Source organism: Marinomonas primoryensis, assembly GCF_013372285.1.
GTDB lineage: Bacteria > Pseudomonadota > Gammaproteobacteria > Pseudomonadales > Marinomonadaceae > Marinomonas > Marinomonas primoryensis.
In genome coordinates this window covers 2225001-2282671 of the sequence record NZ_CP054301.1, presented here as the reverse complement: position 1 = coordinate 2282671, position 57671 = coordinate 2225001, and the positions used below count along the sequence as shown (strand labels likewise).

Annotated in this window: 49 protein-coding genes (1 of these 49 only partly in view); 28 read left to right on the top strand and 21 right to left on the bottom strand. The window is 42.8% G+C overall.

Going from position 1 to position 57671, the window contains the following annotated elements; translation table 11 throughout:
• On the bottom strand, positions 1-127 hold the beginning of the coding sequence (locus MP3633_RS10545) for a YkgJ family cysteine cluster protein (protein WP_176335513.1). The gene continues 161 nt to the left of window position 1, outside the view; the window shows 127 of its 288 coding nt (coding positions 1-127); the start codon lies at positions 125-127; the stop codon falls past the left edge of the window.
• A 123-nt stretch (positions 128-250) separates the two neighbouring features.
• Here MP3633_RS10545 and MP3633_RS10540 point away from each other — a divergent pair, with 123 nt between their 5' ends.
• Positions 251-1546, top strand: coding sequence for a GGDEF domain-containing response regulator (locus MP3633_RS10540; RefSeq protein ID WP_244959586.1), 1296 nt, complete (start codon positions 251-253; stop codon positions 1544-1546).
• Between the two features lie 85 nt (positions 1547-1631).
• On the opposite strand, the gene gatB is transcribed toward MP3633_RS10540, so the two are convergent.
• From gatB to gatC, 3 genes are read right to left on the bottom strand one after another with little or no spacing between them, the layout of a single operon-like run.
• Complete coding sequence (gene gatB / locus MP3633_RS10535) at positions 1632-3077, bottom strand: Asp-tRNA(Asn)/Glu-tRNA(Gln) amidotransferase subunit GatB (RefSeq protein WP_176335512.1); 1446 nt, start codon at positions 3075-3077, stop codon at positions 1632-1634.
• Positions 3078-3079: 2 nt separating this feature from the next.
• Positions 3080-4540: an Asp-tRNA(Asn)/Glu-tRNA(Gln) amidotransferase subunit GatA gene (gene gatA, locus MP3633_RS10530; RefSeq protein ID WP_176335511.1), complete on the bottom strand. Its 1461-nt coding sequence runs from the start codon at positions 4538-4540 to the stop codon at positions 3080-3082.
• An 11-nt stretch (positions 4541-4551) separates the two neighbouring features.
• On the bottom strand, positions 4552-4839 hold the full coding sequence (gatC, locus tag MP3633_RS10525; RefSeq protein WP_112138353.1) for an Asp-tRNA(Asn)/Glu-tRNA(Gln) amidotransferase subunit GatC: 288 nt from the start codon (positions 4837-4839) through the stop codon (positions 4552-4554).
• 234 nt (positions 4840-5073) lie between these two features.
• Here gatC and MP3633_RS10520 point away from each other — a divergent pair, with 234 nt between their 5' ends.
• The 7 genes from MP3633_RS10520 to MP3633_RS10490 all read left to right on the top strand — a co-directional run bounded on the left by MP3633_RS10520 (position 5074) and on the right by MP3633_RS10490 (position 14199).
• Entirely contained in the window at positions 5074-6117 is a 1044-nt protein-coding gene (locus tag MP3633_RS10520) for a rod shape-determining protein (protein ID WP_176335510.1), read from the top strand.
• 67 nt (positions 6118-6184) lie between these two features.
• Entirely contained in the window at positions 6185-6967 is a 783-nt protein-coding gene (mreC, locus tag MP3633_RS10515; protein WP_280526376.1) for a rod shape-determining protein MreC, read from the top strand.
• On the top strand, positions 6967-7440 hold the full coding sequence (gene mreD / locus MP3633_RS10510) for a rod shape-determining protein MreD (protein ID WP_176335509.1): 474 nt from the start codon (positions 6967-6969) through the stop codon (positions 7438-7440). The genes mreC and mreD overlap by 1 nt, the downstream gene beginning before the upstream one ends.
• Positions 7441-7461: 21 nt before the next feature.
• The gene (locus MP3633_RS10505) at positions 7462-8070 is read left to right on the top strand and encodes a Maf family protein (protein WP_176335508.1); all 609 of its coding nucleotides are present in this window, start codon (positions 7462-7464) and stop codon (positions 8068-8070) included.
• Complete coding sequence (gene rng, locus MP3633_RS10500; protein ID WP_112138365.1) at positions 8063-9517, top strand: ribonuclease G; 1455 nt, start codon at positions 8063-8065, stop codon at positions 9515-9517. The genes MP3633_RS10505 and rng overlap by 8 nt, the downstream gene beginning before the upstream one ends.
• A gap of 17 nt (positions 9518-9534) precedes the next feature.
• Positions 9535-13365, top strand: a complete 3831-nt coding sequence (locus MP3633_RS10495; protein ID WP_176335507.1) for a YhdP family protein — start codon at positions 9535-9537, stop codon at positions 13363-13365.
• Positions 13366-14199 (top strand): carbon-nitrogen hydrolase family protein, encoded by an 834-nt coding sequence (locus MP3633_RS10490; protein WP_176335506.1) that lies wholly within the window; start codon positions 13366-13368, stop codon positions 14197-14199.
• A 210-nt stretch (positions 14200-14409) separates the two neighbouring features.
• Here MP3633_RS10490 and MP3633_RS10485 read toward each other — a convergent pair whose 3' ends face one another.
• Entirely contained in the window at positions 14410-15717 is a 1308-nt protein-coding gene (locus MP3633_RS10485) for a DEAD/DEAH box helicase (protein WP_176335505.1), read from the bottom strand.
• Positions 15718-15878: 161 nt separating this feature from the next.
• Between MP3633_RS10485 and MP3633_RS10480 the strand changes: the two genes are divergently transcribed.
• Positions 15879-16610, top strand: a complete 732-nt coding sequence (locus tag MP3633_RS10480; protein ID WP_342356099.1) for a pseudouridine synthase — start codon at positions 15879-15881, stop codon at positions 16608-16610.
• 109 nt (positions 16611-16719) lie between these two features.
• On the opposite strand, the gene MP3633_RS10475 is transcribed toward MP3633_RS10480, so the two are convergent.
• A complete protein-coding gene (locus MP3633_RS10475; RefSeq protein WP_176335504.1) occupies positions 16720-17091 on the bottom strand; it encodes a glutathione S-transferase N-terminal domain-containing protein in 372 nt (123 codons plus the stop codon).
• Between the two features lie 174 nt (positions 17092-17265).
• Between MP3633_RS10475 and MP3633_RS10470 the strand changes: the two genes are divergently transcribed.
• Complete coding sequence (locus MP3633_RS10470; RefSeq protein ID WP_112138376.1) at positions 17266-17457, top strand: DUF3185 family protein; 192 nt, start codon at positions 17266-17268, stop codon at positions 17455-17457.
• A 134-nt stretch (positions 17458-17591) separates the two neighbouring features.
• On the opposite strand, the gene MP3633_RS10465 is transcribed toward MP3633_RS10470, so the two are convergent.
• Entirely contained in the window at positions 17592-18353 is a 762-nt protein-coding gene (locus MP3633_RS10465) for an EAL domain-containing protein (protein ID WP_176335503.1), read from the bottom strand.
• A gap of 388 nt (positions 18354-18741) precedes the next feature.
• Here MP3633_RS10465 and MP3633_RS10460 point away from each other — a divergent pair, with 388 nt between their 5' ends.
• Entirely contained in the window at positions 18742-20340 is a 1599-nt protein-coding gene (locus MP3633_RS10460; protein ID WP_176335502.1) for an L-lactate permease, read from the top strand.
• A 114-nt stretch (positions 20341-20454) separates the two neighbouring features.
• On the opposite strand, the gene MP3633_RS10455 is transcribed toward MP3633_RS10460, so the two are convergent.
• Positions 20455-21966, bottom strand: coding sequence for an alanine/glycine:cation symporter family protein (locus tag MP3633_RS10455; protein ID WP_112138380.1), 1512 nt, complete (start codon positions 21964-21966; stop codon positions 20455-20457).
• 378 nt (positions 21967-22344) lie between these two features.
• Between MP3633_RS10455 and MP3633_RS10450 the strand changes: the two genes are divergently transcribed.
• The 4 genes from MP3633_RS10450 (at position 22345) to MP3633_RS10435 (ending at position 25016) form a co-directional block, all read left to right on the top strand.
• Positions 22345-22725: a COG4315 family predicted lipoprotein gene (locus tag MP3633_RS10450; RefSeq protein ID WP_176335501.1), complete on the top strand. Its 381-nt coding sequence runs from the start codon at positions 22345-22347 to the stop codon at positions 22723-22725.
• 138 nt (positions 22726-22863) lie between these two features.
• On the top strand, positions 22864-23409 hold the full coding sequence (locus MP3633_RS10445) for a sigma-70 family RNA polymerase sigma factor (protein ID WP_176335500.1): 546 nt from the start codon (positions 22864-22866) through the stop codon (positions 23407-23409).
• Entirely contained in the window at positions 23394-24170 is a 777-nt protein-coding gene (locus MP3633_RS10440; protein WP_176335499.1) for a hypothetical protein, read from the top strand. Before MP3633_RS10445 ends, MP3633_RS10440 begins: the two co-directional genes overlap by 16 nt.
• Positions 24171-24350: 180 nt before the next feature.
• Complete coding sequence (locus MP3633_RS10435) at positions 24351-25016, top strand: class I SAM-dependent methyltransferase (protein ID WP_112138388.1); 666 nt, start codon at positions 24351-24353, stop codon at positions 25014-25016.
• A 65-nt stretch (positions 25017-25081) separates the two neighbouring features.
• Here MP3633_RS10435 and MP3633_RS10430 read toward each other — a convergent pair whose 3' ends face one another.
• A complete protein-coding gene (locus MP3633_RS10430; protein ID WP_217909001.1) occupies positions 25082-27046 on the bottom strand; it encodes an LTA synthase family protein in 1965 nt (654 codons plus the stop codon).
• A gap of 584 nt (positions 27047-27630) precedes the next feature.
• Between MP3633_RS10430 and MP3633_RS10425 the strand changes: the two genes are divergently transcribed.
• Entirely contained in the window at positions 27631-28578 is a 948-nt protein-coding gene (locus MP3633_RS10425; protein WP_176335498.1) for an ABC-three component system protein, read from the top strand.
• On the opposite strand, the gene MP3633_RS10420 is transcribed toward MP3633_RS10425, so the two are convergent.
• Positions 28575-29725 (bottom strand): IS3 family transposase gene (locus MP3633_RS10420; protein WP_176334288.1). Its coding sequence is split into 2 segments (ribosomal slippage): positions 28575-29488 and positions 29488-29725, totalling 1152 coding nucleotides; the frame shifts between segments, so codons are not numbered across the junction. The genes MP3633_RS10425 and MP3633_RS10420 overlap by 4 nt on opposite strands.
• Before the next feature lie 653 nt (positions 29726-30378).
• Here MP3633_RS10420 and MP3633_RS10415 point away from each other — a divergent pair.
• The 8 genes from MP3633_RS10415 (at position 30379) to MP3633_RS10380 (ending at position 41067) form a co-directional block, all read left to right on the top strand.
• A complete protein-coding gene (locus MP3633_RS10415) occupies positions 30379-31272 on the top strand; it encodes a 2Fe-2S iron-sulfur cluster-binding protein (protein ID WP_176335497.1) in 894 nt (297 codons plus the stop codon).
• A 33-nt stretch (positions 31273-31305) separates the two neighbouring features.
• Entirely contained in the window at positions 31306-32601 is a 1296-nt protein-coding gene (gene sbcD, locus MP3633_RS10410; protein WP_176335496.1) for an exonuclease subunit SbcD, read from the top strand.
• Positions 32598-36332: an AAA family ATPase gene (locus tag MP3633_RS10405; protein WP_176335495.1), complete on the top strand. Its 3735-nt coding sequence runs from the start codon at positions 32598-32600 to the stop codon at positions 36330-36332. Before sbcD ends, MP3633_RS10405 begins: the two co-directional genes overlap by 4 nt.
• Positions 36333-36635: 303 nt before the next feature.
• Complete coding sequence (minC, locus tag MP3633_RS10400) at positions 36636-37361, top strand: septum site-determining protein MinC (protein WP_176335494.1); 726 nt, start codon at positions 36636-36638, stop codon at positions 37359-37361.
• Positions 37362-37422: 61 nt separating this feature from the next.
• A complete protein-coding gene (gene minD, locus MP3633_RS10395) occupies positions 37423-38232 on the top strand; it encodes a septum site-determining protein MinD (RefSeq protein ID WP_176335493.1) in 810 nt (269 codons plus the stop codon).
• A 1-nt stretch (position 38233) separates the two neighbouring features.
• Complete coding sequence (gene minE, locus MP3633_RS10390) at positions 38234-38491, top strand: cell division topological specificity factor MinE (RefSeq protein ID WP_176335492.1); 258 nt, start codon at positions 38234-38236, stop codon at positions 38489-38491.
• 163 nt (positions 38492-38654) lie between these two features.
• On the top strand, positions 38655-39845 hold the full coding sequence (locus MP3633_RS10385; protein WP_176335491.1) for a cytochrome-c peroxidase: 1191 nt from the start codon (positions 38655-38657) through the stop codon (positions 39843-39845).
• Positions 39846-40014: 169 nt separating this feature from the next.
• Complete coding sequence (locus MP3633_RS10380) at positions 40015-41067, top strand: aldo/keto reductase (RefSeq protein ID WP_176335490.1); 1053 nt, start codon at positions 40015-40017, stop codon at positions 41065-41067.
• A gap of 149 nt (positions 41068-41216) precedes the next feature.
• Here the strand turns inward: MP3633_RS10380 and fusA are convergent, their stop codons facing one another.
• The 5 genes from fusA to MP3633_RS10355 form a co-directional block, all read right to left on the bottom strand.
• On the bottom strand, positions 41217-43313 hold the full coding sequence (gene fusA / locus MP3633_RS10375) for an elongation factor G (RefSeq protein ID WP_176335489.1): 2097 nt from the start codon (positions 43311-43313) through the stop codon (positions 41217-41219).
• Positions 43314-43498: 185 nt separating this feature from the next.
• Positions 43499-44668 (bottom strand): cation:proton antiporter domain-containing protein, encoded by a 1170-nt coding sequence (locus tag MP3633_RS10370; RefSeq protein WP_112138440.1) that lies wholly within the window; start codon positions 44666-44668, stop codon positions 43499-43501.
• A gap of 12 nt (positions 44669-44680) precedes the next feature.
• Complete coding sequence (locus MP3633_RS10365; RefSeq protein ID WP_176335488.1) at positions 44681-45349, bottom strand: TIGR04211 family SH3 domain-containing protein; 669 nt, start codon at positions 45347-45349, stop codon at positions 44681-44683.
• 123 nt (positions 45350-45472) lie between these two features.
• Complete coding sequence (locus MP3633_RS10360) at positions 45473-45949, bottom strand: DUF934 domain-containing protein (RefSeq protein ID WP_176335487.1); 477 nt, start codon at positions 45947-45949, stop codon at positions 45473-45475.
• A complete protein-coding gene (locus MP3633_RS10355) occupies positions 45933-47594 on the bottom strand; it encodes a nitrite/sulfite reductase (protein WP_176335486.1) in 1662 nt (553 codons plus the stop codon). Before MP3633_RS10355 ends, MP3633_RS10360 begins: the two co-directional genes overlap by 17 nt.
• 252 nt (positions 47595-47846) lie before the next feature.
• Between MP3633_RS10355 and nfuA the strand changes: the two genes are divergently transcribed.
• Positions 47847-48428: a Fe-S biogenesis protein NfuA gene (gene nfuA, locus MP3633_RS10350; RefSeq protein WP_176335485.1), complete on the top strand. Its 582-nt coding sequence runs from the start codon at positions 47847-47849 to the stop codon at positions 48426-48428.
• A gap of 85 nt (positions 48429-48513) precedes the next feature.
• On the opposite strand, the gene MP3633_RS10345 is transcribed toward nfuA, so the two are convergent.
• A complete protein-coding gene (locus MP3633_RS10345; protein WP_176335484.1) occupies positions 48514-49590 on the bottom strand; it encodes a 3-deoxy-7-phosphoheptulonate synthase in 1077 nt (358 codons plus the stop codon).
• Positions 49591-49685: 95 nt separating this feature from the next.
• Positions 49686-50447 (bottom strand): sulfite exporter TauE/SafE family protein, encoded by a 762-nt coding sequence (locus tag MP3633_RS10340; protein WP_176335483.1) that lies wholly within the window; start codon positions 50445-50447, stop codon positions 49686-49688.
• Between the two features lie 108 nt (positions 50448-50555).
• Here MP3633_RS10340 and cysB point away from each other — a divergent pair, with 108 nt between their 5' ends.
• Positions 50556-51530 carry an HTH-type transcriptional regulator CysB gene (gene cysB / locus MP3633_RS10335; RefSeq protein WP_176335482.1) on the top strand — a complete coding sequence of 325 codons (975 nt, stop codon included), beginning with the start codon at positions 50556-50558 and terminating at the stop codon, positions 51528-51530.
• 78 nt (positions 51531-51608) lie between these two features.
• On the opposite strand, the gene wrbA is transcribed toward cysB, so the two are convergent.
• From wrbA to MP3633_RS10315, 4 genes are all read right to left on the bottom strand, one after another.
• The gene (gene wrbA / locus MP3633_RS10330) at positions 51609-52211 is read right to left on the bottom strand and encodes an NAD(P)H:quinone oxidoreductase (protein WP_176335481.1); all 603 of its coding nucleotides are present in this window, start codon (positions 52209-52211) and stop codon (positions 51609-51611) included.
• A gap of 14 nt (positions 52212-52225) precedes the next feature.
• Positions 52226-52570: an arsenate reductase (glutaredoxin) gene (gene arsC / locus MP3633_RS10325; RefSeq protein WP_176335480.1), complete on the bottom strand. Its 345-nt coding sequence runs from the start codon at positions 52568-52570 to the stop codon at positions 52226-52228.
• A gap of 95 nt (positions 52571-52665) precedes the next feature.
• Positions 52666-54390, bottom strand: a complete 1725-nt coding sequence (locus MP3633_RS10320) for a proline--tRNA ligase (RefSeq protein WP_176335479.1) — start codon at positions 54388-54390, stop codon at positions 52666-52668.
• A gap of 47 nt (positions 54391-54437) precedes the next feature.
• Entirely contained in the window at positions 54438-55307 is an 870-nt protein-coding gene (locus MP3633_RS10315; protein ID WP_176335478.1) for an SMP-30/gluconolactonase/LRE family protein, read from the bottom strand.
• A gap of 85 nt (positions 55308-55392) precedes the next feature.
• Between MP3633_RS10315 and MP3633_RS10310 the strand changes: the two genes are divergently transcribed.
• Both MP3633_RS10310 and MP3633_RS10305 read left to right on the top strand, forming a co-directional pair.
• Entirely contained in the window at positions 55393-55836 is a 444-nt protein-coding gene (locus tag MP3633_RS10310) for an HIT domain-containing protein (RefSeq protein ID WP_176335477.1), read from the top strand.
• Positions 55837-55896: 60 nt separating this feature from the next.
• Positions 55897-57600, top strand: a complete 1704-nt coding sequence (locus MP3633_RS10305; RefSeq protein WP_176335476.1) for a DUF2786 domain-containing protein — start codon at positions 55897-55899, stop codon at positions 57598-57600.
• The last annotated feature ends 71 nt before the right edge of the window (positions 57601-57671 follow it).

Below are 57671 nucleotides of genomic sequence, written 5' to 3'. Positions count from 1 at the left end.
CGCACCGGTAGTCGTCTAAAAGTTGTATACAAGGCTCTCCTGCCATTTTTCCGTTGGGCATTCCTGGAATCGGAGAGGTAATGGAGGGTGCTGTGCAGCAAGCACCACAGCCAAATCGACATTGCATAGTAAACGACCCTATTCTGAAGGCGCTAGTGTAAATAAAATCCAGAAAAAATGTACTGTTCATTTACAAAATGACACGGGTGATACAATTTTAGAGTATCAGAATGACGGGTCATAGGGGATAATGAAAAAATATACTCCAAAAAGCGCCGATGCTGCTTTTCAATACGGGATTGTGCGAATGATAGTAGAGCGAAAAATATTGGTAGTTGAAGACAGTCCTGTGGTGCTGAAGGTTCTTCATCATTTACTGTCTCGAAACCCTATTTTCACACCGGTTTTGTGTTCTTGTTATAAAGAAGCAGAAAGTAAGTTAAGTGATACTGAGGAAACGTATTTTGCCGCTATTGTAGATCTTAATTTACCTGATGCTGAAAACGGTGAAATCGTAGACCTCGTGCTTTTTCATAAAATACCCTGTGTGGTTTTGACGGGTAATTTTGATGACACATTACGTCTTAGTCTTTTGAATAAAGGTGTTTTGGATTACATTACCAAAGACAGTCGCTACTCTTTTAATCATGTTATTAAAGTCGTTGAACGCTTGAGTAAAAACCAAGGAATTAAGGTTTTGGTTGCTGAGGACTCTTCTACTAGTCGACTTTTTATTCGTATTCTCCTCGAGCAGTACCGCTTCAATGTTATTGAGGCGGAAAATGGTCAAGAGGCATTGGCTAAGTTGGAAGAAGACTCCGATATTAGGATGTTGATAACCGATTATAATATGCCGTTGGTAAATGGTTACGAATTGGTTCGTATGCTTAGGTATAACGCTCGGTTTCAGGATTTGGTGATTATTGGGTTGTCTGCGGAAGGAGATAACGCTTTATCTGCTAAGTTCATAAAAGCGGGTGCTAACGATTTTCTTAAAAAGCCTTTTTACCATGAAGAGTTTCACTGTCGTGTCGTTCATAGTCTTGAAGCGCAAGAGATGCTAGAGACAATACGTGACTTGGCAAATATTGACCCACTCACAAAGTTAAAAAATAGACGTTGTTTGTTTGATGAGGGTGAGCAGCTTTTCAGTAATAATTCATCTGAAATGTCTGTGGCAATGCTGGATCTTGATCACTTCAAAAGTATCAATGATACCTATGGTCATATTATTGGTGATGAATTGCTTGAAGCGGTAGGGCAAGATATTCGTAACGCCTTTCCAGATGTCTTGGCTTGTCGTTTTGGAGGCGAAGAGTTTTGTGTTGTGGCTAATGCGGGTGGTTTGCATTTACATAATATGTTGGAGGACTTTTTGGATGGTTTGCGTTCAAAAGAATTTACAGACGCTAAAATTGTACTGACCTGCAGTGTGGGTATGTGTTGTCAGCCTAAGGATTCATTCGAAGAGTTAATTCGTGTGGCCGACAATAATTTATACGAGGCTAAGCGCTTAGGGCGAGATCGGATAGTGTCGGATCACTAACTTGTAGATACGGTTATTAATGACAAAAAAATACCGCGCTATCCATATGGCGCGGTATTTTTTTGTCTAGATTTTCAGATCAAAATTAGCCTTTCAGCATTTTTGCGAGAATGGGGTTAACAAGGCCAGGATTAGCTTTGCCTTGTGACGCTTTCATGACTTGTCCAACAAAGAAGCCGATCATTTTCTTTTGTTTGTCTTCGTCTGCTGCACGATATTGCTCTACTTGAGCTGTATTTGCATCCAGAATGGTTTGGATCATGGTTTCGATGGCGCCGGTGTCTGTGACTTGCTTTAGACCTTTTGCTTCGATAATAGCGTCGGCTGATCCTTCGCCTTCCCACATAGCTTGGAAAACTTCTTTGCCTGTTTTGCCGTTGATTGTGTTGTCTTTGATGCGCAAAAGTAGCTCGCCAAAGGTATGAGCGCTGACAGGGGAGTTTGCTATATCTAATTGTGCTTGGTTGAGTAATTTGCTTAGTTCGCCCATGACCCAGTTTGCGGTCAATTTCGGGTCTTGCACGACGGCATTTGCATTTTCAAAGTAATCGGCCATAGCGCGTGAAGACGAAAGGACATGCGCGTCGTACTCGCTCAACTTGTGTTCGCTTTGGAATCGCGCCGCTTTTTGGCTTGGCAATTCAGGTAAGCTTGCTCTTATTTCATCCACATAATTTTGCGTCAATACAATGGGCAATAAATCTGGGCAAGGAAAATAGCGATAATCGTTAGCGTCTTCTTTAGATCTCATGCTACGAGTTTCGTTTTTCTCTGGATCGTACAGGCGAGTTTCCTGAATAATTCGACCACCATCTTCTAAAATGTCTGCTTGGCGCTCGACCTCAGTGTAAATGGCTTTCTCAATAAAACGGAACGAGTTGACGTTTTTAATTTCGGTACGCGTACCGTATTCAGTTTGTCCTTTAGGTCGCAATGATATATTGACATCGCAACGCATTGAGCCTTCCGCCATGTTGCCATCACAAATACCAAGATAAGTCACAATAGAGTGGATCATTTTGACATAGGCGACGGCTTCTTTAGCTGATCGAATGTCAGGTTCAGAGACAATTTCAAGCAAAGGCGTGCTGGAGCGATTTAGGTCGATCCCTGTCATGCCTTGAAAGTCTTCGTGAAGGGATTTCCCGGCGTCTTCTTCAAGGTGGGCTCGCGTAATACCGATACGAGAAGTGGTTCCGTCTTCCAATATAACATCAAGGTGGCCAATGCCAACGATAGGGTGATCCATTTGGCTGGTTTGATAACCTTTTGGGAGATCTGGGTAAAAATAGTTTTTACGCGCAAAAACCGATGTCATGCCTATCTCGGCATTAACGGCATGGCCGAACATAACGGCCATGCGCAAAGCTTCCTTGTTTAGAACGGGCAATGCACCAGGCATGCCTAAATCAACCAGTGTTGTTTGAGTGTTCGGCTCAGCGCCAAAACCAACCGCGGCGCCAGAGAATAATTTTGATTTTGTGGTGAGCTGAGTATGAATCTCAAGGCCAATAACAACTTCCCAATTCATGCTTATGCTCCTTTTGCCATGGTCGGTGTTTTAAGGTGCCAGTCAGTATTTTGCTGGTACTGATGCGCTATATTAAGCAACTTGGCTTCGGCGAAGTAGTTGCCCATTACTTGAAGGCCGACCGGCATGCCATTCACAAAGCCTGCTGGTATAGACATAGCTGGGATACCGGCAAGGTTAACGGACAGTGTGTAAATGTCTTCTAGGTACATGGCGACTGGATCGTTGGTTTTGCTGCCAAGTCCAAATGCGGTTGTTGGCGCAACAGGGCCCATGATGACATCGACTTCGTTTAGTGCTTTTACGAAATCTTCTTTGATAAGGCGGCGTATTTTTTGCGCTTTTAAGTAGTAGGCGTCGTAGTAACCTTCTGATAAGGCGTAAGTGCCGACCATGATACGCTTTTGGACTTCAGTGCCGAAACCTTCCGCACGCGAGCGGGTGTACATATCCAGTAGGTCTTTCGGGTCGTCACAGCGGTGGCCAAATCGAACGCCATCAAAACGAGATAGGTTTGATGAGGCTTCAGAGGGCGCGATTACATAGTAAGATGGTATGCTAAGTTGTAAGTTTGGCAATGAAATTTCTTTTATTGTTGCGCCCAGTTTTTCGAATTCTTTCACTGCGACCATAATGGTATCAGCGACTTTGGAGTCGAGACCTTCTCCGAAATATTCTTTTGGCAAACCTATTTTCAAGCCTGTTAATGGTGCATTTATGTTGACCAAATAGTCGTCTGTCGGTGTTTCAGAAGACGTTGAATCTTTTTCGTCAAAACCGCTTATGGCCTGCATTAAATGCGCACAGTCTTCGGCGCTTTTTGCCATTGGGCCGGCTTGGTCAAGGCTGGATGCGTAAGCGACCATTCCGAAACGAGAAACACGACCATAAGTTGGCTTGAGTCCTGTGATACCGCAGAAAGAGGCGGGTTGGCGAATGGATCCACCCGTGTCGGTGCCGGTAGTAGCCACTACAAGGCCTGCCGCAACAGCTGCGGCAGAGCCACCAGAAGAGCCGCCAGGAACCATATCTAAGTTCCAGGGGTTTTTAACCGCACCGTAAAAGCTGTTTTCGTTAGAGGAGCCCATGGCAAATTCGTCCATGTTTGTTTTACCCAACATGACGGCGCCAGCTTGCTGAATACGGCTGGTCACGGTTGACTCATAAGGCGGAATGAAATTATGCAGCATTTTAGAACCGCATGTAGTGAGAGTACCTTCTGTGCAGAATAGATCTTTGTGTGCGACAGGGATGCCTGTCAAACTGGTGCCTTTTCCGCTTTGTAGAAGAGCATCCGCGGCGGCGGCTTGTACTAGTGCTTGCTGCTCGCTCACGGTAATGAAGCTGTTTAGTTGTGGGTCAAGTTTGGCTATGCGCGCTAGAAAATAGCGAGTGAGCTCGACGCTTGAAATATCTTTGTTGCGTAATTTTTGCGCTAATGTCGAAATGCTTTGTTCAAACATGCTTGGTTCTCTTAATCGATCACTTTCGGTACTAGGAAAAGACCGGCTTCGGTCTGAGGTGCGTTCGCTAGGAATGCGTCACGGCGGTTTTCTTCTGTGACTTTGTCTTCTCTTAGTCTTTGAGTCATTTCAAGCGGATTCGAAAGTGGTTCAATGCCATCGGTATTAACAGATTGCATTTGTTCAACAAGCGATAATACGCTGGATAGCGAATGTTGATATTGATCGGCGTCTTCCTCTGTGAGGGCGAGGCGAGCCAAGTGTGCAATTTTTTGCACGTCTTGTTTGTCTATGGACATGTTCCACCTGATTTTTGATTGTCGTAAATGGCTTTTATTGTATCCCGTAGCCGTATTGCTATAAAGCCAACTGAGTGAAAAACTGGCTTATTTTTAGTTTATTGGTTTTTTTTAGGCGAACAATGAAAATCATGGGAGTTTTTTTAAGATTTACGCGGAATCAACTTGCCCATTGGGCGAGCGATTGTTACATTTTGACGCTGTTCGTATCGTATTATCAGGGTGTAGAAATTCATGTTTAAGAAAATCAGGGGAATGTTTTCAAGCGATTTGTCTATTGACCTAGGGACGGCAAATACCCTTATTTACGTTCGTGGCCGCGGAATCGTGCTTGATGAGCCGTCTGTAGTAGCCATTCGTCATAATGGAAATCAGAAAACAGTAGCGTCAGTTGGTACTGATGCGAAGCGTATGTTAGGCCGGACGCCAGGTAATATTACGGCGATTCGACCGATGAAAGACGGCGTTATTGCTGATTTTCATGTTACAGAAAAAATGCTGCAGTACTTTATTGCAAAAGTACACGAGAACAGCTTTTTGAAACCAAGCCCACGAGTTTTGGTTTGTGTTCCTTGTAAGTCTACCCAAGTCGAACGTCGTGCTATTAAAGAGTCAGCGTTGGGTGCGGGTGCACGTGAAGTTTATATCATTGAAGAGCCAATGGCGGCCGCGATTGGCGCTGGTCTTCCTGTTGCTGAAGCGTCAGGTTCAATGGTGATTGATATTGGTGGTGGTACAACCGAGATCGCTATCATTTCGTTAAATGGTATCGTTACATCAGAATCGATTCGTGTTGGTGGTGACCGTTTTGATGAAGCCATTACGACCTATGTTCGTCGTCAATACGGCAGTTTGATTGGTGATGCTACCGCGGAACGTATTAAGACGGAAATCGGTATGGCTTACCATACAGGTGAAGAATTACAGATCGATGTTCGTGGTCGTAATTTAGCTGAAGGTATTCCACGTTCTTTCGTTTTGAGCAGTACTGAAATCCTAGAAGCGCTGCAAGAACCGCTTGCTCAAATCGTTCAAGCTATTAAAGGTGTTCTTGAGCAGTCGCCTCCAGAATTGGCTGCAGATATAGGCGAGACTGGATTGGTATTAACTGGCGGCGGTGCTTTGTTGCGTGAAATCGATCGCCTGATCAGTGAAGAAACGGGCTTGCCTGTCATTATTGCTGATGATCCGTTGACCTGTGTTGCTCGAGGCGGTGGTATGGCGTTAGAGTTGATGGATAAACACGCATCTGAGCTTTTTACTGCAGATAATGAGTAAAGCTTAGGAGCGCACCATTAATAATTCGCTTCATTTTAGTGGCAAAGTTTCTAGCACGCGGTTTGTTGTGCTGGTTATTTTGTCTATAGTGATGATTGTTGCTGATGTTCGTTATTCTACCTTTTCGCAGGTGAGGCCTTATTTGACCCTGCTTGTGACTCCCATACAAGTCGTAGTGAACACCCCTCAGAAAGTGCTTAATTGGGCTGGTGAACATCTTGCCAGCAGAGAGGGGTTAGTAAGTGAAAACCAGTCCTTGCAGTCTGAGATATTGCTTTTGCGCAGTCGACAGCAGAGACTGGATTCCCTTCAAGCTGAAAACGTTCGTTTACGTGAATTGCTGGATGCTTCACAGCGAGTTGACGAAAAAATTGTCATGGCAGAAGTGATAGGCTTTGATCAGAATGCTTACAGTCATAAACTAATGATAGACAAAGGTTTTTCTTCTGGAGCTTACGTTGGACAGCCTGTTTTGGATGCAACGGGCGTGTTGGGTCAGGTGGTTGAAACAGCGGCGTACAGTAGCCGTGTATTACTTATCGCTGATGCTAGTCATTTTGTTCCTGTACAGCTATCTCGAACAGGCTTTAGAGGGATTTTACGCGGAACGGGTAGCTTGAAACGCATGGAGCTGATGAGTGTTCCTCGTTCTGTCGATATTAAAAAAGGCGATATATTAACAACTTCGGGCTTAGATAAACGCTTTCCAAGTGGATATCCTGTCGGGGTTGTGCGAAGCGTCAAGTATACTCAGGGTAAGGCTTACGCCGATGTCGATGTAGTTCCTTTGGCTCAGCTGGGGCGCAGTCGACACGTTATGCTTATTGATAAGCCCAAGGCTGAGCGATAATGAAACCGATTTTTGTATTTTGTATTACATTGTTAACGGCCTTAATGCTTGAAGCTGTGCCTTTTCCTGAAGAGCTTGTATGGTTTCGTCCTGAGTGGGCTTTATTGGTCATTTTATATTGGGTGATTGCTTTACCTTTTCGTGTTGGCGTTGGTTTGGCTTGGTTCTTGGGGTTGATGGTTGATTTATTGCAAGGTGGGATAATTGGTCAGCATTCTCTCACGTACGTGATTATCGCCTATACCTGTGCTGTATTTTATAAGCGATTGAGGATGTACCATCGTTGGCAGCAAGGCTTTTTTGTATGCTGTTTGGTTAGTATTAATCAATTAGTTGATTTTTGGGTCGATCATTATCTTGGGCATGCGGAGCCAACATTATTGATCTTTATGCCGGCTGTGATGACGGGGTTGTTATGGCCTTGGTCTTTTATTATTTTGCGCAGTGTGCGCCGTATTTACGCTATCCGCTAGGTCGTTTTTTAGGGAAAGTTTATGCTTGTTTTGGCTTCAGCTTCGCCAAGAAGAAAAGAACTACTGAGCCTCTTGGTGAAAGAATTTGAGGTTTTGCCTGCCGATATTGATGAAACACCGATGTACCAAGAAAATGCGGAGGATTATGTTGTTCGCATGGCGATAGAGAAGGCTAGTGCCGCAGCGCTGAAATATAGACAGCAAGCCGACTTCGATATGTCGGCTACTTTTATTGCTTCAGATACAAGTGTTGTCATTGATGGACGTATTTTAGGAAAACCCGCTTCACTTGAAGACTCTCTCTCTATGTTAAGGCTGCTTTCTGGCCGCTCCCATAAAGTTATTACCTCTCTATGTTTTTCTAACTTACAGCATGAGCATATAGCAACAAAGCTTGTTGTCAGTGACGTGCTGTTTCGTAAAATCTCTAATGTTGAAATAGAGCAATATTGGAAAACTGGTGAACCTCAAGACAAAGCGGGTTCTTATGCTGTTCAAGGGTTGGGTGCTATTTTTGTTCGCTCTATCTCCGGTTCTTACTCCGCTGTTGTTGGCTTACCGTTATATGAAACGGCGCAACTATTGGCTCAATTTGGAATTCATTCGCTAGAGGAAATGTCCCATGAGTGAAGACGTACTCATTAATGTTACTCCCATGGAAATTCGTGTTGCTCTAGTTGAGAACGGGGTGTTACAAGAAGTTTACATCGAACGCTCAAGTCGTAAGGGCATTGTGGGTAATATTTATCAGGGTAAAGTGGTTCGAGTGTTGCCTGGTATGCAAGCTGCCTTTGTCGATATTGGTCTTGAAAGAGCCGCTTTTATTCATGTGTCAGAAGTGGTGGATCGCGATGCAATTAACCCAAGTGATCAAATTGGTGATTATTTGCGTGAAGGGCAATCTCTCGTAGTTCAAGTTACTAAAGATCCTATTAGCTCTAAGGGCGCTCGTTTAACAACACATCTTTCAATCCCTTCTCGTTATTTGGTTTACATGCCGGATCAGGCTCATGTAGGAGTGAGTCAGCGAATAGAGGATGAGGTCGAGCGCGAACGTCTTAAGTTGCTTGTATCCGAAGCTTTAACAGACGCAGATGAAAGCAGCGGCTATATCCTGCGGACAGCAGCGGAAAAAGCGGGAGAAGAAGAAATTCTTTCTGATATTAAGTTTTTGACCCGACTCTGGCAGTCTGTCAAACGTCGTATGCAAAACGCTAAAGCCCCTTCAGTTATTTATGAAGACCTTCCCTTGCATTTACGCACTATGCGGGATTTGGTTGGGCTGACGACAGAGAAAATCCGCATTGATTCCAAAGAAAACTACGCGAAGCTGAGATCGTTTGCTGAAGATTTTATACCGGACTTGAAGGATCGTATCGAGTATTATCCGGGCGAACGTCCTATATTTGATCTATACAGTGTTGAAGATGAAATTCATAAGGCGCTTGATCGAAAAGTACAACTGAAGTCTGGAGGTTATTTGTTGGTTGAGCAGACTGAGTCAATGACCACCATAGATGTTAACACAGGTGCTTTTGTTGGCAGTCGTAACCTTGAAGAGACCATTTACAAGACCAATCTTGAAGCGGCGACGGCCATCGGTCGGCAGTTAAGATTAAGAAATCTTGGTGGTATTATCATTATTGATTTTATCGACATGGAAGATGAAGAACACAAGCGTCAAGTATTGCGGATGCTTGAAAAAATACTAGACGCGGATCATGCCAAAACAAAAATCACCGGTGTTTCTGAGCTTGGTCTAGTAGAAATGACAAGGAAAAGGACGCGTGAAAGTCTCGGACAGACCTTGTGTGAACCTTGTCGGTCCTGTCGTGGGAGCGGTTTAGTTAAAACCCCAGAGACGGTTTGTTACGAGGTATTTCGAGAGATTTTAAGGGCAGATCGTGCTTATGATTCACAAACCTACACAGTATTAGCCGCCAGTTCGGTTGTTGAGCGCTTTCATGATGAAGAGGGAGCGGCTGTAGCGGAATTAGAGGCTTTTATTGGTAAAACAATTCGTTTTCAAGTGGATTCTGTCTATACACAAGATCAATATGATGTTGTGTTACGCTAGCGATAATAGGTTTTAAAATGAGGTGGTTATTACGTAAACTGATCATTTTTTTGTTCTGGGGGGCTGTCGTTTTTACCGCCTTTCTTGGTGTATTTGCAGTAAGTGTTGGGAAACTGCTGCCTTATCTAGATAATTATCGTCCTCAGATAGAGCATAATCTGCAGCAAATAACAGGTTATCCTGTGACCTTGGATGAGATTGATGGCCGTTTAGAGGGGATTGATCCGACGGTTTCGATTAGCGGCTTTCAACTATTTTCTAATGGGCAGCCTGCGATAGTCATTAACGAAATGCGGATTCGTTTAGATATTGTTAAATCCCTCCTTAGTTTTAGCCCTCAATTTACCTACATTCGTTTTGTTCGTCCAACGATTGCATTGCAAGAGAGTGATGGGCAGTGGCGATTAAACGGCGCCGCGCCTTCGCGTGATGTCCGCAGTGACGTTGGTGTTGAGCGTGTATTAGATTATTTGTCCGCACAGCGTAACTTCTCTATATATGATGCCAAATTAGAGGTTCATAGCGACCAATTTGGAGAGCATACATTACGTATTCCTCATGTATATATATTTCAAAAAGCGTTTGAATCATTGTTGAGCTCAACGCTTTATTTGGATGATTACAAATCGCCATTTCAAATAAATGCCCGTGTTGACAAGACTCGTAGTCTTCTGGGTAACTATCGAGTAAAGGCTTCAATTCAAGCACCATTAGTTTCTTTACCTTTAAATGCAATGCTATCAAGTAATTCATATTCGCTATCGTCGGTTGAGTTTGGTGGTGATATTTGGTTGGATGCTTTGGTAGGTAAAGAGTTAGAGGTGCAAACAGAATCAACAAAGTTTAATGTCGCCTTTGCTGATGGAAAAACTTATAGCACCACGTCTTCGGTTAAGCTTCGTTACTCTCAGAAACGCCCTGGTGTGAGAATAGATGTGCACAATATGCTCATTAAAGATCAAGGCGGCACTGAGTATCCTGCTTCGGATTTGGCATTTGACTGGTCGTCCGTTACTCATCGCTCAAATATGAGTTTTAATCAAATTGATCTCGGTTTAGCGAATAAAATCACGTCCTATTTTTTACCTGAAGAATCTAACGCCGCAAAAATCTTGACAGGGCTTGACCCTAATGGGATGGCTAGAAACGGCACTGTCCGTTTGTGGCGTGAAGGTGATGTCTTTGCTTTCCAATTTCTAAGTAATCTACAGTCAGCCTCAGTTCAAGCTTATAACGGTATTCCCAAAGCAAACAATATCAATGCCGTTTTTAGTTTATCGGACGATAATGGTTACCTTGATTTTCGTGGAAAAGGCAGTGAAATAGGTTTTGATACTGTTTATGACGAGTCATGGCGTACTGAGCTGTTGTCTGGCTATGTAAGTTGGCAAAAGCAGCAAGATGTCTTTTTGGTCAGTGGACGTGATCTGTCTGTTCAGCGCAATGGCGCAGGTATCAGTGGTGGGTTTCGGTTAGAGGTTCGCGATACTGAGCCAGATTGGATTTCATTAGATCTACATGGGCGAAATTTACCTCTTTCTGATCGCTTAACATATCTTCCTCCAAAGGCACTCGGGGATGACTTAGTGTCTTGGATTCAAGAGGCGTTTGCAGGCTCTAAAGCAGGACAGGTAGACAGTGTCGATGTATTGCTACAAAGCGAATTAACTGATGATGCAGAGCCTCATGCTAGGGTGCAAATGGCGGTTAGTGATGTGGACGTGGCCTTTGACAAAAATTGGCCATCGGCCACTAAGGTTAATGCCTTTTTTGAATATGATGAATTTGGTGTTTCTGTAAATGTAAAATCTGCCTCTTTGTTGAATTTGCCAGTAAAAAATCTTTTGCTAACGGTTCCCATCTCGGACGGTTCTGCTAATTGGTTAAATCTAAAGGGCAGCGTTAATGCCAAGTCTTCGACTATTTTGACCGCATTGAGAGCGACACCATTAGCGAATACGGTGCTTCTGCCTTTTGACAATTGGCAGTTGACAGGTGATGTGAAAAGCAGTTTCGAGATTGGCATTCCTTTTTCAGAAGAAGTGGAGCCTAGGGTGGAGTTAGGGCTAATCTTTAAAGGTAATCAGTTATTGATAAAAGAAATAGACCTTTTATCTCAAATTCAAAATGGTCGTTTAAATTATAGCTCGAACGACGGCATTACTAATTCCGGCTTTGATATAAAAGTCTTAGGCGGTACTTCACGCCTTGAACTGTCTTCGAATGTTACCGAGAGCGGAGGGTTTGCGGTTGTAGGTGACCTTTCAGGTGTTGTTGATGTCAGTGAGGTTGCTGCGTGGCGTCAGCTACCTGCAGCAGCCGTTAAGAAGGTATCTGGTCAGCCTGCCTACACGGCGACATTGCTTGTTAATCAGGCCCAAGATGGACAGATAGATCTAACTGTTGACAGTGATTTGATCGGCGTTAGCATTGATCTGCCTGAGCCTGTGGGTAAAGCTGCGCAAGATGCTAGGTTATTGCGAATAAAAGTGATGCAACATGAAAAAGATCTTGTTGTTGATATGGATTATGAGTCGTTGTCTAAAGCGAGATTTTTTCTACAAGACAATGAATTTGTTGGTGGTGAGCTTATTTTGAGTGGTACTCAAGATCAAGTGTTGAGCTCATCTATTCCTAAGGGGTTGGTACTGACAGGTGATTTTGAACGTTTTTATGTCCAAGATTGGCAATCAGTTTTTGCCGACCTATCTGGTGATGCATCTAAACCTTCTAGTGGGGTATCGATTCCTGAATTTCCTGAGTGGTTAAGCCGAGTCGATTTGATTGTTGATGAGGTTGTTGTTAACGCTGATAACACGTGGCATAACTTCAAGGTTGACTACAATGTTGCTAATGGTAAATCGCTTTTCGTTAGTTCCGATGAAATGAACTTTTCTTTAATAAATAAAGAAGGGATTCCTAACCTCCATTTTGGCTTTTTGAGTTGGAATACGGCGCCATCAGATACCGCTGAAGCTTCTCCAAATATGAATGAATCGCCTATTTCAGCAAAACAAATTCCTAACATGGTGCTTTCTGTTGATCAGCTTTATTTTAATCAAAAACCCTATGGAGACTGGCAATTAACACTTCATAGAGAGGGCGATGGCGTTCGAATCGACCCAATCACGTCAAAATTAAAGACGGGTAGCTTCCAAGGGAGTTTGTTTTGGCACGATAAAGAAGAGGACTCTAGTGTTGAGTTGGTTATTGCAACAGGTGGCGAAGATCTTGCCGAGTTAACTCGTAAATTTTCGAATGATGCTTTTGTTTCTTCAAAAAAATATAAGATTGATGTTGTACTCAATTGGAAAGGGCACCCTTTTTACTTTGATCGTGAGTCAGTGTCGGGACATATTGCCTTTTCTGCAGAGAATGGCAACTTCCAAAAGGTTGAAGAGCTGCCAGCATTCCTTAAAGTCTTAGGGATTTTTAATATTGGAGCGCTTAGTCGCAGATTATCATTGGATTTTTCAGATGTTTATAAGCCGGGACTAACATACGATAAATTTAGTGGCTCGCTTTCTTTAGACAAAGGTATTTTAAAAACCATTTCTCCTATTTCCATTGTTTCTCCTACCGCAGAACTCGCTGTGGAAGGAGAAGCTAATATTGTGAATGAAACCTTAAATGAAAAACTTACAGCAACGTTCCCTTTAACAGGTGCGCTTCCTTTGGCGGGTTTGTTGTGGGGAACACCTCAGTTAGCAGGGCTGCTTTTCATTACAGACAAGCTAATTGGTGACCAACTTTCAAAGGTGACGAGTGTGCAGTACAAAGTAGAAGGCTCTTTTAATGAACCTATTATGACGCCTATTCGTTATAATCCGCTAGGGAAGTCTAAATAGATGAAAGAGGTTCTTTGTGTTGCGGCTATTCAGCTAACTAGCACTCGGTGTTGGCAAGATAATCTGACTGAAGTGACACGGCTTATTGACTCTGCAGTAAGTGACGGTGCGCGTTTGGTTGTGTTACCTGAGAATGTTTTTCTATTTTATGGAAAAGGCATGCGATGGTTAGCAGAGTCTGATTCTCAAAAAATACTGTTCGATAAAGTTTTAGCATTGGCTAAAAAACACGCCATTTATCTTGTTGTTGGTTCGCATCCTTCACTTTATACGCCTAATGGTGACGTGGTTGCTGATGGTCGAGTTAGGCAAACCTGTTGGGTGATTGGACCTGATGGTCTTATAGTTGAACGTTATGACAAGATTCATTTATTTGATGTGATGGTTGATGATAAAGCGGCTTCTTATAAAGAATCTGATTTTATTGAAAAAGGGGATTTGACGCCAAAAGTCATTGATGTTGACGGCTTTAGCATTGGACTGAGTATTTGTTATGACGTGCGCTTTCCGGAATTGTACAGGGCACTTGCTGAGTTAGGGGCAGATGTTTTGCTGGTCCCTGCCGCGTTTACTTATGTGACGGGAAAGGCGCATTGGGATATTTTATTGTCAGCGCGGGCTATTGAGAATCAGTGTTATGTGCTTGGCGTTAATCAATGTGGTTGGCACAACGAAACCAGACAAACTTATGGGCACAGTGCTTTGTATTCTCCGCTAGGCGTTCGCTTAGCCAGTTTACAAGAACAGCCAGGGTATTTTGTTTTTAACATAGCCAAACAGGCGTTAAAGGATTGTCGGCAAAAAATGCCTTGTTTTTCCCATCGAAGGTTTTAATAAAAAAGTCCCTCCTTTCTCCGCGATCTACATATCCATGAGTTCTTTATGACCTTCAGTGTTGGTTTTTTCTACTATCTAGAGTTGGGGAACCTATTAAGTAAGATAACTAAGGCTCACTAAAAAGGGCCAGATCCCTTTAAGAAGAGCACATTTTTCACTTTACTATTTAATGTGGCGTTTAAGAGATCTGGCCTCTTTTAAGCCTTATTAGAAAATGTTTTTCTTACCTGAAGTTTTATTAGACTCTTTGTCTTTAGACTTTGATACGTTGTCTTTAGCCTTGGAACCGCTTCTAGGTTTTGATGGGCCTTTGCGTTCTGGCGCTTTGCTCTTACGAATAAAGTTCAATACAGAAACTGGCACTGTCTTTCTAACCGGAAATTCGTCAATTTCTTCTCGGTCAATGATATGTTTCAAACGACTTTCAATGGCGCATAGGTTTTTAAAATCACCCATTGCAACAAAAGAAATGGCTTCACCTGCTGCACCAGCACGGCCTGTTCGACCAATACGATGGACATATTCTTCAGGCTTGAAGGGTAAGTCGTAGTTAACAACACGGCTCAGATCACCAATATCAATACCACGAGCAGCAACGCCGGTGGCGACCAAATATTTTAGTTTGCCGGATTTGAAGTCAGTTAGGATTTTTTCACGCATGGCTTGGCTTCTATCACCATGAATGGAGTCTGCTTCAATACCACGTTTTGCAAGCTGATCAACAAGCTTGGCTGCACCGTGTTTTTTCTCGATAAAAATAAGCGCTTGATCCCATTTTTGCTCTTTAATTAAATGGCTCAGCAAGGCAGATTTTGTGTCTTTATCGACTGTGATTAACCATTGCTTGATATTTGGAGCTGTTTTGGTTCTTGGTGAAATCTTGATCTCAGTCGCAGGCTCACTCACTTTGCTATCAGAAAAATCATAAGCCAGTTCGCGAACACTGTCTGTTATTGTCGCCGAAAATAATAGATTCTGGCGGTGCGGCGGTAAGCGATCTAGTATTTTGTATAGCTCATCGGTGAAACCCATGTCTATCATTCTGTCAGCTTCATCTAAAACTAAGACCTCAAGCTCATCAAAATGTACCGCTCGCTGATGTGCTAAATCAAGTAGTCGACCGGGTGTTGCCACTAAAATATCAACGCCTTCGATTAAACGCTGCTTTTGTGGCTCGGTATCAACACCACCATAGACGGCCATAGAAGTGAGTTTTAGATGTTTACTGTACAAGGCAACATTGGCTTCTACTTGAACAGATAATTCACGTGTTGGTGTCAGAATAAGTGCGCGTATACGTTTGCCTCTTAATGTCCGCTCTTTATTGAGTTTCTCTAATAGAGGAAGAACAAACGCAGCGGTTTTACCAGTACCGGTTTGAGATGTGGCAACAAGGTCTTTTCCTGCAAGAATGACAGGAATAGCTTGTGTCTGGATTGGCGTCGGTTTTTTGTATCCCAGCTCCTTGATAGCTTGTAAAAGGGGCTTTGATAATCCTAGTTTTGAAAATGGCATATGAGGCTCGGACAGATTGTCGTAATGGTCGTTGTAAGGATGGCAATAAGATTTGCCCTAAGGCAATGTGGCGCAGTATAGCGTAAAAGCGGTGGCTTGTTGTTCGAACGTTGCAAAAATCAATGAAGCATTGAAAAATATTGTTTAGAAAGGATAATGTCGTGATCTTTTATCCCTTAATGTTGTTCATCATGCGTCTTGATAAGTTTGTTTGTAAAAGCACTGAGTTAACCAAAATTGAAGCGATTCAACATATTCATCTTGGTGAGGTTAGCGTTAATGGTGAAATGGCAAGAGATGAAGCGACTCAGGTTCATGAAAACAACACGATTATGTTAAATGGGGCTAGGCTAAAAACACGTGATTTTCGCTATATTCTCATGCATAAACCAGCCGGAACCATTTGCTCAAATATCGATGAAGCGTATCCATCGCTACTTAATTATCTAGTGGTTGATAAAGCGTCTGAGTTGCATATCGCAGGGCGTTTGGACGCAGACACAACCGGTTTGGTATTGATTACTGATGACGGGCGTTGGTCATTTAATATTACGTCGCCAACAAAGCAATGTCGCAAAGTATACCGAGTGGAACTTTCTAGAGCGCTAACGATAGAGCAAGCTGAAAGTATTGCGACTAGATTTAAAAACGGCGTGCAATTACAAGGCGAAGAAGGTTTAACACGCCCTGCTAAGCTGGAAGTGATTTCTTCGAATGAGGTGCTTTTAACGATCACCGAAGGAAAGTTTCATCAGGTAAAGCGCATGTTTTCGGCGGTAGGGAATCGAGTTGTGTTATTACATCGTGAACAAATTGGCGAGGTTCGATTAGATGTTGAGGTCGGGCAATGGCGCTATTTAACAGAAAGTGAAGCGCTGTCTTTTAGTCAATAAGTTTATCCATTTTTCTGTAACTTCATAAAAAAACGGCTTTTATTAAGAGTAGAAGCCGTTTTTTTATGCGTGTGGTGGTTATTTCTTAGAAAGAGTGATTTAGCGAAAGTTACGCAAAATGTGTTTTAAGATAACGGATGATCTCGGAAGATTCGTATAACCATTCAACCTTGCCTTCTTGCTCAATACGTAAACAAGGGACTTTTATTTGTCCGCCACCGGCTAGTAATGCAGCGCGATGAGGGGAGCCTTCTGACGCACTGCGTTTTTCAATTGGCAGATTCAATTTGTGCATGGCTCTGCGTGTTTTGATACAAAAAGGGCAAGCATAAAATTGATAAAGCGATAGGTGTTTCAATTCATTGTTAATCTGTTTTTGTTTTTCAGGGGTTCGCTTTAGTTTTGGCCCGCGGGTCACCAGGTCAATGATCGCAATGATGTAGCCTAGTAGGTTGCGGATAAAATTAATAAGTACTTTCATGTGGATTGCTCGCTCTCTAATAAATTAGTCAATAAGAGGAATATCAAATCGAGGCCATTCTAACGGTAAAGTGTTGAGTGTTTAAGCCCTAGAGGAGAATCTTTTAAATCGTGACGTTATTTGTGTCATTATGTTGCATTAAAGTGCTTAAATTTTTAACCATTTGGAGTAAGTATGAATAATAAAATCATCGGCATCATTCTAATTATTGCGGGTGTTGCTTTAGCGATATGGGGTTATAACATTTACGATGCGGCGACGTCCCAGGTGACTCGAGCGTTAAGCGGAGAGACGCCTATTGAAGCGTGGGTTGGCATGGTTGGTGGTGTGATTTGTGTATTGGTAGGCCTTACTAGAGTTAAGTGAGACTTTCTATCCGATACGTAAGATCGAAAAGCCACTATAAATACGTGAATGCTCCTGAAGAATAAAGTGGATGCCTAAGGTTCGGTCTTATTTCGGGTTAAAAAAACGGTTTCTGGAATCTGAAACCGTTCTTTTTAACCCCAATTGATGTCAGGTAGAGATTCGAAGCTAGGTCTGGCGAAGTAATAGCCTTGAAAAAGGTGAATGCCCATGTCTTGTAAGGTGTGGTATTCCGCTTTTGTCTCTACACCTTCTGCAACAATCATCATGTTGAGTTCGTTAAATAAGTTAACCAGATTGCGTACTATTATTTGCCGTTTTTTATCTTGGTCTATGTTTCTAATAAGCACTATGTCGATCTTAGTGATGTCAGTGTTTAGATCTGCTAGTTGGTTTAAGCCGTTGAAGCCAGAACCAAAATCATCTGTCGCGGTGAGAAAACCTTGTTCTTTATAGTGCTGAATAATGGATTCTAGGTGAACGCTGTCGATAATTTGTTCATTTTCAGTAAATTCGAAGATGATTTTTTCTTTTGGGAAATGAAATTCTTCTGCCGCATTTAGTGTTGTTCGAATGCAAAGCTCAGGTTTGTAAACCGCATTTGGTAAAAAATTAATACTTAGAAAACTGTGCTTGTGGACGTCCAGTTTGGCGGCCAGTTGAATGGCTTTAACACGGCAACTTTGATCAAAGCGATATCGGTTGGTTTCATTGACGTTCTGAAAAACATGAAAAGCCCCTTCGTTATTGAGACCACGAACAAGGGCTTCTTGTGCGAAAACGGTTTTTGTTTGACTGTTAATAATCGGCTGAAAGGCCATCGTGAAGTCGAATCCTAAATCGCATCCAGTCGCGCATTCTGCACAGCCTAATTTTCGAAAATCCTTCTGTTGCATGTTATCTGTCCGCCTTTTTATGCATGTCTGACAAAGAAAGTCGGCTTTGTGGCTCGGTCGGTTTTTGGTCAGAATAATGATATTAACAATATGAAATTCGTTGGTACTTTACCGTCGATTGGCCGATTTTTCTAATCATTTATATGAGCGTTTATTATCGGCTTCTTTGATCTTTTTTTACATTACTGTTTTGTCATACTGTAAAAATAAACGCATCTCTAGGTCTATTTATTCTTTATTCACTCATCCAGTCTAAGTTTGAATTTATGTTATTTTTACTAGTAGATCGTATTTTTTAGGCGTGAACATGACAATGATCACAGCAAAAAAAACGAAATTACGTAGTCTAGTAAATGTGAGTACATTCATTGATTAAGCAGGGGTAGGTATGAATACATTGTTATCAGGATTGCCTATTTTATTGCCTATTTTATTGCTGATTTGGGTGATGACAAAGCGTAATGCTATGCCTTCGCATATTGCATTGCCCGTGACGGCTCTTTTGATTGCATTGATTCAACTGTTCTTGTTTCAGGCGGACCTGAGCTTGTTAGGTGCAAATATTATGGCGGGGATTTTGTCTGTATCAACCCCTATTTCCATTGTCGCTGGTGCCATTCTATTGAATCGTATGCTGTTTTTTTCTGGTGCCGAGACGGTGCTAAGTCAGTGGTTGAAAGGTGTCAGTACGAATAAGGTAGCCCAGTTGATGATTATCGGCTGGGCTTTCGCTTTTATGATTGAAGGGGCGTCTGGGTTTGGTACTCCAGCGGCGATTGCGGCACCCATTCTTGTTGGTTTGGGTTTCCCCATCATTCCAGTGGCCATTTTTGTTTTGGTGATGAATTCGGTTCCCGTGTCTTTTGGCGCGGTGGGTACGCCAATTTGGTTTGGTTTGTCAGGCTTGTCTCTTTCAGATGTTCAGTTCATAGAAATATCACAACTAACCGCTTTGCTGAACAGTATTGCAGCATTAGTGATTCCCTTTATTGCTTTGAGGTTCTTGCTTGGCTGGCAAGAAATTCGCCAAAATGCTGGGTTTATTTTATTGAGTGTTCTGTGCTGTACGATTCCCTATGTGTTGTTGGCTCAATGGAATTATGAGTTTCCAGCATTAATAGGGGGTGCTGTTGGGTTGGTTCTTAGTGTTGTATTGGCGAAAAAAGGTGTCGGCCTACACTCTCAGATTGATATGTCATTGCCTGATAAGCCGGTGAAAACATGGGAAGTGGTTAAAGTATTTTTGCCTTTTGTATTATTGATTGCGATTTTGATTGTGACACGAGTTCCGCAATGGGGAGTGAAAGATTTACTGAATACTATGTCACCTTTATGGACATGGCGGTTTGGTGAAACCGAGTTTGAAGTGAGTCGGGCTTTGGTGTTTAGCCTCAAAAGTATTTTGGGAACAGAGGTGAGCTGGCAATACAAAAGCCTTTATGTACCAGCGATGATTCCATTTTTGATTGTGTCGTTACTTTGTATTCCTCTTTTTGCAATGTCTCGGACGCGTGTTGTGAGTGCGTTTCGTGATACAGGGCGGCGGTTGTTTTTGCCAATGTTGTCGTTGATGGGCGCATTGGTGATGGTGAATTTGATGATGCAAGGTGGAAACGACGCGCCGATGTTGCTGTTAGCGCAAGCGTTCGCTGGATTGCTCGGCGACAGTTGGGGTTATGCCGCGGCGTTACTCGGTGCGCTAGGGTCGTTCTTTTCTGGATCAGCGACGGTGTCAAATTTAACCTTTGGTGGCATTCAATTGAGCATTGCGGAACAAGTTGGACTGCCAGTGACGCTTGTGCTGGCGTTGCAATCGGCCGGTGCTGCGATGGGTAATATGGTGTGTATTAATAACATTATTGCCGTGTCGACCATTTTGGGTGTGGCGAATCAAGAAGGCTTTATTATTAAACGTACCATAGTTCCGATGTTGGCTTATGCGCTGGTGGCGGCGCTATTTTCTGTGGTCAGTTTAGCGTTCTTATAGCAAGGAACAATGACCTCGAATCGCAATATAAAGGGTCAGACGTTTTCACGCTGACCCTTTTTTGTTACCTGTTTTATTAGGTAGCGTACTTTTCAATATAAAAACGGGTAGAGGTTACTTGTCTGCTTTTTCTGCTTGTTGCTTGTCGTAACGTTTTTCCCAGAACTCTGCGCCTTTGATACCAAGGGCTTTCGGGTTAAAGGTGTACTCAGTTACACCAGAGGCTTTTTGCTGTTCGTAATCTCGCAGTGCTTTCATTGTCGGTTTCGCCATGAAGAAAATGGTGATAATGCCAACAATGTTCAACCAAGCCATTAGACCTACACCAACATCACCTAGATTCCAGATGTAACCTGCGGTGTTAACGGTGCCGTATGCCACCATAAACATGATAAGCAGTTTAACGAATGTCAATGACACATTGATGTTCAACGCACGGCGTAGGTACGCTACGTTGGTTTCGGCAATGTAGTAGTAAGCCAAGATAGTGGTGAACGCGAAGAAGAATAGCGCGATGCCAACAAAGATCGGTCCGGTACTTCCAAACACACTCGCCAATGCCATTTGCGTGAACGCAGGAGAGGCTATGATAGTAGATGGATCGACATTTTGTACGATGAATTGACCATCAGCCAATGTACCTTGCACATTGTATTGCTGAGTGATCAGAATCATCAAAGCGGTTGCAGTACAGATAAATAATGTATCTATATAGACAGAGAACGCTTGAACAAGACCTTGCTGTGCAGGGTGCTGTACTTCTGCTGCCGCTGCGGCATGAGGCCCAGTACCTTGGCCTGCTTCGTTTGAGTAAACCCCACGCTTTACACCCCAACCGATTGCTGCGCCGAAACCTGCTTGAGCAGTAAATGCATCAGAGAAGATTAAACCGAAGATGCCAGGTACCTTGTCTAGGTTAAGGAAAACAACGATTAGCGCCATCACAATATAACCAAGCGCCATGAATGGCACGACGATTTGGGTGAAGTTCGCAATGCGTTTGATGCCACCAAAAATGATAAATGCCAACACAACCAAGATGACAGCCAGAGCAACTAATTTAGTTGAACCTACATCACCAAATGAGCTTGATACAACAATACCTTCACCGAAGATTTGTACCACCGCGTTGCCAACCGAGTTTGCTTGAATGCCAGGTAAGAAAACGCCACAGGCAATAATAGAAGACAGTGCAAACAAGACACCTAACCAGCGCCAGCCTAGGCAACGCTCGAAGTAATACGCAGGGCCACCGCGATATTGTCCGTCTTCGCTTACTTTATAAATCTGACCTAAGGTAGATTCTGCATACGCGGTGCTAGCACCAAGGAAAGCCACAACCCACATCCAAAAAATGGCACCAGGGCCACCAAAGCCAATGGCTGCTGCAACCCCTGCAATGTTACCGGTGCCAACACGGCCAGATAAAGAAACCGCCAGTGCTTGGAAAGAAGAAATCCCTTTGTCTGATTCGTTTGGATTGAACAGTAGAGAAAACATTTCTTTGAAATGTCGTACTTGAGCAAAACGCGTCAGAATAGAGTAGAAAAGGCCCGCTCCTAGGCATAGAAAAATTAGGGCAGGGCTCCAAATGATCCCGTTTAAGAAATCAATGAATGCTTGCATAGTTAGTCCTCGATAAGGTTAGCTCGATGAGCTTTTTTAGTTGTTATTTGATTATTAAGGTGCTGAGGTTGTGGGGATTGCCATCTTAGTCATACGTGAAGTTACGTTCTAATTCGTAAATTACGCATAAAAAGCGCACCGTAGCGGTGCGAATTTATCACGAAAAAGTAATGAGATCTATTTGTAATAGTAGGAAATGTCCGTATTTTATATGGAATTTATTAAGATAAGGTGCAAGAAAATCCGTGTTATCTGTTGGTTTTTTTAATCCTTTATTATAAAAATACAATTATTTCTTATGAGCGCGCATCCAATTGGCCGTTTTACTTCGTCTTTAATAGTGTAAGAACATTTTTTAAGACAAAACGGAGTATTGATATGAAGTTACAACTTAGAACGGTTGCCGCTAGTGTTGCCATTTTACTTGCGCCTATGGTGGTTAGCTCGAATGCCTTTGCCGCTGATGATGTATTGATTGATAAATCAGGTATGACGCTTTATACCTTTGATAAAGACTCAAAGGGTCAGTCTAACTGTAACGACGGCTGTGCTGTTAAATGGCCACCATTTGTCGCGAATCAAGGGGCTAAAGCTAAGTCAGGGTATGGTGTGATTAAACGTGATGATGGCACTCAGCAATGGACGTATAAAAATAAGCCTTTGTACACTTGGTCTGGTGACATAGAGCAAGGCGATATGAATGGTGACGGTCTTGGTGGTGTCTGGCATGTCGCGAAAAAAGTTGCGAGCGTTTATTGATCTCTGCCTACATTGTTTAAAAGTAAATAATTGCTTTTTTGTCTCCCCATATTCTTGTAGTTTTGAACAAAGCAGTGAACGTTGGTTCATTGCTTTGTTTGTTTGGGTCGCTTCGCTTTTTGTCAGAGGGAGAACGGGTTGTCAGTCGGTGAATTAGAATGGTGCTATCAAGTAAATGCTTTGCTATATCGAGTGCAAAAACAAGATAAGCAAGCGTTACAGTCTTTATATGAGTTAACCAGTGGGAAGCTTCTTGGTTTAATCTTTCGAATCGTTAAGGATGAGCCCGAAGCTGAAGATGTGTTGCAAGATGTCTTTATAAAGGTTTGGCTGCAAGCCAATCAATATGACGGTAAAGGCAACGCTTGGGCTTGGTTATGTGTGATGGTTCGCAATAGCAGCTTAGATCGACTGAGGAAAATACAAAAGCACCCACACGTTTCTACCGATGAAGATGAAGAATTGCTAAATAGCCTTACAGAAGAGTTCGATGCCCATAACAATATTGCGTTAAACCGGTGTTTGTACACCTTAAAAAATCAAGTGCGAAAAAGTATTCTAATGTCGTATTTACATGGCTATAGCCATAGTGAGTTGGCAAAAACGATGTCTGTTCCCTTGGGAACAATGAAAGCATGGATTCGCCGAGGTTTGCAGGAGTTAAAATTATGTCTGGAAGCTTGAGATATAAAAACCCAACAATTTGTGAGTATTTGGCGAGTCAATATGTAATGTCGGTGATGTCACCCTTGGTTAGATCGCGTATTGAGAGTTTGCGTTTAAACGTACCGGAGCTTGATGAGGCCATTATTCGCTGGTCAGAAAGCGTCGCAACGTTGCAAGAAGATTTACCTGAGAAACAACCTTCGAGTCATGTGTGGAAGAGGATTGAACGGTCTATTTTCCCACCATCAAGAAAAATCATGGTGGATAAGTCCTGGTGGAGTAGTCTGATTTTTTGGCAGGTGACCGGAGTCGGGGCTAGTCTGGCGTCGTTAATTTTGGTGGTAGCCCTATCTACAAACGTATCAAAACAAGATATGTCATTGCCTTTAGTAAGCTCAACTCCAAGTTATACGGCAGTTATGTCTTCAAACTCTAACGGTGTAAGAGAGAGTGATGATATTCGTTTTGTGGTTAATGTGTATCAGAAAACTGAGGCAGCCCCATCAAGATTGTTTATACAGTGGTCTCAAATGAAGCCCCGTGTCAATAATGCCAGTATGCATGTTTGGGCAGAGAACCAAAATACGGGAGAACTTACTTATATTGGTGTAGAGCCAAATGAGGCTAAGGTCTTGGCATTGAGCAAAATCACATGGTTAGCGGTGTCGAACAGCAGTCACCTTATTTTTACCAAAAATGAGAGTAAACCGACTGAAAATAACACTTTATTTTCAGGTCCTTGTATTCAGTTAGGCAGTTGGAAAAGTGAAGCAATTTAATAATTTTTGTGCCGGATGACATTGGTGTTTCTATGGAGGTTTAAGTTTAGAAAATCTCGAGAATTTGTCTATGTGGCTCGATTTTTGGAAAACTAAGCGTAGGACATCCCTCTTAATCAAGCTAGTATGGTGCTTCAGCTTAATAGCTTTTGCTATTTCCAAGCACCCTCTAGGGCTTCTATGTCTCATTTTCGTGTTCGTTATCAAACGCTTGAGTTTGATAAGACCGATATTCATGTACGTACTCTCCGTGATAAGCAAGAATTTTCAGACGACGATAATACCGCTTTCGATTTAGGGATTTCTTCTGCAGTTTGGTCTTTATTTGGTGTGATATGGCCATCAGGTGAGGTACTTGCCCACCTCATGTTTGAACATGAAGTGAAAGGCTTAAAGATATTAGAAGTAGGGTGTGGCATAGGGTTAGCAAGTTTGGTGTTGAATCATAGGCTTGCCGATATAACGGCAACGGATTATCACCCTGAAGCAGGCAATTTTCTAAATGAAAATACCTTACTCAATGGTGACCGTAAGATTCCTTTTGTAAGAGCCAGTTGGCAAGATCCGGGTACAAATTTAGGAAAATACGACTGTATTATTGGCAGTGATATTTTGTACGAGCGGTTTCATGTGGATCTTTTATCGGCCTTTATCGAAAAGCACGCTGCCGAAAACTGCTTAGTCATGCTGGTGGATCCAGGTCGAGGTCATCATGCACCGTTTAGTAAGAAAATGGTCACGTTGGGTTATACCCATAGTCAGCGTAAACCGATTGATACCTGTTATTTAACCGCGCCATTTAAAGGTCAGATTTTAACGTATCAAAAAGGTCTGCCTTGCCAATAAGCAATGGTAGCGACCTAGAAAAGATAAAACGCCCATCATGCATGATGGGCGTTTTTTTATGTTAATTATTCAGTTCTTATCAAGTCGTACTTTTTCTCGTTATAAAGCCAAGTACCTAATAAAGGATGTGCAATGGCTTGCTTGATTATGTCCGGATCAACCTTATCGCTTGGCAATAGTGTTGAGTTATCGTAGAGGAAGGTTTTTGGCGATTTTTGCGGCTGCAATATCACGACTTGATTTCCCTTCATATAAGCTTGATTGTCGTTAAACTGCATGATGGCTCGTCCGATGTAGTCATCACTAACATTGGTCATATCTTGCCCAATCATAGGGTGGGTAGAGTCCACTCCGATTAATGACAGCAGTGTTGGTGCTAAATCTATTTGGCTAGTGATCCGACTGTCTTGTTTAGGGGCAATGCCTTCTCCTAGAATAAGTGCCGGTATGTGAAAGCTTGGAATCGGCACTAAGTCAGAGCGAGTGGTTCGCGCATCATGGTCAGCAACCACTAAAAATACGGTATCCTTCCAATAATTTTCTTTTTTGGCCAGTTTGAAAAAATGGCCAATAGCATGATCTGCGTATTTGACGGCGTTTTCTCGCGTGTTTTTCGGTGTGTTATAAAGCTCAATTTTGTTGTCTGGAAACTCATAAGGGTCGTGATTTGATGAGCTAAAAACAAGACTGAAAAAAGGCTTTCCTGATTTAGATTTAGTGACAAAGTCTTGGTTAGCTTTACTGAAAAGGTCTTCATCGCTCACACCCCAAGAGCCTAAGAATTCAGGTTTCAAAAAATCTTTTTCTTCGATGATAGAGTCAAACCCATTGCCTAAGAAAAACGATTTCATGTTGTCAAAATGGGCGCCGCCGCCGTATATGAAATTGGTGTCGTAACCTTGTCTGCCAAGCAGTTTGGCGATAGTGAAAAAGTTTGTTTGAGAGTTGGGTAGCTTCACAGTGCTACGCGCTGGTGTTGGTACAAAGCCAGTTATAACGGCTTCTATACCTCGAACGGAGCGAGTGCCGGTGGCGTACAAATTATTGAATGACCATCCTTCTGGCACTAATTTATCGTATTCAGGCGTTAAAGGAAGCCCCCCCAAGCTGCCAACAAATTGTGCGCCCAAGCTTTCTTCAAGAATGATAACGAGGTTTTTAGGTCGGTCAAAATGTCGCGTCGCTACTTGTTTATGCAGAGTAGGAAACTCAGAAGACGTAAACTGATTTTTTCCCAATCCTATCGCTTTATGTATCTGCGTAATCACGTCGTCTTGTTTCATGTTGGGATAAAGCTCAAAAGAGCTGACTTCACCTGACATTTGACTAACAGCGTATAACAGAGAGTACGTTGAGTTCAACGTTAAACTATTTACCAATGGATCATTCGTAAAAGCGGTATAACTCGGATTGATGGCTCTGTGTTGTAAGCTTGATCGAGCTCCAAGAAATGCCAGAGTGAAAATAATGACGGCTAAGACGGGTCGCTCGAACCATTTTGGTTGTGGACGGCTGAGGATGCTCTGCTTGCGGAAAAGCTGATACGCCAAAATAATGGTGATGGTGGTGATCAATGACGTCATCAGTAAGGTGAGCTTATGACCCTCAATGAGCATGGAAAAAACTTCTTTTGGGTAGAGTAAGTATTCTACAAAAAGACGATTGGGTCTTAAACTGTACTCTTCAATAAAAGCGGGTGTTGATGCTTCCATAAAAATAAGCAAAACAAAAGTGCTGGTTAACCAGATTCGAGTAAGTATATTCCAAACTCGATTTAAATAGGGGATACCCGAGATGAGTAAGCTAATGACGGCTGGGATACCGATTATGTATGAAATTGAAGCGAGATCAATGCGCAGACCAAAGCCCAATAAAGTTACCCAATCGTCGATAGTATCGATGCGATCAAACTTCCAAACCATTAAAAATAAACGGCTGATCGTGAGGCAAAAAAGTGTGAGTGCTAAATAAAACAGATACGGTTTAAGTGGAGAAATAATACGCATTAATAGTTTTTTTAATTCGATCATGTGATATCTCTAAAGTTAGCATTATGAGCCTAATTTAGAGTAAGCGTAGTGTAAAAAAAGTCAATGACATTTTTTACACATTATTTACATACGACATTTAATGAACCGAAAATTCTCTATTTATAACAATAAAGTTTACCCTTGGTGTAAGGGAATATGCGAATAAGTCCTTGTGTACTAGCTCAGACCTGATCTGACAATGCGCCTTTATGAGATAGTTTCGAAAATGGCATTTCAAATTACCGCCAGCCTCATCGAAACGCTGTACCCGAATTCATATTCGTTCAGAAAAAGCAGCTAAACAGATACATAGTTTCGAGTCTTCAAGGATGTATAGAAACTTAGAGTGGTCTTTAAGGAAACTTCTGTAGTAATGTTTTGAGTTAGGAAGGGAGAAAGTGGTAGATGGATTTTTCTTATCGAGTAATTTCACCTAAATAGCGCTCCCTTGAAAAAGTATCATAAGACATTAATCCCGCAAGTTCAGAAGCATTTTAAATAAATTGTATTGCTATTTTTTAGCACAGGAAGCTCTGGTCTATTTAGAATGCCGAACACTAAATTCTAGTAAAGGAACTGCAAGTATGATCCACGACGCGACACCCTCTTGGAGTGGATATAACTACCAAGGTAAGCTTGCTCTTCATTACGTACTTTGTCACATACACGAAAAGTTGATGACAGACCCTACTTACACATTTCGCGGTGACTCAATCGTCTTAGAGAACAACGAAGATTTTGAATTGTTCGTGAATGGTGTAGTGGTTTCGTTTCACCAAGTTAAAGCTTATAAAAAACAGAGTTTCAGCTCATATTGTGAGGCTCTCTTTGGGCTTGCGTTAAATTTATATAACCAAACAGGTCCGTTAGGCTATATACATACTTGGAAGGTTATTAATCTTCCTGTTGATAAAAGTCTCCAACAAGCCATTGAAGATTTTATCAGGGGGCTTATAAGTGAACATGATGCTGCGCCTACGTCGAGCACGATTTTCAAGGCTGTCAATGTTACGCCTGGTAGAAGTAAGACAGCCAAAATTATTAAACAGGCTTTTGATAACTTCACTGTAGTTCAAGTTTATGATGCGCTTAAAGCAATCGTGGCAGACCCGTTACTGGCAACGTCCAGAATACAGTGCTGCATGTATAACGGTGAAACATGCTGCAGCATTGATTATATTAATCCCCTGATTAAATCCAAGCTTCAAGATATTCTAGCCATAAGAGGAGGAGTGAATACTACAAAGCAAATTGACAGCGGCTTCCACTACCTTCTTGAAATGGTGGATGTTTATGTGACGAAACGACACTTACAAAAGCAAGCATCTGAACTTTTACGTATAGACATACCTGATATTGTTGCGATTTTAGATGCTGACTATGAAGATGTAAGTAGCCAGTATTTAGCTGCTGAATTCAAAGAGCGTTTTATTTGTCTCTTTGATGAATTTATGAATAACCCTGATTACTATTCGCCACCTGAAAATCTGGAAGGATTCGTGTGTAATCTTGGTATGGACCCAGTTTCCTAGACAGTTTCTAGCTCCGTAAAATATCGCTTTTCATATTGCAGTGGCGATAATCCATCATTGGATCCATGGTGTCGCTTTGGATTATAAAAGCACTCGATATAATCAAAAATCTCTGAACGAGCATCGCTTCTTGTTTGATAGGTTCGATTGCGTACTCTTTCTTTTTTTAACAATGAGAAAAAGCTTTCCGCAACGGCATTATCATGGCAATTACCACGACGGCTCATACTGGCTTCCAGATTATTATCTTTTAAGAAGGTTTGCCAATCTTTCGAGGTATATTGAGCGCCTTGATCAGAGTGTACCAGTACTTTTTTTGTGGGACGTCGCCGCCAAATAGCCATGAGTAAAGCATCAATAACCGACTCCGCTGTTGCTCTTGATCTCATTGACCACCCTACGATCAATCTAGAAAATAGATCCACAACGACGGTGACGTAAAGCCAGCCTTCTTTTGTCCGGATATACGTAAAATCAGTTACCCAGACTTGATCTGGCTCTGGGACAATAAACTCTCTATTTAGTGTATTTGGCGCTGTGTTACGCTCAGCGCCACTATAAAAAACAGGGTGACGTTTGTAGCCTATGAGCGCTTTTAGGCCCTCACGGCGCATCACTCTTAGCACTCGATTCTTTCCACAAGACTTACCTTCTCCTTTTAGGTCTTTGGTGATATTGCGGTAGCCGTAAACACAACCACTCTCAAGCCAATGCATTTTAATCGTAACGGCAAGTTGGTCATCTTCTTGTTCTCGTCGACTTTTTGGGCGGTCCAGCCAAGCGTAAAAACCGCTCCTATGGACTTGCAGTGTTCGACATAAGACAACAATAGAATAGTCGTTGAGCCGTGATTTTATGAACGTGTACTTTTCTTTGACTCCCCGGCAAAGTACACGGCGGCCTCCTTTAGAATGTCCCTCTCTTCGGTCACCCGCTGAAGCTCCGCTTTGAGCCGTTGGATCTCTGACTGAGCGGAATCTTCCGCTTTTCGACTTGCTTCAGGTTTGCGGTATCGAGCAATCCAATCATGCATACTTTTGTAACTAACGCCAAGTCGCTCAGCCACTTCAGCAATCTTATAACCACGCTCTGTTACTTGTTTAACGGCTTCAATTTTGAACTCTTCGGTATAGCGTTTCCCACTCATAATTCACCTCATCTTTACCTATTATTATATAGCTATGAGATGTCTACAAAAGTGGGTCCATACCACAGCTCACTGCATTGCGATAGGTGAGAGCATGTGCCTTAAGAGCAAAGAACCGGAGTGGCTATGGAAGCAAGTTAAAGAGCTTAATAGTATCCGAAATAAACTTGCACACAATCTTAACTATGAAAGCATAGAACCTCGCGTTAATAGTTTTGTTTCTACAATTGCCAATTCCCAGAATTTAGAAAATCGGACTATAACTAGTGCTATCGCAAGGCTCTACGGCATGGTAAAAGGACTTTGTGACTTGTCTCATAGTAATGATTTCCGAGCATTCAAAATATAATAAGCGCATATAGTCGGACTGGTTTTCCGCTACGCTCCCAAACCAGCCGTAAATACGTGCGTTACTTAAATGATCAATCCTGGTCTATTCGCAGAGTTAAGTACTGGCCTTGATGAAGCTAAACAGTATTCGGAAGGAATGTCATTTCACTTGGTTGTTACCCAATAAGCCGATTTTCGATTAGATAACCCAAGGCAATGTTTCCAGCAAACATTGTCTTTTCTTTTTTAGGAATGCGTTTTAAGAAAGGGAGAGGGTGAGGCGTTAGAATATGTCATAATAACCAGATCAAAGATGAGGTTGGATGATGGATTCACAGGCGCTGACGATAGAGTTGGATGATGAGCAGTTTGAGGCGGTTTTGGGTGACAATTTGTTGTCGTCGTTACTTTCTCAGGGTGCGGATGTTCGTTATGGTTGTCGTGCTGGAGCTTGTGGTGCGTGTCGTCTTTATGATGCGAGTAATTGCGAGTCGATTCTTTCCTGCCAAACGACGGTTGCTTCTGATATGTCTTTAACTCGGCACACACCGTCCGCGTCTTCCTCTTTTACTGTTTTAAGTAATATTTCCCTTGAAGAGGTTTCTATTGAGCTTACTCTTTTAGGGCCCAGTGACGATTCTTTTGGCGACCGTGTTTTTGTTTCCTTACCGTTTAAAGAGCAATCTAAAGAGTCATTTAAAGCGCTGTCTCAAAATCCATATAATAAGCAAGCTCATTTTTATGAGTGTATGGCGTTAAACCCTGCTGGAGCACCATTGAAGGTGGTGTTGCAGAAAGAACAGTTACACTACCCGGATTGGCTGAGAGCCTTGGCACTTTCGTCTGATGGTAAGGTGGATGTTCAGTTATCGACTGGGATGCGCAAAGGGCGTTTGTTGTTTGAAATGGATATTGCCGATGCGCCTGTTGTGGTTATTTCATCTCCTGATAATGCGATTTTTGAATCTTATTGGCATGACGCTTTGTTGGATTACACGCCAACTTTTCTCGGGCATTTTGCTTTGTTCGCGAATAATGAACTAACGCTTAGTTTGGCGGATGATGCGCTTATTGCTTTTCTTCAAGAAGCGCTGACTGATACTGGCAGTGCTTCAATACAAATTATTTATCATGGCCAAAAATTATCAGAGAAGGATTGGGCACAAGCGCTCGCGCCTCTGAGAATTCGTACGAATCAATTACATTTTGTTCGTTAGCGTTGGTCTTATTCTTTTTAATGGATTGTATTAATGAAAATTCTTCACACTTCTGATTGGCATCTTGGTCAGCATTTTATGGGAAAATCCCGTCGCGACGAGCATAAGGCATTTATTGTATGGTTGCTGGCGCTGGTGGACAGCGAATCCATCAATGCGGTGATTATAGCAGGCGATATTTTTGATACGGGATCACCGCCAAGTTATGCGCGAGAAATGTACCATCAGTTGGTATTAGACATGAAGGCGCGTGAGTGTCAGTTGGTCATTGTGGCGGGTAATCATGATTCTGTGAGCATGCTCAATGAGTCGAAAAGTCTGCTTTCTTATCTAGATACTCAAGTGTCGAGTCAAGCGAATATTGATGACCTTGAGTCTCACGTTATTGCGCTTAAAGATAAAAATGGTGAGGTAGCTGCGTGGGTGTGTGCTGTACCATATTTACGTCCAAAAGATGTAATGAAGAGCACTGCGGGTCAATCTGAACAAGATAAGAAGCTCGGTCTGTTGCAACGCATTGGTGATTTTTATCAGCAGGTGTTTGAACTTACCTGCGAGAAAAATACAGCGCTTAAGCAACCTGTGCCAATCATTGGAACAGGTCATCTTACGGCAATGGGCGGACAAGTGAGCGAGTCGGTTCGTGATCTTTATGTCGGTACGCTGGAAGCCTTGCCAACGTCTGTTTTTCCTAAATTTGACTACCTTGCCCTTGGGCATATTCACCGTGCGCAAGCCATCACCAAAGATGGCCGTTTTCGTTATAGCGGCTCGCCGATTCCTTTAAGTTTTGATGAGCTGGGTCGAGATAAGTCCTTGGTTGTTATTGATACCGCGGCCTTCGGTGATCAAGCGTTAGCAATGGATCTTTTCGATGAGCGACAAGAGCCAATTCAACTTCATACCATTCCAACCTTTCAGCCGATGCAAAGCCTAAAAGGCAATTTGAAGGATGTACTAAAGCAGATTGCCGACCTTCCATTGACCGAGTCAAAGACGAAAGATTGCTCTATTTTGGAAGGTAAGAGCCTTTGGCTAGAAGTTACGGTGATTGCGGATGAATATTTAAGCGATGTGCATAAACGACTGGTAGAGGCCATAGAAGGCAAACCCATTGAGCTGCTTCGAGTAATGCGAAAAAGCGCAGTGGAAACAAAGAAGGATGCTTTTGAATCGCGTCAAACCTTGTCTGAATTGACTGTAAAAGAGGTGTTTGAGAAAAGCTTGCAGGACAATGCTGACATTGATGAAGAAGAAAGCGTGATATTAACCAATTTGTTTAATCACTGTTTGATCGAGATGGAAGAAAGTCAGGAGCAGCAATCATGAAAATTTGTAAGCTCCGACTGAAAAATATCAATTCCTTAAAAGGCGAATGGGAAATCGATTTCACCAAAGCGCCATTTGATGACGCGGGTGTGTTTGCCATTGTGGGGCCAACGGGCGCGGGTAAGTCCACATTGTTGGATGCAATTTGTTTGGCTTTGTATCATGAAACGCCCCGTCTAAAAGTGTCGCCTAGCCAGAATGAACTAATGACGCGTCATACCGCGGAATGCCTTGCGGAAGTTGAATTTGAAATTAAAGGCAAAGGCTACCGAGCGTTTTGGGGACAACGTCGTGCGCGTGGAAACAGTGATGGTAAGTTACAGCCTATGACATGCGAGTTGTGTGAGATAGATGGCACCATTATTACGACTAAAATAAACGAAAAAATTGATAAAATCGCCGAAATTACTGGGTTGGATTTTTCACGTTTTACCAAGTCCATGTTACTTGCTCAAGGTGGGTTTTCGGCTTTTTTGAACGCTTCTGCCAATGACAGAGCAGAGTTGTTGGAAGAGTTAACTGGCACAGAAATCTACGGGCAAGTGTCTAAATGGGTGTTTGAAAAGCACAAAGCAGAACGCCAGAAAATTGCGCAGTTAGAAGCCATTAATGCACAACGCCAGCTATTGAGCGAAGACGCACTGCAAGCGCTTATCGAACAAGAAACAACCCTAGCAGCAGAAGACAAAAACTTGTCTGACAATCTCAAGCAACATAAGACAAATCTTGAGTGGCGTCAGACAGAATCGAACCTTGTAACGCAGTTAGCGACAAGTAAGCAACGCAATGAAGATGCGATCACCGCGTTGGCGGATTTCAAACCAAAGCAAGACGCATTAGAAAAAGCCGATATTGCGAACAAACTTCGTCCTCAGAATGAAAGTTTGAAAGACATTCAGCGCCGAAAGACGGAGCTTGAGCGTGAACAGGCGGAAGTCTCACAGAAACACCTTGAACAAAGTAAGGTGATTGAACAACTCGATGTTCATACCAAGAGTGTAAAACAGACATTTGAAGCACAGACCCAACTATGGGATGCGCTTAACGAAGACATTGCTAACAGCATTCAGCCGTTGGTTTCTCGTCGAGAGAGCGTCAATGAGCAGCTAGTCGAGACAAATAATCTACGTAATGTGATTGAGCAAAAACGCCTCGAAAGTGTGAATGCGTTAGAACAGCAGAAGCAAAAACACCTCGAAAGCACATTGGCTTGTGAAAGCAACCAGCAGCGTTTGTCTGAATGGCAGGCTCCAGAGAAAATAGAAGCACAACTGTCGAACTGGCAATATCAACAATCGTCAATTCAGGCTCAAGATCAGGATTTGACTCGAATTGCTGCGGAAGTATCGTCTGCGCAAGCCGCACTAGATTCAGCTTTAAGTACCTTTGCCGCCGGTAAAATTGCGTTAGAGAAACAAATCAATCATGCCGCTACGCTTGAGCAACAATTAAATGTAGTTGTTGAGGCGTTTCATGCCATGTCGTCCGGGCGTGAGTTGAATGAATGGCAAGATCATTTTCGAGGCTTGGAAATCAGGCAGCAAAAATCCGCTGAGCTTGTGCATCGTTATGAGTCTTATCAAGGTAAGCGTCAACAAGTTCAGCAGATTGATGATTCTATCCAGGCATTAGTGACTCAGCTTACTCAGCAAGCCGAACAGCTTGTACAGCAAAGGCAAACTTACAAAGAGAAAAACGCTCATTGTATGGATTTGGCTAAGCTGGTGGACGCTGAACGTCATATTGTGTCGCTGAACGAATTGCGACAGTCATTGGGCGAGCACGATGCGTGTCCGTTGTGTGGTTCTCATGAGCACGAACTCGACCAAGCCTTGCATAAAGAAGTGAATGTCGAAAACCAAACGCGATTGCAGCAATTACAGTCTGAACTGGACGCATTGGTGCAAGCTGGACAAGCACTCAAAGCCGATCAAAAGGCCGTTGAGCGCGAACAAGAAATGCGCCACGATCAGCGCCTCGCGTGGCTAAAAGAACTGACGACCGCAGAGAGCGAATTGTTGTCGATGTTAAATGATTTGATGCCTTTAACGAATGTGAGTGGAAGCTATCCGCTGCAAGCGTTTGAAGCGGCTCGAATGTCTTCTTGCGTGGCTGACATTCAGCAAGAGTGGCAGGGTGTGTTTGAGCTCAACCAAGCGGTATTGGAAAAGCATCAGCAACGAACTGCTTTAGAACAGGAATTCACCAGCGCCAACACTCAAATGCATCAGGTGGCGCAAGACCTTCAGCAGCTGGAGTTTCAAGGTCGCTCGTTTCGTCAAACGCTTGAATCAAAACAGTTGGAATATCAAAAAACAGCCACTGAAAAAGACCGTATTGAACAGGCGCTGATGGCTTCGATGACTTCATCTGATGTGCCTGAGCGTTATCTGGCGTCACCATTGGCGGAATCCTTGTTAGCATTGCAAGCGTCCTTGCAATTATGGCGAGACACGAAAGTGAATCATGATGCGCAAGTGAAGCAAATCGAACAGCTTGGTTATGAAATTTCGGTACTAGAAGATCGACTGAAAGAAGGCGACGCTCAAGTCAATGACGTAACGCTTAAAGCAAACAGATTGCGTGATGAGTTGGACAAGATAGACGCGGCGTTGTTTGACAAGCTGGCTGGAAAATCCTTGTCTGACGTACGATCCGTTGCGCAAGCGGCATTGGCAGGAAAACGAATAGACTACGAAACGGCGTTGAAAGAACGAGAGCAAGCTCAGGAAGCAGTGACGACCTTGTTAGCGACGTTAAAAGCGCTCGAAAAATCTTTAGCGTCTTTGCATAAAGAGTGGGAGTCGGCGGGCTCTGCTTGGCAAGTCGTGTTGAAAGAGAAAGGTTTTAGTGACGAAAGTACCTGGCAATTGGCGTGTTTGACGGAAGCTGACTTGAAAACCTTGCAAGACATGTCTGTCGTATTGAAAGAAACGATGACTCGACAAGCGGCTTTGCTAACACAGTCGGAAGACGCATTGCTTGATCACACGAATCAAAAACCGACTAACGAGTTGACAGGCAATGGCTCACTGGACAATACCTCACTAGATGAGCTGCTGGCTTTGGTCGAGACGCTTGAGACACAACGACAGCAATTGAATCGACATTTGGGTGAGGTGTCGCAGAAAATACGCGAAGAAAAGCAGCGGCGAGAGCAAGCTAAAGCGTCGGTAGAGGAGTTGAATCGATTACGTGATGAGTTGATTCATTTAGATCGCTTGAATCATTTGATTGGCTCGGCAGACGGCGCGAAGTTCCGTCGCTTTGCACAAAGTCTCACATTGGATCATTTAGTGTATTTAGCCAATCAGCATTTGAATATTCTACATCGACGCTATCAGCTAATGAGGCACGAAGAGGCCTTGTCGTTGGCTGTAGTAGACACGTGGCAGGCGGATGTATCGCGTGATACAAAAACCCTTTCAGGCGGTGAGTCTTTCCTCGTTAGTTTGGCGTTGGCGTTGGCGCTGTCTGATTTGGTGTCCCATAAAACCAGCATTGATTCGCTATTTTTAGACGAGGGCTTTGGTACGTTAGACAGCGAGACGCTGGAATCCGCTTTGGACGCGTTGGATAACTTGCATTCATCCGGTAAAACCATCGGAATTATCAGTCATATTAGTGCACTGAAAGAGCGTATTCCGGTACAGATAAAGTTAACCAAGCAAAGTGGTTTGGGTGTGAGTCGATTATCTGCTGAATTCGCGGTTCATACTGTGGATGAATGAGAATTTTTATCGGTTTTTAATGGTGCAAAAGTTTTCCCCAGATTAATGGGAACAAGTCTGTAAGTAAGTTGTAAAAGATTAACTAAATCAAAAGGTTAATCTTTCGTTCATTCTTGCACATTTTACGTTATTCTTAGCACTATAAGGGAGCAGAGAGGCTTTTCTGGGAGTGTAAAGACATTGTCGTGGTGACTTTCTTTAATCGTTCAGCTTGATAGAATAGATTTCTTGCGCTGATGAGGTTAGTTCAGCTCGGCTTAATACTATTTAAAGCCATTTTAGGTACTAAAAAGGACACTTTGCATGACAGACTCAGGCTTCCGACTTAAAGGAAGTGTCGTTACGACAGTTTTGCTAGAAATTCAAACCTTCTCATTAGATGATATTGTTTTTCATCTAAAAGAAAAAATTGATCAGGTGCCGCATTTTTTCAATCAAGCTCCTATCATTATTGATATTTCGAAAATGAAACGCGGCATCACATTAGAAGAATTTGAAACACTGATTCGATCTGTCAGTGCCCTCGGCCTTGGTGTGATTGGTTGGCGTTGCGACCCAGAAGGCTTGCCAGTATGGAATGCGTCAGTGACGATTCCGCTTTTGCCTGCCAGTAAAGCGAGACCGATTAATGTTTCTCCTTCCGTAAAAGATGAAGCCAGCCCAGATGTTGTTGTGAAAACTGTGGTTGAGGAGCGTTTGGTACCTCAAGCGACGAAAGTTATTTCGAAACCGATACGTTCTGGTCAACAGGTATATGCAGAAGGAGATTTGATTATTTTGGCTCAAGTAAGCGCTGGAGCCGAAGTATTGGCAGATGGCAATATTCACGTTTACGGTGCATTACGTGGCCGCGCATTGGCTGGTGTTAAAGGCGATGTGGAGGCTCGAATTTTTTGTAAAAGCATGGAAGCAGAACTGGTTTCTATTGCGGGCAATTTTATGTTGAGCGATGCGCTTCAAAATATCGTTTGGAAAGACAGCGCGCAAGTGTTATTAGTTGACGATAGCTTAGAAATCGTACCGCTTTAAGGTTAATTTTTCATTTTATTATTTAGATAAGCTCATAACGGGATTATCGGGGGATACAGTATTGGCAAAGATCATAGTAGTCACCTCAGGCAAAGGTGGTGTAGGTAAGACAACATCCAGCGCTGCTATTGGGACTGGTATTGCGTTAAAAGGACATAAAACCGTTATTATTGATTTTGATGTAGGCTTACGTAATCTGGATTTGATTATGGGTTGCGAGCGTCGAGTGGTTTATGACTTTGTAAATGTAATCAATAAAGAAGCGACACTATCGCAAGCCTTAATTAAAGATAAGCGTACGAAAGGTTTGTTCATTCTACCGGCTTCACAAACGCGAGATAAAGACGCTTTAACCATTGAAGGCGTGAAGGAAGTTTTAGACGAGCTTGCTAAGGAATTTGACTACATTATCTGTGATTCTCCTGCCGGTATTGAGAAGGGCGCTCAAATGGCCCTTTATTTTGCTGACGCGGCTATTGTTGTGACTAATCCAGAGGTTTCTTCTGTACGAGACTCAGATCGTATTTTGGGTATTTTACAAAGTAAGTCTAAACGAGCCGAAGATGGAAAAGAGCCGATAGAAGAGCACCTTCTGTTGACGCGTTATCATCCTGGGCGTGTTGCATCAGGTGAGATGTTAAGTGTTTCTGATGTTGAAGACATTTTAGCCATTCCGCTACTTGGTGTTATTCCTGAGTCGGAAGCGGTGCTTAAGGCTTCAAACCAAGGTACCCCTGTCATTTTAGACACTGAATCTGAAGCTGGCTTGGCTTATATGGATGCGGTTGATCGTTTGATGGGTGAGGAGCGTCCATTACGTTTCTTAGAAGTCCAGAAGAAAGGTTTTATTAAACGTTTGTTAGGAGGTTAGGGTGGGGATTTTCGATTATTTTAAAAGTAAAAACGCACCTAGCTCAGCTTCTGTCGCTAAGGATCGTTTGCAAATTATTGTGGCGCATGAGCGTAGCAAGCGCCATCAGCCAGATTATCTGCCGCAGATGCAACAAGAAATCATCGACGTTATTCGTAAGTATGTCAATATCGGCAATGAAGATGTGCAGATACAGCTGGACAACACAGATGACTGCTCAGTACTCGAGTTAAATGTGACGTTACCAGAACAGAGTTAGTGTTCAGTTAAAAACAGTAAAGCGTCAGCAGGGCTTTGATATAAGTCATGTCTGGCGTTTTTTTTATTTTAAGTTTAGTAAGAGTGATTATCATTGTTTTACTCGAATTCTGCGTGGGTGTATTATTCGCTCCACTCATTTTTGACTGTTAGAGTAAGATTGAATGCTGCGTTATTTTCTTGGTGTGACCGCCATTTCTCTGTTTATCTCTGCTTGTAGTGAACCGGCACAGATTGTTGGCCACGTTGAACCCCATAGCAAGTCGGCCTCAGAGCTTCCTATTGCCTCAACCGATCCTAAAGCTTTGCTAGGATCGCAATTGTTTTTTGATACCAACCTTTCTAAAGAGCGTAATCAGTCTTGTGGAACGTGCCATGATATTGCGAATGCTTTTGTTGATAAAAGGCAAAATGCACTTTTTGGCGCGGTGTCGTTAGGCAGTGATGGGCATTCTATGGGTGGGCGTAATACGCCAACCGCTGGGTACGCTGCTTTTTCTCCAGCATTCCATCGTATGGCGAATGGTGAATATCGCGGAGGACAATTTTTAGACGGACGAGCCTCAGGTCTAGCTCAGCAGGCAGAGGGGCCATTTTTAAACCCTTTGGAAATGGCGATACCGGATGGCGATACGGTTGTCACTCGAGTTAAAGAGAATGGTCGTTATGAAGGCCTGTTTAATTCTATTTATGGTCAAGGTGTATTGAACGATCCTATTAAAGGCTATGCGGCGATTACGGATGCCATTGCAAGCTTTGAGAAAACCGCTTTATTCATGCCCTTTGATTCAAAATACGATCGAGCGCTAAGGGGGGAAGAAAACCTAACACCTCAAGAAGAGCTGGGTAAAACGTTGTTCTTCTCTCAGCAGTTTACCAACTGCAATGCTTGTCATCAGTTAAATAATTCACCATTAAACCCTCAAGAAATCTTTAGTAATTATGAGTATAGAAACATTGGTGTGCCGGCCAATCAGGCATTGATGGCTCATAATGGTAATAAGAAAGATCTTGGTTTGCTGGACAATCCAGATATTGATGACCCAAAACAGGCAGGTAAGTTTAAGGTGCCTTCTTTGCGTAATGTGGCGGTAACTGGGCCTTATATGCACAATGGGGTGTTCAAGGATTTGCGAACGGTTGTACTTTTTTATGACAAATACAATAATCCTAGCCGCACAATAAATCCTGAAACAGGGAAGGTGTGGGCAAAACCGGAAGTAACTGAAAATATTGACCTGGTGAATTTAGAAAAGGGTCCCGCTTTGCAGGATCGCCGTGTTGATGCGATTGTCGCTTTCTTGAAAACGCTTACCGATAGACGTTATGAAGCGCTGCTAAAAGACAAGCAGTAGGCCTAATAATATCTTAATAATGGAGGTTGGATCATTTTTAATGGGGTCGTCTCCTTATTGTTTTCATTGATAAAACTGGCCTGCGATTCAAAAATTTATTACATTGACCCTTTAGTTTACTTTGTTGCGCACTTTGCGTGTGCGAAATGAAACATGAAGGATTGTAAAAATGAAATATGTTCCGCTCGGACGAACAGGCTTAGAGGTTTCTAGAGTATGTTTGGGTACTATGACTTGGGGTACTCAGAATAATCAAAAAGATGCAGATGAGCAGATTGAATATGCACTGTCTCGTGGTGTGAATTTTATCGATACGGCTGAAATGTATTCTATCCCACCGAATGAAGAATCTTATGGTAAAACAGAGACCATCATTGGTGACTGGTTATCTCGTAATCCATCACGTCGTGAAGAGTTTATTCTGGCAACTAAGATTGCTGGCCCCGGACTTCATTATATCCGCGATGGAGGTCCAATTACGGGCGCGGCCATTATTGCTTCTGTTGATGCTTCGCTAAAGCGTTTACAAACAGATTATATCGATCTGTATCAGCTTCATTGGCCTAATCGAAACACACCTCATTTTGCAAAACATTTTCCCGGTCAAATTTCTTTTACTGATGTTGATAGTAAAGCTCAATCTGCGCAAATGTTAGATATTTTGCAGGGTATAGATGTTTGTGTGAAAGCGGGGAAAATTCGTCACTTTGGCTTATCGGATGATTCCACTTGGGGAATCAATGAATACATTCGCCTAAGTGATCAACATGGTCTGCCTCGTGTTGCTTCAATCCAAAATGAATTTAGTTTGTTGCACACTAAAGATTGGCCGTATTTGATTGAAAATTGTGTGCATGAGGATGTGGCTTATCTGCCATGGTCTGCTTTGGCTGCTGGCGCACTAACTGGTAAATATCTTGATGGTGCGCGACCAGAGGGCAGTCGCTGGAGTTATGCTCAGCGTAACGGACTTTTTCGCGATACGCCATTAGTCGATAAAGCGGTTAGGGAATACCTGAGCGTTGCTGATAAACATAAGCTGACAGCGGCTCAGTTAGCGTTAGCATGGTGTGATCAGGTTGACGGTGTGAGTTCTACTATTATCGGTGCAACATCATTGGAGCAGCTCAAAGAAGATATGGACGCATTTGATATGGTTCTGTCTGAAGAGGTATTGAAAGACATTATGTCGGTATTTAAGGAATACCCAGTACCGTTTTAATGTTTTGGAATAAATTGATTGTTTAAAAAACGCCTTAGGGTGTTTTTTTTTGTCAAAAATGAATGCTGACAATTGTGTGTTGTTTCTTGAGGCAATAAAAAACCCGATGCATTTTTATGCATCGGGTTTTTTTAGAAAATAGTTAATAATTATTTATCTTTACGTTCTTGTTCTTTCTTCTCTCTAACGGCAGCGATTACTGTTTCAGCAACGTTAGAAGGACATGGTAGGTAGTGAGAGAACTCCATAGAGAACTGACCACGACCAGATGTCATTGTACGTAACGTACTGATGTAACCAAACATTTCAGATAGAGGAACGTCTGCTTTGATGCGAACACCAGTCAAACCTTTCTCTTGGTCTTTGATCATGCCGCGACGACGGTTAAGGTCACCGATTACATCACCAACGTGATCATCAGGAGTGAACACATCAACTTTCATGATAGGTTCGATCAACTGAGGGCCAGCTTTTGGAATTGACTGACGGAAAGCGCCTTTAGCAGCGATTTCGAAGGCAATGGCAGAGGAATCAACAGCATGGAAGCCACCGTCATACAATTGAACTTCAACGTCTAATACAGGGAAACCTGCTAGAACGCCTTCGGTCATCATAGACTTAAAGCCTTTCTCTACAGCAGGGAAGAACTCTTTTGGTACGTTACCACCCACGACTGAAGAAGAGAATACGAAGCCAGTACCTGGCTCACCTGGTTTGATGCGGTAATCGATCTTACCGAACTGACCAGAACCACCAGATTGTTTCTTATGTGTATAAGTGTCTTCAACTTCTTTGGTGATTGTTTCACGGTAAGCAACCTGTGGTTGTCCAACGATCAGATCTACACCGTAAGTACGTTTCAGGATATCTACTTTGATGTCTAGGTGAAGCTCACCCATACCACGAAGAATTGTTTCACCTGAATCGATGTCAGTTTCAACACGGAATGTTGGATCTTCTGCAACCATCTTACCGATCGCAACACCCATTTTCTCGTTACCACCTTTGTCTTTCGGCGTAACAGAGATGGAAATTACTGGCTCAGGGAAAACCATTGCTTCAAGTGTACAAGGGTGCTTAGGATCACAAAGTGTGTGACCAGTTTGTACGTTTTTCATGCCAACGATAGCGATGATATCGCCCGCTTGTGCTGAGCTGATTTCTTTACGATCATCAGCTTGCATCTCAACCATACGACCCACACGCTCTGTTTTGCCTGTGAAGCTGTTTAAGATGGTATCGCCTTTGTTAAGTGTACCAGAGTAAACACGTACGAAAGTCAATGCACCAAAGCGGTCATCCATGATTTTGAAAGCAAGCGCTTTGAAGGGCTCGCTAGCGTCAACGATCGCTTTTTGGCCGTTTGGATTACCTTCTTCGTCTGTAAGATCTTGTGGAATAACATCTTGTGGATTTGGTAGGTAGTCAATAACAGCATCAAGAAGAAGCTGCATGCCTTTGTTTTTGAAGGCTGAACCACAGTATGTTGGGAAGAAAAGAAGATCGCGAGTACCTTTACGGATACAGCGTTTGATGTCATCAATAGAAGGCTCTTCGCCATCCATGTAGGCCATCATGATTTCATCGTCTTGCTCTACAGCTGTTTCTAGTAGTTTCTCACGGTATTCTTCAACTATTTCCGCCATGTCAGCAGGAACATCTTCTATGCTGTAGTTTTCTGGCTGGCCAGAATCATCCCAGATGTACGCTTTACGCGTTAGAAGGTCAACAACACCAGAAAACTCATCTTCAGTGCCGATAGGAAGAACCATGATTAGCGGGTGAGCGCCAAGAACTTTCTGTACTTGCTCAGTTACACGGTAAAAACTAGCACCAAGACGGTCTAGTTTGTTAACGAAAATGATACGAGCAACTTCAGATTCGTTAGCATAGCGCCAGTTAGTTTCTGATTGTGGCTCAACACCACCAGAACCACAGAATACGCCAATGCCACCGTCTAGAACTTTAAGAGAACGATATACTTCAACTGTGAAGTCAACGTGTCCAGGTGTGTCGATAACGTTAAAGCGGTGATCTTTCCAGAAACAACTTACAGCAGCAGACTGGATGGTAATACCGCGCTCAGCTTCTTGTTCCATGAAGTCAGTAGTAGATTCGCCCTCATGCACTTCACCGATTTTGTGGATCATACCAGTAAGTTTAAGAATACGTTCTGTTGTTGTAGTTTTGCCCGCGTCAACGTGAGCAAAAATACCGATGTTTCTGTATTTTGATAAGTCAGCCATTACATTACTCTAAATAAGTTAGGACGAAATTTGCGCGTTAGTATACAAGACTTTTAGTCACTTGTAGTCAGGTATTTCGCGCTATTCTATTATATTTTATGTAATTAAAGGAAGAGGCAAGATAAAAGCATTTTAGAAATCAGTAAGAATTTCTCTTAAAGGCAATGAAAATGCACGAGGAATTGTTAGTCGCGACGTAATTTGTCCGAAATGGCGATGGGGTTTGGGAAGTTTAAGATAACGATATAGGTTGACAGTGCAAAGCTTAGAATAGCTGTGGCTTGTATGACATGTGAGGCTTCTATGCCTATCAGCCCTATATTAGCGGCAAGGTAAGCAATTAATAGCGAGAATTCACTTACTTGGCCTAAACGAAAGCCGACTTCCCAAGAAGTGCTGGCGTCTTCTTTTATGCCTTTTAAGAGAAATCTAAAAACGACTGGTTTAATCAGCATTGAACCGATTGCCAAGATTAGGGCGGGAACAATAACTAACCCCAGTAAATCAAGATTAAAGCTGGCGCCAATGCTGAAGAAGAACAAAATTAAGAAAAAGTCTCTAAGGGGTTTAAGGTGCGTTGCTATATATTGAGATATTGGGCTGGTTGCCAACGCTACGCCTGCAATGAAGGCCCCCATTTCGGCTGATAGACCAGCGCTTTCGGCAAGAACCGCCATAGATAAACACCAGCCAATAGACACTAAGAAAATATACTCATGAAAGCGGTCAAATCGAGTAATAAGCTTCAGTAGAATGTATTTTACAAATAGGAAAGCGCCACTTATCAATAGGGGGAGGCCGATAACTGGTTTTAGATATTGCAAAACACCACTGTCTTCATTGCCAGAGATACTATAAAGAACCAGCAATACTGCGATAGCGATCATGTCTTGTAGTAGTAATAAACCAACAACTAGTTCGCCTGTATGTTTATGATGTAGAACGGTTGTGGGGAGTAATTTGATACAAACAATGGTGCTTGAAAACATCATGGCAACGCCAATAATTAGGCTCTCAATGGCGCTGTAGCCGCAAAGTATGGCAACACCATAGCCCAAAATGGCAAAAGCCGCTGAGCTGAGTAAAGCAATCCAAGAAGCTTTTTTAAGCATGTTAATTAAATGGCTTGGTTGCATGTCCAAACCAAGTAAAAAAAGCAAGAAAATGATGCCTATATGGCTCATTTCATCCATGAGCTTAGGTTCATCAATAAGTGATAGTGCAGATGGGCCAAATAGAACGCCAAGGGCAATGTAGGCGATTATCATTGGTTGCTTGGTGTACAACGCAATGGAGGCAACGACGGCTGCTCCTGCAAATATTAAAAAGAAGGAGTGTACTATCGAGGCTTCCATTTTTTCCCTTAGTTAAGACCAAGAACCGGTGCTGTTTTTCTTACGGCGTAACAGTGGTAATAAGGCGCCCAGGAGAAGTCCTCCAAAAAGAGTGACAGCTCCTAACATAAACCATTTTTGTTCTGTTGTGTCTTGCAATTTTTCTGATTGCGCTACGGCAGTACTGGCTTGTTGCTTGAGGCTCTCTATTTGGTAGCTTACATCGTCATTTTGGGAAACGATGGCTCGTGCCTTTTCTGACAGCTCTGCCGCTGTTTGAAGTTGTTGTTTTAAGGATTCGTTTTCATCGTTAAGAGATGTATTTATATTACTTAGCTCTTGGATTTTTTGTTGACTGAGTTTGAGTGTGTCGACTATTTCTGTTCTGCTTTCCGTGCTTTTACTAAGGCGTGCGCGTAATGTGTCTAATTGGTCTCTGGTTACCATATCTTCACTAAGGAAATAATCAGCAACCCAGCCTTCATTTCCACTTGGAGTTCGAACTTTCGTATAGCCATCGTTTTGTTCGATGACGTCTAGAGGTGTTCCGCTTTTCAAACCCCTTTCTACCGCTCTAGTGCTGTTATCCAACCCTTCGCGAATGGCAACAAATTGAACGTCAGAAATGTACACTGTCGCTGAATGCGCAGTGGCAGAAAGTAGTATGCCAATAATTAGGCTTGTAATACGTTTTTTAGACACGTTAAGTTCCTTTAACAATCAATCACTTTATCTATTTAGTACGATAGTCATGAGAGACTCAATACGCAATAGAAAAGGCCATCGTAATGGCCTTTTCTAGGAGTTTAATTGTAAAAATTGTGTTTATCGGCGTAAGAATATAGGTCTTGGATCTGAAACATCGCCTTGATAAGCGATTGAAAAAGGTTTGTGCAGAGCAAGTGCCTTTTCAAGATCGACCTCTTCATTGAATTGAAAGCTATTAAACCCCACTCGTAAAAGGTAGCCCAATTGATCTGGAATAAAATGGCCAAGGGCTCTTATTTCGCCTTGATAATTCAGTCTTTCTTTTAATAGTCGGGCATAGCTAAAGCCTCGACCATCGGTAAAAGCAGGAAAATTAACGCCGATAACATCAAATTGACTTAGGTCGACGTCTTTTAGGAATTCGATTCCATCCCCAGCTTCTAGCCAAATGCCTGCGACATGACTAATCGTATCTTTCTCTGATAGCCATTTTTGCGCAGCGACGATGCTATTAGAGGTAACTTTTTGCTCTGGGTCTTGCTGCCAGATAAAGGCATTGTCAATTATTTCGCCGTTCTTAATTAGCTTTGGCATACGCTGCCTCTTTAAATGGTGTGATGCCAACGCGGCGATAAGTATCAATAAATCGTTCTTCTTCAGAGCGATTTTCAACATAAACATTCATTAATTTTTGAATGACAGTGCTAATTTCTTCTTGAGCAAAAGAGGGCCCTAGAATTTTTCCGATGCTTGCGTCATGACCAGAAGCACCACCAATGGAAATTTGGTAGAACTCTTCGCCTTTCTTATCTACGCCTAAAATACCGATGTTACCAACATGGTGGTGACCACAGGCATTCATGCAGCCGGATATATTGAGATCAATATTACCTAGATCAAATAAGTAGTCGAGATCATTAAATGCTTCTTGAATTTGTTCAGCAATGGGAATGGACTTCGCATTGGCTAATGAGCAAAAATCGCCACCTGGACAGCAAATCATATCGGTTAGTAAGCCAAGCGTTGGTGTGGCAAAGCCTGCTTCTTTGGCTGCTTCCCATAGCTCTACTAGCTGTTCTTGACGGACATCGGCAAGTACAAGATTTTGCTCATGGCTTACGCGCAATTCACCAAAACTAAACTTGTCAGAAAGGTCTGCCGCTTTTTGCATTTGTTCTGACGTTGCATCACCTGGTGCTTGTCCTGCTTTTTTGAGCGTCAGCGTTACGATGCGATAGCCCGATTTTTTATGCTCAAATGTATTGCGCTCGTACCAGCGAGCAAAGCCAGCGCTGTCGGCTAGTTTGCTTGATAGAATTGCAGGTTTGTTTTCTAGAGCTGCGTAAGCTGGTTCAGAAAAGAAGCTTGTGAGACGATCAAATTCGCTCATTGGGACGGTGCTTTCTTTGCCTTTTAAATGAGCCCATTCAGCATCAACTCGGTTACGGAACTCTTCAATACCCAATGCTTTTACCAATATTTTGATGCGAGCCTTGTATTTGTTATCACGACGACCTTGCTGATTATAAACGCGAATAATCGCATCTAAATAAGTTAGTAGGTCTTTACGCGGCATGAACTCACAGATTGTCACGCCAACCATTGGTGTACGGCCAAGACCGCCACCGACAATAACTTTAAAGCCAATCTCGCCTGCATCATTTTTCTTAATATGTAGTCCAATGTCATGAACCTGCGTCGCGGCACGGTCTGCGGATTCAGTTGCGTTTACAGCGATTTTGAATTTCCGCGGGAGGAAAGCAAATTCCGGGTGGAATGTAGACCATTGGCGGATCAACTCACAGTATGGGCGAGGGTCTACTATCTCATCAGAGATGACACCGGCGTATTGATCTGTTGTTGTATTACGGATGCAGTTACCGCTTGTTTGTACAGCGTGCATTTCTACTTGCGCAAGCTCTGCTAAAATATCTGGCACGTCTTCAAGTTTTGGCCAGTTTAATTGTAAGTTCTGACGGGTGCTAAAGTGACCGTATGATCTGTCGTAGCGACAGCTGATGTCAGCTAGCTTCCGTAATTGGGTGCTGGACAGCATTCCGTATGGGATCGCAATGCGTAGCATTGGCGCATAGCGTTGTACATACAGCCCATTTTGAAGGCGCAATGGTAAAAATTCTTGCTCACTCAGTTCTTTGTTTAAGTAGCGGCGTGTTTGGTCGCGGAATTGTGCTACACGCTCGTCAACAAGCTGTTGGTCAATTGCGTCGTATTGATACATAGTGGAATGAACCGTGGTTAATAAGTGTTAGTTGGCTCATCTTAGCAAAGATCCTTTATTCTAAAAATGAATATTTATCTATATCTTTAGGGGTTTTTCTAATAAGGCTTATTTGGAGGTCTCGTTATTTAAGTAGGTAATAAATAGAAAGAGGAAAAATACCCTACTTTTTTACTAGGTCTTTGGCTTTGCTGATTATCTACTGTAATATAGCGTTTATTGATCGTTATGTAGATTTAGAAAAGGGTTATTATGAACATTACAATTACGGATAGTGCCCAAGAGTACCTTGCATCTTTGCTTGAAAAGCAAGACGTAGAAGGTATTGCCGTGCGAATTTTTATTCAGCAGCCAGGTACGCCTTATGCTGAAACATGTCTTGCTTACTGTCGTCCAGACGAAGTGAATGAGACAGATGAGATTTTGAATTTACCCAAGCTTAAAGTGTATCTTGAAAAAATGTCAGTGGCTTTTTTGGATGAGGCTTTTGTCGACTACGCAACAGAGAAAATGGGTGGTCAATTAACGATTAAAGCGCCCAATGCGAAAATGCCAAAAGTGACGGCGGATAGTCCAATCGAAGATCAAATTAATTATGTTCTTTACTCAGACATTAATCCTGGCCTTGCGGCTCACGGTGGCGAAGTTAGTCTTCTAGAAGTAATTGACGGTCAAGTGGCGGTGTTAAAGTTTGGCGGGGGTTGCCAAGGCTGTAGCGCGGTAGACCTAACTCTGAAAGAGGGTGTTGAAAAAACCTTGATTGAGAAGGTTCCGGGTCTTACTGCAGTAAGGGATTCGACTGATCATACGGTAACAGAAAACGCTTTCATGTAGTTTATATGGTGTGTAAAAAAGGGGGAACCGCTTACAAGCGATTCCCCCTTTTTATTGGAGCTTAGAGTCTTTAGCAGAGTGGAAACTATCCACGCTGACGCTTTGGCAGAACGTCACGTAACGTATTTGCCATATCTGTCAGTGTATTTTCTGTTGCTTCCCAGTCAATGCAGGCGTCGGTAATTGATACGCCGTATTCAAGGTCTTTTAGGTCGGCAGGGACTTTTTGATTTCCCCAGCCGATATTACTTTCGATCATCAAGCCCATGATGGAGTTATTACCATCTAGAATCTGTTGAGTTGAGTCTTCTGCAACCGTTACTTGGCGCTCAGGTTTTTTACTTGAATTCTCATGAGAGCAATCAACCATGATGTTGTGCATTAATTTCGCAGACGTTAACGCCTCTTCACTTAATGCAATGTTGACAGCGTCATAGTTTGGTAGGCCGTTGCCGCCGCGAAGAACAAGGTGGCCATAGCCATTCCCTTTTGTATTTACAATGCTCACTTCCCCGTTCTCATTGATGCCTAGAAAAGAGTGAGGGTGAGAGACGGATTGCATCGCATTAATAGCCACTGTTAGACCGCCATCGGTTCCGTTTTTAAAGCCAACAGGGCCGGATAGTCCTGATGCCATTTCACGATGAGTCTGAGACTCCGTTGTGCGAGCGCCAATGGCCGACCAGCTGATCAGGTCTTGTATATATTGCGGAGAGATAGGGTCTAGCGCTTCGGTGGCAAGAGGAAGGCCGAGCTCTGATAGGTCAATCAGTAGCTTGCGTCCCACTCTAATGCCTTTGTCTATGTCAAAAGTCCCATCAAGATTGGGATCATTGATTAAGCCTTTCCAGCCTACTGTAGTGCGTGGCTTTTCAAAATAGGCGCGCATGATAATGTATAGAGTGTCGTCAAGTTTTTCTGCTAGTACTTTTAAGCGCTTAGCATAATCTAGTGCGGCTTCTGGATCGTGGATGGAGCAAGGTCCAATGACAATTGCCAAACGATGATCTTTGCCATCCATAATGTTCTTTATAATGTCGCGCGATTCTGCAACATGGCTGCTAACGGTTTCGCTTACTGGCAGCTCTTTTTTTAATTGGCTCGGCGTTACCAAAGAGGTAAAAGAGGCAATATTTAGGTCTTCAAGACGTGTGTTGCTCATTGCGGGGGTTCCTACTGTCTACTTTTAATTATAGCCACTAACAATATCGTGTTTTTATCGTTGAATGAACCGCTAGCCAATCATTTTTTGATTTTTTAGAAGAAAAGATACTTTACACCAAAAGTGAGTAGCGCTATGGCTAAAATGGGCTGCAAAATATGGTTAGGAACGTAGCTGGCAATACGAGTTCCTATATAAATGGTCGGAATGGAGCCAATTAGTAAAGCGGCCAATAATACGTAGTCTACGTTCCCCAAAAACAAGTGGCCGACACCGGCAACTAATGTGAGTGGCACTGCATGCGCTAGATCTGTGCCGACAATATTTTTCGCCCTCATGACAGGAAATAAAATCATCATAATAGCTGTACCTAAGGCGCCAGCGCCAACCGACGTAAGTGTTACTAATATCCCTAAGATAAAGCCACAAAAGAAAATAATTTTCGTGCCCATTTTTTCACTGATATTAACATTCAAAGCCTTGGTGAGTTTTGCTCTGAATAAAATCACCACGGCAGTGAGGACGAGCATTAGGCCCAAGGTTCCTGTCAGTATTTCTTGGTAGTGATCGGGCTTTTCAAATTGAGACAGGGCCCAGACCGTCATAAATGAGGCCGGCAAACTGCCAGCGGCCATGGCAAATACAATTGTCCAATTTACGTTTCCACGTTTGGCGTGCATCACCACACCTGTGCTTTTGGCTATACCGGCATACATTAGGTCGGTGCCAATGGCTATATAAGGAGGAAAACCAAACATGAGTAGAAGTGGGGTCATCAGTGAGCCTCCACCAACTCCGGTAATACCTACCGCTAAACCAACTGCCGCACCTGCGCAAATGTACCAAAAAAAATCCATTAGTAAGCCATATCGAAGTTATTTAAGCTGGCAACACTAGAGCTTTTTTACTATTCTATAAAGTAATATTTTATTATGTTTTTAACTCTTTTTCGTATAAGGAAAATGATGAAGTTACAGCAGCTTAGGTATATATGGGAAGTGGCGCGTCATGACTTAAATGTTTCGGCGACAGCGCAAAGTTTGTATACGTCCCAGCCGGGCGTTAGTAAACAGATTCGACTTTTAGAAGATGAGCTTGGTGTGGAGGTGTTTGCACGAAGTGGCAAGCATTTGACTCATGTAACGCCGGCGGGTGAAAAAATCATCGCCATAGCGGGAGAGGTGCTTAGTCAGACGCAAAATATAAAGCGCGTGGCGAAAGAGTTCAGTGATGAGCGTAAAGGTTCTCTTGATATTGCCACCACACATACTCAGGCACGATATGCTTTGCCTAAAGTGATCAATCAGTTCATTGAAGGCTATCCTGATGTGAGTTTGCATATGCATCAAGGAACCCCGATGCAAATTGCTGAAATGGCGAACGATGGCATTGTCGACTTTGCCATTGCTACTGAAGCGCTTGAGCTGTTTGGTAATTTGGTAATGCTGCCGTGTTACACGTGGAATCGATCTGTTGTGGTACCAAAAGATCATCCGTTGGCAAAAGTAGATAAGCTAACATTAGAGAGTTTGGCCGAGTATCCAATCGTGACGTATGTGTTTGGTTTTACCGGGCGCTCTCAATTGGATAAAGCGTTTCAAGACGCAGATTTACAACCTAATGTTGTTTTTACTGCTGCGGATTCTGATGTTATTAAAACCTATGTTCGGCTTGGGCTGGGTGTGGGTATAGTGGCTTCGATGGCGCACGATGAAGTTCAGGATGCGGATTTAGTGGCGCTAGATGCCTCGCACCTCTTTGCCGACAGTTGCACAAAAATAGGCATTCGCAGTAATACTTTTATTCGTGGTTATATGTATAAATTCATCGAATCTTTTGCACCACATTTAACAAAAGACGTGGTGATGGCAGCAATGGAAGCGGGTAATCGACAAGATGTCGAGCTGTTGTTCAAGGGTGTTGAGCTTCCTCGGCACTGATTTCATGTATTTTAAAAATAAAAAACGCGATATAGAAGAAGTCTATGTCGCGTTTTTTTTGATATTGAATCTATCAAATCACTTTTTTAACTTTACGGCCATTTCGGCGATGCGTTTTCCTTGTGCCTCACACAGCGCTTTTTCATCATTGGTTAGAGTGTTTTCGCTGGTGCTATTTGCCAGATGGCTTGCGCCATAGGGTGTGCCCCCAGCAAGCGTACTAATCAGTTCTTTGTTTTTGTATGGAAGTCCAACCCAAACCATGCCGTGATGCAGCATTGGCGTCATCATACTGTGAAGGCATTGTTCTTGTCCGCCATGCATAGTGCTTGCGCTGGTGAATCCACATGCCGGTTTGTCTATTAATTGTCCTGTCAGCCACAGTGTCGAGGTTTGATCGATGAAGTGCTTGAGCGGTGCGGCCATGCTACCAAAATAGGATGGCGATCCCATTGCCAGGCCAGAACAATCCGCTAATTCCTCTAATGTGCAGTAGGGCGCGCCGTCGTCAGGCAAAGCAGGTGAGGCGATTTTTGTGGTGTCTGATACGTCTGGGACTTGGCGTATCTTGGCTTCAATACCGCTTACTTTATTGATGCCGCGAGCGATATATTTAGCCATTTCAGAAATCGAGCCATGTCGACTGTAAAATAAAACCAATATGTATGGCGTGGTGATCATTAAAGCCTTCCTTGTTATTTGAATAATACCAAAACGCCTTCTGGTGGGCGTCCAATGATGGCTTTGTCGTTGTGTATGACAATAGGGCGTTCTATCAATTTCGGATTGCCGTGCATTGCTTGTAAGCGCTCTTCGTCGCTCGATTCTTTATTTAGGCCCAGTTCTTTATAGATGTCTTCTTTGGTACGCATCAGTTCTAGAGGTGAGACTTGCAGTTGAACGAGTAGTGTTTGCAATTCTTCGATGCTTGGCGTGTCTTGTAAATACAGTCTGATGTCAGGGTGAATGTCATTTTCTTCTAGGAGTTGTAATGTTTGGCGTGACTTTGAGCAGCGAGGGTTGTGGTAAATAGTGGTCATGTTTGGATCCTATTTAGAAGCTGTTTTTCTATTTCTGGCAAAACGCGATAAGCACCTGACGGAATTTGAGCTTATTCCGTCAGGTGCTTATGTTGTTATTTTTTGCTTAGAATGAAGTCGATCGCGTCTGCAATGACGATGTCTTCGTTCTCACCGGCTTTACGGTGTTTGTATTCTAATGTACCTTTTTCTAAGCCTTTATCACCCACTACTAAACGATGCGGAATACCGAGAAGTTCGCAGTCAGCAAACTTAACACCGGGGCGTTCTTTGCGGTCATCAAGCAATACATCCAAGCCTTTTGCTTTTAGCTCAGTGTATAAACGATCACACTCTGTGCGCACGGCTTCTGATTTGTCGTAATTCATCGCGATAATAGCGATATCAAACGGTGCGATGCTTTCTGGCCACAAAATACCTTTGTCATCGTAATTTTGTTCAATTGCCGCTGCAACGATACGAGACACGCCAATGCCGTAACAACCCATGTGCATGACTTGTGCTTTGCCGTTCTCATCTAATACCGTGGCTTTTAATGCTTCTGCGTATTGTTGGCCCAGTTGGAAAATGTGACCCACTTCGATGCCGCGCTTAATAGCAATGGTGCCTTGGCCGTCAGGTGAAGGGTCGCCTTCAACGACGTTGCGGATATCAGCAATTTCAAATTCAGCGCAATCACGTTCCCAGTTCAAGCCTGTGAAATGATAGTCGTCTTTGTTTGCGCCGGCGCAGAAATCAGACATGACAGCGGCAGAGCGATCAGCAATCACACGAATGCCTTTCTCTTTAAGGTCTTTAGGGCCGATGGAGCCAGGTGCGCAACCAATTTTTGCAACAATGTCGTTTTCGTCTGCAAATTCGAAAGGAACAACAAGACCTGATAGTTTTTCAACTTTGATTTCGTTGATGTTGTGATCGCCACGAAGTACAAGCGCGACAATGGTTGGTTGCTTATTTTCGTCGATTGCTTTTACCAGCATGGTTTTGACAGTGCTGGTGACGTCGAGTTTAAGGAACTCAGCGACTTTCTGGATTGTTTTGCAATCTGGAGTGAAGACTTCTGTTAATGCTTGTGTTGGTGCGTCTGCTTTTTCTTTTAAGCAAACGGCTTCTGCCAGTTCTATATTAGCGGCGAAATCAGAAGAATCACTGAAGGCAATGTCGTCTTCGCCTGAGTCGGCTAGAACATGGAACTCATGCGAAAACGCGCCACCGATGCTGCCTGTATCGGCGCGCACTGGGCGATAATCTAAGCCAATGCGGTCAAATACGTTGCAATACGCTTGGTGCATTACATCATAAGTTTGCTGCAAAGATTCTGCGCCAACGTGAAATGAGTAAGCGTCTTTCATGCAAAACTCGCGTGAGCGCATTACGCCAAACCGTGGGCGGACTTCGTCGCGGAATTTGGTTTGAATTTGGAAAAAATTCATTGGAAGTTGCTTATAACTGGTTAATTCATTACGCGCAAGTTCGGTGATAACTTCTTCATGAGTTGGGCCAAGACAATAGTCGCGGCCGTGGCGATCTTTTAGGCGAAGCAATTCTGCGCCGTATTTCTGCCAGCGTCCTGTTTCTTGCCACAGTTCGGCAGGTTGTACGCCGGGCATCATGACTTCCAAGGAACCTGCTTTTTCCATTTCGTCACGAACGATGTGTTCGACTTTACGAAAAACTTTAAGCCCAGTCGGTAGCCAAGTGTATAGACCTTTTGAAATCTGACGAATCATACCGGCACGAACCATAAGTTGGTGGCTGGTGACAACCGCATCGGTTGGGGCTTCACGTAAGGTAGAGAATAAATAGTTGCTTGCGCGCATAATAAATGTCTATTTTTTAAAAGTTAAATTGCGAAAATTAATGTTTTTTAGCCAGCGAAGCGAGGCTCAATTTGGCCTCTTACATTCGTCTCAAGTGCAAAAATGCCTCCGGCTTGAGGGAATTGCTTTAGCTCTTCTTCTGTTTGTGCTCCTCGACAAGTGCTTACAAAAAGAGTCTTCATGTCGGGTCCACCAAACGCCACCATTGTTGGGTAGGTTGCTGGCACAGCGTGCTCTTCTAAAATCTCGCCTTGAGGGCTGATTTTCACCACGCGTTGCCCTTGGTACAGTGCAGACCAGTAATTTCCTTCGCTATCAACGGCAGCGCCATCTGGGCGTCCGTTGCCGTGTGGAAATTGAATAAAAACGCGTTTGTTTGTGGCGGAGCCCGTTTCTAGATCATAATTAAACTGATAAACCACATGATTAGGGGTATCTGAATAATACATGATGCTGTTGTCTGGAGAGAAGGCCAAGCCATTTGATGTCCAAGCAGCTTGGTCTATTAGTGTTTCTTTTCCATTGCTGAATTGATGTAACGCGCCATTAAATGCGTCTTTAGGAGAGTACATTGTGCCAGCAAGAAAACGGCCTTTTGCATCGCAACGACCATCGTTAAAACGAGTTGTTTTTTGATCATAGGCGGCAAGCCAATAAGGTTTTAAATCCGCGGTGAAGCTTTCTAGGGTGTAAACCCCTGAGCGGAACGCAGCAATAAACCCACCATTATCATCTAAAGAAAAACAACCTATCTCTTCATTAAAGGTGCGATTTTCTAGTGTTTTTGATTGAATGTTGTATGCGTGTAATTTGAAAGAATCAATGTCAACAAAATAGAGCGTTTGAGTGCGCTCATCCCAGCGAGGACATTCGGCTAATTTTGCTTGTACATCCAAGGCACATTGCATATCAGTCATGCGGGCTCCAAGTCTCTGAGAGTTTTTAAAAATAGGGTGCTATAGTGCTTATGAAAGCCATTTTTGTAAATAGGAAGATGTAAAGATGTTTGAGTTAAACCCAGCGTTAGATCGTGATTCTGTTCTTGTGGGGCACTTTTCTCTGTGCCAACTTCGGATAATTAATGATGCTCAATTCCCTTGGTTTGTGCTTGTTCCTCAAAGAAACAATATTACTGAGATTTACCAGTTAGTTGAAGAAGATCGTCAGCAATTGATGACTGAAAGCTGCTTATTAGCGGAAACGCTGCACGATGCTTTTTCTGCAACCAAACTAAATATTGCCGCTCTTGGCAATCAGGTGCCGCAATTGCATGTCCACCATATTGTTCGTTACAAAACCGATCCGTGTTGGCCTGGCCCTATTTGGGGGGGATTTGATGCGATTCCTTATGAGAAAGAAAACTTGGCTGGAATTTTGCAAAAGGTTCAATCACTACTAAGCGACGATTTAACGTTACCCAGCGATGAGGCTGAACTTTACTATTGAAAAAAGCCTCTAAAGTTTTATTCTATGCTGAGTGAATTTTAGCCAACTGGAAGCATTTTTATGAGCGTACGCAAAAGGAAAAAAGCCATACAGAAAGTTGTTAAACTACTGAATTTATCGACGTCACCTAATGCAAGTGAGTCGGTTATGGCTTTGCGTCATGCTGAATTGTTAATTAGGCAGTATGAGATAGCTCAAAGAGAGTTACCTATTTTGCAATTGTGCGATCGCTCCGCACTTTATCGTGTTAGTTGGGGTGGGGCTGCTCCTAAATATCAAAAAGAAGCAGCGATGAAATCACCCACTGATGGTTCGGTTTATAATCGCCGTTTTAGTGAAAAACACAATGATCCAAATCGAGCGTACGAATCGGTTCGTACTATTATTGATGACATGAATTTAAATGATTTGTATGACTCTGGTGTTTCTTTGAAAAATAATGAAAGCACAGATGTGGCAAATCGTTGTGAGAGTGGCGATAGTTCGGTTCTTGGTGTTGACGCATCTCGCTTTAATTCTCAAGGTGAGGGTGTTGAGGAATATTCAAAGGTAGATGCTGATTTAGTTGATGGAAGTGAAATGGCTGCAGAAAATGTATTAGATGAATCGGGCTCCATAAAAGAGTCCGTTAAGCTTGAAAGTGAGCATGGTAATGTTTCTGCTTATACGGCTTCCAGTGACAATGTCATTAACGCTACTAAGGCATTTCGTCCAGATAGCCATGAATTCACTGAGACACTAAAAACTCAATATGCTACCAGTGATCCTAACGTGCCATTTTCAGAAGATGATTATTGGTCAAAAGTATATGAAAGGCTAGCCGACTTCGATGAAACCAAGATTCAAACGGCAATCGATGCATTAGATAAACAGTTATCTTTGGCTCAAGAAAGTTTGCAGTTCAAGAAAAAAAAGCGCTATGAACATGAGCAAAGTGAAGTGCAGGAGCGCACAGAGCGAGCTCGGATAGAGCAAAGTTTTGAGGAGGCCATTGAGCGAGCGTTTCAAGCTAGAGCCAAATCTTACGAGGCTTGGGAGGATCGTTGCACCAAGGTTCGTATGGCTTGCCTAAGAGATGAACAGGATGCTGTGCAAGGATTTGATGCAATCAGTCATGAGTTAGTGAAAAACAAAGAGTCTTATAAGCAGCACCTACAGCAAAAAGAAGATTATCGTGCTGCGAAGATTATGCATGAGTTGCGCCGACATTTAGTGCTGGCTGTTTCTGTTGGTGAGGATGCAACCACGTCTTATGAGAAAGTGATTGAAATTATGGCCGACAATGGTCTTTCTTTGAAAGATTTAGAGTTTTCTGACATAAAAAATAAGAGTTTGTTTATTCGTCTCCTTGAGCGTGAATCTGCGCAGATTCCAGATGTTAATGAGAGAGAAAAACATACGGAAGAAATGTTAGATAAATTTTTGGTTTCTAGCTTATCTAAAAAGGAGTCGCGTGCGTCGGAGAATCCTATACAGCACATACAGCGTTTATTGATTGCTGCGAATGAGGGAGGGCAGTTTGAGACGCAGAAAAACCTTGAGCAAGTTATTTACTTAATGGACGCAAACGGCATCGGTGTAAGAGATATTGGTTATGGTTTCATAAAAAAATATTCTGTCTTTATACGCTTAATTAATTGGGAGGCGGAGCGTATCGCTTCATTGCCTGAGAGAGAGAAATTTACAGCTCAAATTTTAGAGGAATATATTCAGCATTCTGTTCAGAAGCCTAAATCCGACAGAGAGCAAAAGGTAAATCGATAGAACTACAGAGTAAGAGAAGAAATTCAATGAGCCCCTCATTTATTAGATTGATGAGGGGCTTTTTTTTAAAA

Bases quoted from the DNA above. Each gene is read 5' to 3' on its own strand.
- MP3633_RS10540 (WP_244959586.1), top strand. From the start codon at position 251: ATGAAAAAATATACTCCAAAAAGCGCCGATGCTGCTTTTCAATACGGG.
- MP3633_RS10340 (WP_176335483.1), bottom strand. From the start codon at position 50,447: ATGGATTTTTTTTGGTACATTTGCGCAGGTGCGGCAGTTGGTTTAGCG.
- MP3633_RS10385 (WP_176335491.1), top strand. From the start codon at position 38,655: ATGCTGCGTTATTTTCTTGGTGTGACCGCCATTTCTCTGTTTATCTCT.
- MP3633_RS10435 (WP_112138388.1), top strand. From the start codon at position 24,351: ATGTCTCATTTTCGTGTTCGTTATCAAACGCTTGAGTTTGATAAGACC.
- MP3633_RS10470 (WP_112138376.1), top strand. From the start codon at position 17,266: ATGAATAATAAAATCATCGGCATCATTCTAATTATTGCGGGTGTTGCT.
- MP3633_RS10485 (WP_176335505.1), bottom strand. From the start codon at position 15,717: ATGCCATTTTCAAAACTAGGATTATCAAAGCCCCTTTTACAAGCTATC.
- MP3633_RS10415 (WP_176335497.1), top strand. From the start codon at position 30,379: ATGATGGATTCACAGGCGCTGACGATAGAGTTGGATGATGAGCAGTTT.
- MP3633_RS10455 (WP_112138380.1), bottom strand. From the start codon at position 21,966: ATGCAAGCATTCATTGATTTCTTAAACGGGATCATTTGGAGCCCTGCC.
- wrbA (WP_176335481.1), bottom strand. From the start codon at position 52,211: ATGATCACCACGCCATACATATTGGTTTTATTTTACAGTCGACATGGC.
- MP3633_RS10360 (WP_176335487.1), bottom strand. From the start codon at position 45,949: ATGCCAAAGCTAATTAAGAACGGCGAAATAATTGACAATGCCTTTATC.
- MP3633_RS10495 (WP_176335507.1), top strand. From the start codon at position 9,535: ATGAGGTGGTTATTACGTAAACTGATCATTTTTTTGTTCTGGGGGGCT.
- MP3633_RS10440 (WP_176335499.1), top strand. From the start codon at position 23,394: ATGTCTGGAAGCTTGAGATATAAAAACCCAACAATTTGTGAGTATTTG.
- MP3633_RS10520 (WP_176335510.1), top strand. From the start codon at position 5,074: ATGTTTAAGAAAATCAGGGGAATGTTTTCAAGCGATTTGTCTATTGAC.
- MP3633_RS10505 (WP_176335508.1), top strand. From the start codon at position 7,462: ATGCTTGTTTTGGCTTCAGCTTCGCCAAGAAGAAAAGAACTACTGAGC.
- MP3633_RS10305 (WP_176335476.1), top strand. From the start codon at position 55,897: ATGAGCGTACGCAAAAGGAAAAAAGCCATACAGAAAGTTGTTAAACTA.
- MP3633_RS10425 (WP_176335498.1), top strand. From the start codon at position 27,631: ATGATCCACGACGCGACACCCTCTTGGAGTGGATATAACTACCAAGGT.
- gatB (WP_176335512.1), bottom strand. From the start codon at position 3,077: ATGAATTGGGAAGTTGTTATTGGCCTTGAGATTCATACTCAGCTCACC.
- cysB (WP_176335482.1), top strand. From the start codon at position 50,556: ATGAAGTTACAGCAGCTTAGGTATATATGGGAAGTGGCGCGTCATGAC.
- rng (WP_112138365.1), top strand. From the start codon at position 8,063: ATGAGTGAAGACGTACTCATTAATGTTACTCCCATGGAAATTCGTGTT.
- fusA (WP_176335489.1), bottom strand. From the start codon at position 43,313: ATGGCTGACTTATCAAAATACAGAAACATCGGTATTTTTGCTCACGTT.
- gatA (WP_176335511.1), bottom strand. From the start codon at position 4,540: ATGTTTGAACAAAGCATTTCGACATTAGCGCAAAAATTACGCAACAAA.
- MP3633_RS10345 (WP_176335484.1), bottom strand. From the start codon at position 49,590: ATGAGCAACACACGTCTTGAAGACCTAAATATTGCCTCTTTTACCTCT.
- MP3633_RS10450 (WP_176335501.1), top strand. From the start codon at position 22,345: ATGAAGTTACAACTTAGAACGGTTGCCGCTAGTGTTGCCATTTTACTT.
- sbcD (WP_176335496.1), top strand. From the start codon at position 31,306: ATGAAAATTCTTCACACTTCTGATTGGCATCTTGGTCAGCATTTTATG.
- MP3633_RS10315 (WP_176335478.1), bottom strand. From the start codon at position 55,307: ATGACTGATATGCAATGTGCCTTGGATGTACAAGCAAAATTAGCCGAA.
- gatC (WP_112138353.1), bottom strand. From the start codon at position 4,839: ATGTCCATAGACAAACAAGACGTGCAAAAAATTGCACACTTGGCTCGC.
- MP3633_RS10380 (WP_176335490.1), top strand. From the start codon at position 40,015: ATGAAATATGTTCCGCTCGGACGAACAGGCTTAGAGGTTTCTAGAGTA.
- MP3633_RS10430 (WP_217909001.1), bottom strand. From the start codon at position 27,046: ATGATCGAATTAAAAAAACTATTAATGCGTATTATTTCTCCACTTAAA.
- MP3633_RS10465 (WP_176335503.1), bottom strand. From the start codon at position 18,353: ATGCAACAGAAGGATTTTCGAAAATTAGGCTGTGCAGAATGCGCGACT.
- MP3633_RS10310 (WP_176335477.1), top strand. From the start codon at position 55,393: ATGTTTGAGTTAAACCCAGCGTTAGATCGTGATTCTGTTCTTGTGGGG.
- MP3633_RS10320 (WP_176335479.1), bottom strand. From the start codon at position 54,390: ATGCGCGCAAGCAACTATTTATTCTCTACCTTACGTGAAGCCCCAACC.
- minC (WP_176335494.1), top strand. From the start codon at position 36,636: ATGACAGACTCAGGCTTCCGACTTAAAGGAAGTGTCGTTACGACAGTT.
- MP3633_RS10475 (WP_176335504.1), bottom strand. From the start codon at position 17,091: ATGAAAGTACTTATTAATTTTATCCGCAACCTACTAGGCTACATCATT.
- nfuA (WP_176335485.1), top strand. From the start codon at position 47,847: ATGAACATTACAATTACGGATAGTGCCCAAGAGTACCTTGCATCTTTG.
- MP3633_RS10355 (WP_176335486.1), bottom strand. From the start codon at position 47,594: ATGTATCAATACGACGCAATTGACCAACAGCTTGTTGACGAGCGTGTA.
- arsC (WP_176335480.1), bottom strand. From the start codon at position 52,570: ATGACCACTATTTACCACAACCCTCGCTGCTCAAAGTCACGCCAAACA.
- mreD (WP_176335509.1), top strand. From the start codon at position 6,967: ATGAAACCGATTTTTGTATTTTGTATTACATTGTTAACGGCCTTAATG.
- MP3633_RS10460 (WP_176335502.1), top strand. From the start codon at position 18,742: ATGAATACATTGTTATCAGGATTGCCTATTTTATTGCCTATTTTATTG.
- MP3633_RS10490 (WP_176335506.1), top strand. From the start codon at position 13,366: ATGAAAGAGGTTCTTTGTGTTGCGGCTATTCAGCTAACTAGCACTCGG.
- MP3633_RS10405 (WP_176335495.1), top strand. From the start codon at position 32,598: ATGAAAATTTGTAAGCTCCGACTGAAAAATATCAATTCCTTAAAAGGC.
- MP3633_RS10370 (WP_112138440.1), bottom strand. From the start codon at position 44,668: ATGGAAGCCTCGATAGTACACTCCTTCTTTTTAATATTTGCAGGAGCA.